General features: G+C 70.8%; 59 protein-coding genes and 1 pseudogene (1 of these 60 running past the window's edge). 38 read left to right on the top strand and 22 right to left on the bottom strand.

The window, feature by feature from the left end; genetic code table 11:
* Together ACIGEP_RS15935 and ACIGEP_RS15930 are read right to left on the bottom strand one after the other, a co-directional pair.
* Positions 1 to 215: pseudogene (locus ACIGEP_RS15935) on the bottom strand (hypothetical protein); the annotation flags it as partial.
* 76 nt (positions 216 to 291) lie between these two features.
* On the bottom strand, positions 292 to 570 hold the full coding sequence (locus tag ACIGEP_RS15930) for a hypothetical protein (RefSeq protein WP_396662623.1): 279 nt from the start codon (positions 568 to 570) through the stop codon (positions 292 to 294).
* Positions 571 to 813: 243 nt separating this feature from the next.
* On the opposite strand from ACIGEP_RS15930, the gene ACIGEP_RS15925 reads away from it, so the two are divergent.
* From ACIGEP_RS15925 to ACIGEP_RS15915, 3 genes are all read left to right on the top strand, one after another.
* Positions 814 to 1,050 carry a hypothetical protein gene (locus tag ACIGEP_RS15925; RefSeq protein ID WP_396662601.1) on the top strand — a complete coding sequence of 79 codons (237 nt, stop codon included), beginning with the start codon at positions 814 to 816 and terminating at the stop codon, positions 1,048 to 1,050.
* A gap of 86 nt (positions 1,051 to 1,136) precedes the next feature.
* A complete protein-coding gene (locus tag ACIGEP_RS15920) occupies positions 1,137 to 1,511 on the top strand; it encodes a hypothetical protein (protein ID WP_396662600.1) in 375 nt (124 codons plus the stop codon).
* Between the two features lie 49 nt (positions 1,512 to 1,560).
* Positions 1,561 to 2,751 carry a MalY/PatB family protein gene (locus ACIGEP_RS15915; RefSeq protein ID WP_396662599.1) on the top strand — a complete coding sequence of 397 codons (1,191 nt, stop codon included), beginning with the start codon at positions 1,561 to 1,563 and terminating at the stop codon, positions 2,749 to 2,751.
* Positions 2,752 to 2,761: 10 nt separating this feature from the next.
* Here ACIGEP_RS15915 and ACIGEP_RS15910 read toward each other — a convergent pair whose 3' ends face one another.
* Complete coding sequence (locus ACIGEP_RS15910) at positions 2,762 to 3,085, bottom strand: hypothetical protein (RefSeq protein WP_396662598.1); 324 nt, start codon at positions 3,083 to 3,085, stop codon at positions 2,762 to 2,764.
* A gap of 69 nt (positions 3,086 to 3,154) precedes the next feature.
* On the opposite strand from ACIGEP_RS15910, the gene ACIGEP_RS15905 reads away from it, so the two are divergent.
* Together ACIGEP_RS15905 and ACIGEP_RS15900 are read left to right on the top strand one after the other, a co-directional pair.
* The gene (locus ACIGEP_RS15905; protein ID WP_396662597.1) at positions 3,155 to 3,856 is read left to right on the top strand and encodes a TetR/AcrR family transcriptional regulator C-terminal domain-containing protein; all 702 of its coding nucleotides are present in this window, start codon (positions 3,155 to 3,157) and stop codon (positions 3,854 to 3,856) included.
* Between the two features lie 110 nt (positions 3,857 to 3,966).
* A complete protein-coding gene (locus ACIGEP_RS15900) occupies positions 3,967 to 4,560 on the top strand; it encodes a fasciclin domain-containing protein (RefSeq protein WP_396662596.1) in 594 nt (197 codons plus the stop codon).
* 27 nt (positions 4,561 to 4,587) lie between these two features.
* On the opposite strand, the gene ACIGEP_RS15895 is transcribed toward ACIGEP_RS15900, so the two are convergent.
* Both ACIGEP_RS15895 and ACIGEP_RS15890 read right to left on the bottom strand, forming a co-directional pair.
* The gene (locus ACIGEP_RS15895) at positions 4,588 to 5,574 is read right to left on the bottom strand and encodes an alpha/beta hydrolase (protein ID WP_396662595.1); all 987 of its coding nucleotides are present in this window, start codon (positions 5,572 to 5,574) and stop codon (positions 4,588 to 4,590) included.
* 69 nt (positions 5,575 to 5,643) lie between these two features.
* Positions 5,644 to 6,669, bottom strand: coding sequence for a LacI family DNA-binding transcriptional regulator (locus ACIGEP_RS15890; protein WP_396662622.1), 1,026 nt, complete (start codon positions 6,667 to 6,669; stop codon positions 5,644 to 5,646).
* 229 nt (positions 6,670 to 6,898) lie between these two features.
* Between ACIGEP_RS15890 and ACIGEP_RS15885 the strand changes: the two genes are divergently transcribed.
* The 22 genes from ACIGEP_RS15885 (at position 6,899) to ACIGEP_RS15780 (ending at position 26,483) form a co-directional block, all read left to right on the top strand.
* Positions 6,899 to 8,263, top strand: coding sequence for an ABC transporter substrate-binding protein (locus ACIGEP_RS15885; RefSeq protein ID WP_396662594.1), 1,365 nt, complete (start codon positions 6,899 to 6,901; stop codon positions 8,261 to 8,263).
* Positions 8,264 to 8,265: 2 nt separating this feature from the next.
* Positions 8,266 to 9,228, top strand: a complete 963-nt coding sequence (locus tag ACIGEP_RS15880; RefSeq protein ID WP_396662593.1) for a carbohydrate ABC transporter permease — start codon at positions 8,266 to 8,268, stop codon at positions 9,226 to 9,228.
* Positions 9,225 to 10,049, top strand: coding sequence for a carbohydrate ABC transporter permease (locus tag ACIGEP_RS15875; protein ID WP_396662592.1), 825 nt, complete (start codon positions 9,225 to 9,227; stop codon positions 10,047 to 10,049). Before ACIGEP_RS15880 ends, ACIGEP_RS15875 begins: the two co-directional genes overlap by 4 nt.
* A gap of 3 nt (positions 10,050 to 10,052) precedes the next feature.
* Positions 10,053 to 10,973, top strand: coding sequence for a glycosyl hydrolase family 32 (locus ACIGEP_RS15870; RefSeq protein ID WP_396662591.1), 921 nt, complete (start codon positions 10,053 to 10,055; stop codon positions 10,971 to 10,973).
* A 7-nt stretch (positions 10,974 to 10,980) separates the two neighbouring features.
* Positions 10,981 to 11,367, top strand: coding sequence for a DUF1304 domain-containing protein (locus tag ACIGEP_RS15865; RefSeq protein ID WP_396662590.1), 387 nt, complete (start codon positions 10,981 to 10,983; stop codon positions 11,365 to 11,367).
* Entirely contained in the window at positions 11,364 to 12,341 is a 978-nt protein-coding gene (locus ACIGEP_RS15860; RefSeq protein ID WP_396662621.1) for a Gfo/Idh/MocA family protein, read from the top strand. Before ACIGEP_RS15865 ends, ACIGEP_RS15860 begins: the two co-directional genes overlap by 4 nt.
* 21 nt (positions 12,342 to 12,362) lie before the next feature.
* Positions 12,363 to 12,962 carry a DUF1349 domain-containing protein gene (locus ACIGEP_RS15855; RefSeq protein ID WP_396662589.1) on the top strand — a complete coding sequence of 200 codons (600 nt, stop codon included), beginning with the start codon at positions 12,363 to 12,365 and terminating at the stop codon, positions 12,960 to 12,962.
* A gap of 90 nt (positions 12,963 to 13,052) precedes the next feature.
* Entirely contained in the window at positions 13,053 to 13,892 is an 840-nt protein-coding gene (locus ACIGEP_RS15850; RefSeq protein WP_396662588.1) for a helix-turn-helix transcriptional regulator, read from the top strand.
* Positions 13,893 to 14,000: 108 nt separating this feature from the next.
* The gene (locus ACIGEP_RS15845) at positions 14,001 to 14,924 is read left to right on the top strand and encodes an SDR family oxidoreductase (RefSeq protein ID WP_396662587.1); all 924 of its coding nucleotides are present in this window, start codon (positions 14,001 to 14,003) and stop codon (positions 14,922 to 14,924) included.
* Positions 14,925 to 14,963: 39 nt separating this feature from the next.
* Complete coding sequence (locus tag ACIGEP_RS15840) at positions 14,964 to 15,605, top strand: ThuA domain-containing protein (protein WP_396662586.1); 642 nt, start codon at positions 14,964 to 14,966, stop codon at positions 15,603 to 15,605.
* A 109-nt stretch (positions 15,606 to 15,714) separates the two neighbouring features.
* Complete coding sequence (locus tag ACIGEP_RS15835; protein WP_396662585.1) at positions 15,715 to 15,861, top strand: hypothetical protein; 147 nt, start codon at positions 15,715 to 15,717, stop codon at positions 15,859 to 15,861.
* Positions 15,858 to 15,947 (top strand): K(+)-transporting ATPase subunit F, encoded by a 90-nt coding sequence (gene kdpF / locus ACIGEP_RS15830; protein ID WP_396662584.1) that lies wholly within the window; start codon positions 15,858 to 15,860, stop codon positions 15,945 to 15,947. The genes ACIGEP_RS15835 and kdpF overlap by 4 nt, the downstream gene beginning before the upstream one ends.
* The gene (kdpA, locus tag ACIGEP_RS15825) at positions 15,947 to 17,620 is read left to right on the top strand and encodes a potassium-transporting ATPase subunit KdpA (RefSeq protein WP_396662583.1); all 1,674 of its coding nucleotides are present in this window, start codon (positions 15,947 to 15,949) and stop codon (positions 17,618 to 17,620) included. The genes kdpF and kdpA overlap by 1 nt, the downstream gene beginning before the upstream one ends.
* 1 nt (position 17,621) lies before the next feature.
* On the top strand, positions 17,622 to 19,763 hold the full coding sequence (gene kdpB / locus ACIGEP_RS15820; RefSeq protein ID WP_396662582.1) for a potassium-transporting ATPase subunit KdpB: 2,142 nt from the start codon (positions 17,622 to 17,624) through the stop codon (positions 19,761 to 19,763).
* Between the two features lie 18 nt (positions 19,764 to 19,781).
* Positions 19,782 to 20,414 carry a K(+)-transporting ATPase subunit C gene (gene kdpC, locus ACIGEP_RS15815; RefSeq protein WP_396662581.1) on the top strand — a complete coding sequence of 211 codons (633 nt, stop codon included), beginning with the start codon at positions 19,782 to 19,784 and terminating at the stop codon, positions 20,412 to 20,414.
* A 2-nt stretch (positions 20,415 to 20,416) separates the two neighbouring features.
* Positions 20,417 to 22,900, top strand: a complete 2,484-nt coding sequence (locus ACIGEP_RS15810; RefSeq protein ID WP_396662580.1) for a DUF4118 domain-containing protein — start codon at positions 20,417 to 20,419, stop codon at positions 22,898 to 22,900.
* Positions 22,897 to 23,580, top strand: a complete 684-nt coding sequence (locus tag ACIGEP_RS15805) for a response regulator (protein WP_396662579.1) — start codon at positions 22,897 to 22,899, stop codon at positions 23,578 to 23,580. The genes ACIGEP_RS15810 and ACIGEP_RS15805 overlap by 4 nt, the downstream gene beginning before the upstream one ends.
* A 90-nt stretch (positions 23,581 to 23,670) precedes the next feature.
* The gene (locus tag ACIGEP_RS15800; RefSeq protein WP_396662578.1) at positions 23,671 to 24,480 is read left to right on the top strand and encodes a lytic transglycosylase domain-containing protein; all 810 of its coding nucleotides are present in this window, start codon (positions 23,671 to 23,673) and stop codon (positions 24,478 to 24,480) included.
* 333 nt (positions 24,481 to 24,813) lie between these two features.
* Complete coding sequence (locus ACIGEP_RS15795; protein WP_396662577.1) at positions 24,814 to 25,110, top strand: hypothetical protein; 297 nt, start codon at positions 24,814 to 24,816, stop codon at positions 25,108 to 25,110.
* Positions 25,111 to 25,202: 92 nt separating this feature from the next.
* On the top strand, positions 25,203 to 25,520 hold the full coding sequence (locus ACIGEP_RS15790; RefSeq protein WP_396662576.1) for a hypothetical protein: 318 nt from the start codon (positions 25,203 to 25,205) through the stop codon (positions 25,518 to 25,520).
* Positions 25,521 to 25,589: 69 nt separating this feature from the next.
* On the top strand, positions 25,590 to 25,820 hold the full coding sequence (locus tag ACIGEP_RS15785; protein WP_396662575.1) for a hypothetical protein: 231 nt from the start codon (positions 25,590 to 25,592) through the stop codon (positions 25,818 to 25,820).
* 105 nt (positions 25,821 to 25,925) lie between these two features.
* Positions 25,926 to 26,483 (top strand): Dps family protein, encoded by a 558-nt coding sequence (locus ACIGEP_RS15780; protein ID WP_396662574.1) that lies wholly within the window; start codon positions 25,926 to 25,928, stop codon positions 26,481 to 26,483.
* A 27-nt stretch (positions 26,484 to 26,510) separates the two neighbouring features.
* On the opposite strand, the gene ACIGEP_RS15775 is transcribed toward ACIGEP_RS15780, so the two are convergent.
* Positions 26,511 to 26,840 (bottom strand): hypothetical protein, encoded by a 330-nt coding sequence (locus ACIGEP_RS15775; RefSeq protein ID WP_396662573.1) that lies wholly within the window; start codon positions 26,838 to 26,840, stop codon positions 26,511 to 26,513.
* A gap of 61 nt (positions 26,841 to 26,901) precedes the next feature.
* Between ACIGEP_RS15775 and ACIGEP_RS15770 the strand changes: the two genes are divergently transcribed.
* Positions 26,902 to 27,225 (top strand): ATP-dependent DNA ligase, encoded by a 324-nt coding sequence (locus ACIGEP_RS15770; protein WP_396662572.1) that lies wholly within the window; start codon positions 26,902 to 26,904, stop codon positions 27,223 to 27,225.
* A 209-nt stretch (positions 27,226 to 27,434) separates the two neighbouring features.
* Here ACIGEP_RS15770 and ACIGEP_RS15765 read toward each other — a convergent pair whose 3' ends face one another.
* A complete protein-coding gene (locus tag ACIGEP_RS15765) occupies positions 27,435 to 27,788 on the bottom strand; it encodes a hypothetical protein (protein ID WP_396662571.1) in 354 nt (117 codons plus the stop codon).
* A 33-nt stretch (positions 27,789 to 27,821) separates the two neighbouring features.
* The gene (locus ACIGEP_RS15760) at positions 27,822 to 27,977 is read right to left on the bottom strand and encodes a hypothetical protein (RefSeq protein ID WP_396662570.1); all 156 of its coding nucleotides are present in this window, start codon (positions 27,975 to 27,977) and stop codon (positions 27,822 to 27,824) included.
* Between the two features lie 110 nt (positions 27,978 to 28,087).
* Between ACIGEP_RS15760 and ACIGEP_RS15755 the strand changes: the two genes are divergently transcribed.
* Together ACIGEP_RS15755 and ACIGEP_RS15750 are read left to right on the top strand one after the other, a co-directional pair.
* Positions 28,088 to 28,312 (top strand): hypothetical protein, encoded by a 225-nt coding sequence (locus ACIGEP_RS15755; protein ID WP_396662569.1) that lies wholly within the window; start codon positions 28,088 to 28,090, stop codon positions 28,310 to 28,312.
* A gap of 36 nt (positions 28,313 to 28,348) precedes the next feature.
* Positions 28,349 to 28,855, top strand: a complete 507-nt coding sequence (locus ACIGEP_RS15750) for a MarR family winged helix-turn-helix transcriptional regulator (RefSeq protein WP_396662568.1) — start codon at positions 28,349 to 28,351, stop codon at positions 28,853 to 28,855.
* A 35-nt stretch (positions 28,856 to 28,890) separates the two neighbouring features.
* Here the strand turns inward: ACIGEP_RS15750 and ACIGEP_RS15745 are convergent, their stop codons facing one another.
* Positions 28,891 to 29,442, bottom strand: a complete 552-nt coding sequence (locus ACIGEP_RS15745; protein WP_396662567.1) for a flavin reductase family protein — start codon at positions 29,440 to 29,442, stop codon at positions 28,891 to 28,893.
* Between the two features lie 231 nt (positions 29,443 to 29,673).
* Between ACIGEP_RS15745 and ACIGEP_RS15740 the strand changes: the two genes are divergently transcribed.
* The 3 genes from ACIGEP_RS15740 (at position 29,674) to ACIGEP_RS15730 (ending at position 32,967) form a co-directional block, all read left to right on the top strand.
* The gene (locus ACIGEP_RS15740; RefSeq protein WP_396662566.1) at positions 29,674 to 30,663 is read left to right on the top strand and encodes a pyridoxal-phosphate dependent enzyme; all 990 of its coding nucleotides are present in this window, start codon (positions 29,674 to 29,676) and stop codon (positions 30,661 to 30,663) included.
* Positions 30,660 to 31,817, top strand: a complete 1,158-nt coding sequence (locus ACIGEP_RS15735) for a cystathionine gamma-synthase (RefSeq protein WP_396662565.1) — start codon at positions 30,660 to 30,662, stop codon at positions 31,815 to 31,817. The genes ACIGEP_RS15740 and ACIGEP_RS15735 overlap by 4 nt, the downstream gene beginning before the upstream one ends.
* Positions 31,818 to 31,983: 166 nt before the next feature.
* A complete protein-coding gene (locus ACIGEP_RS15730) occupies positions 31,984 to 32,967 on the top strand; it encodes a Gfo/Idh/MocA family protein (RefSeq protein WP_396662564.1) in 984 nt (327 codons plus the stop codon).
* Here the strand turns inward: ACIGEP_RS15730 and ACIGEP_RS15725 are convergent, their stop codons facing one another.
* Positions 32,968 to 33,549, bottom strand: coding sequence for a DUF1992 domain-containing protein (locus tag ACIGEP_RS15725; RefSeq protein WP_396662563.1), 582 nt, complete (start codon positions 33,547 to 33,549; stop codon positions 32,968 to 32,970).
* A gap of 93 nt (positions 33,550 to 33,642) precedes the next feature.
* On the opposite strand from ACIGEP_RS15725, the gene ACIGEP_RS15720 reads away from it, so the two are divergent.
* The 3 genes from ACIGEP_RS15720 to ACIGEP_RS15710 are packed head-to-tail and all read left to right on the top strand — an operon-like array spanning position 33,643 to position 37,828.
* Positions 33,643 to 34,260: a PadR family transcriptional regulator gene (locus ACIGEP_RS15720; protein WP_396662562.1), complete on the top strand. Its 618-nt coding sequence runs from the start codon at positions 33,643 to 33,645 to the stop codon at positions 34,258 to 34,260.
* Complete coding sequence (locus ACIGEP_RS15715) at positions 34,257 to 34,976, top strand: ABC transporter ATP-binding protein (protein WP_366222497.1); 720 nt, start codon at positions 34,257 to 34,259, stop codon at positions 34,974 to 34,976. The genes ACIGEP_RS15720 and ACIGEP_RS15715 overlap by 4 nt, the downstream gene beginning before the upstream one ends.
* Entirely contained in the window at positions 34,973 to 37,828 is a 2,856-nt protein-coding gene (locus ACIGEP_RS15710) for an FtsX-like permease family protein (protein ID WP_396662561.1), read from the top strand. The genes ACIGEP_RS15715 and ACIGEP_RS15710 overlap by 4 nt, the downstream gene beginning before the upstream one ends.
* Positions 37,829 to 37,843: 15 nt before the next feature.
* On the opposite strand, the gene ACIGEP_RS15705 is transcribed toward ACIGEP_RS15710, so the two are convergent.
* The 4 genes from ACIGEP_RS15705 to ACIGEP_RS15690 are packed head-to-tail and all read right to left on the bottom strand — an operon-like array spanning position 37,844 to position 43,387.
* A complete protein-coding gene (locus ACIGEP_RS15705) occupies positions 37,844 to 39,226 on the bottom strand; it encodes an aspartate aminotransferase family protein (protein ID WP_396662560.1) in 1,383 nt (460 codons plus the stop codon).
* 59 nt (positions 39,227 to 39,285) lie between these two features.
* Positions 39,286 to 40,647 carry a pyridoxal phosphate-dependent decarboxylase family protein gene (locus ACIGEP_RS15700; protein WP_396662559.1) on the bottom strand — a complete coding sequence of 454 codons (1,362 nt, stop codon included), beginning with the start codon at positions 40,645 to 40,647 and terminating at the stop codon, positions 39,286 to 39,288.
* Positions 40,644 to 42,356, bottom strand: a complete 1,713-nt coding sequence (locus tag ACIGEP_RS15695; protein WP_396662558.1) for an amidase — start codon at positions 42,354 to 42,356, stop codon at positions 40,644 to 40,646. The genes ACIGEP_RS15700 and ACIGEP_RS15695 overlap by 4 nt, the downstream gene beginning before the upstream one ends.
* Positions 42,353 to 43,387 (bottom strand): agmatine/peptidylarginine deiminase, encoded by a 1,035-nt coding sequence (locus ACIGEP_RS15690; RefSeq protein ID WP_396662557.1) that lies wholly within the window; start codon positions 43,385 to 43,387, stop codon positions 42,353 to 42,355. The genes ACIGEP_RS15695 and ACIGEP_RS15690 overlap by 4 nt, the downstream gene beginning before the upstream one ends.
* Positions 43,388 to 43,453: 66 nt before the next feature.
* Between ACIGEP_RS15690 and ACIGEP_RS15685 the strand changes: the two genes are divergently transcribed.
* Positions 43,454 to 44,077, top strand: coding sequence for a TetR family transcriptional regulator C-terminal domain-containing protein (locus ACIGEP_RS15685; protein ID WP_396662556.1), 624 nt, complete (start codon positions 43,454 to 43,456; stop codon positions 44,075 to 44,077).
* Positions 44,078 to 44,095: 18 nt separating this feature from the next.
* Here ACIGEP_RS15685 and ACIGEP_RS15680 read toward each other — a convergent pair whose 3' ends face one another.
* The 6 genes from ACIGEP_RS15680 to ACIGEP_RS15655 all read right to left on the bottom strand — a co-directional run bounded on the left by ACIGEP_RS15680 (position 44,096) and on the right by ACIGEP_RS15655 (position 48,937).
* Positions 44,096 to 44,728, bottom strand: a complete 633-nt coding sequence (locus tag ACIGEP_RS15680) for a hypothetical protein (protein ID WP_396662555.1) — start codon at positions 44,726 to 44,728, stop codon at positions 44,096 to 44,098.
* Between the two features lies 1 nt (position 44,729).
* Positions 44,730 to 45,431 carry a hypothetical protein gene (locus tag ACIGEP_RS15675; protein WP_396662620.1) on the bottom strand — a complete coding sequence of 234 codons (702 nt, stop codon included), beginning with the start codon at positions 45,429 to 45,431 and terminating at the stop codon, positions 44,730 to 44,732.
* A gap of 237 nt (positions 45,432 to 45,668) precedes the next feature.
* Positions 45,669 to 46,136 carry a hypothetical protein gene (locus ACIGEP_RS15670; protein ID WP_396662554.1) on the bottom strand — a complete coding sequence of 156 codons (468 nt, stop codon included), beginning with the start codon at positions 46,134 to 46,136 and terminating at the stop codon, positions 45,669 to 45,671.
* A complete protein-coding gene (locus tag ACIGEP_RS15665) occupies positions 46,133 to 46,750 on the bottom strand; it encodes a hypothetical protein (protein ID WP_396662553.1) in 618 nt (205 codons plus the stop codon). Before ACIGEP_RS15665 ends, ACIGEP_RS15670 begins: the two co-directional genes overlap by 4 nt.
* Complete coding sequence (locus ACIGEP_RS15660; protein ID WP_396662552.1) at positions 46,747 to 47,457, bottom strand: hypothetical protein; 711 nt, start codon at positions 47,455 to 47,457, stop codon at positions 46,747 to 46,749. The genes ACIGEP_RS15665 and ACIGEP_RS15660 overlap by 4 nt, the downstream gene beginning before the upstream one ends.
* A gap of 133 nt (positions 47,458 to 47,590) precedes the next feature.
* Positions 47,591 to 48,937, bottom strand: a complete 1,347-nt coding sequence (locus ACIGEP_RS15655; protein ID WP_396662551.1) for an NAD(P)/FAD-dependent oxidoreductase — start codon at positions 48,935 to 48,937, stop codon at positions 47,591 to 47,593.
* Positions 48,938 to 49,053: 116 nt separating this feature from the next.
* Here ACIGEP_RS15655 and ACIGEP_RS15650 point away from each other — a divergent pair, with 116 nt between their 5' ends.
* Positions 49,054 to 50,661, top strand: a complete 1,608-nt coding sequence (locus tag ACIGEP_RS15650; protein ID WP_396662550.1) for a PucR family transcriptional regulator — start codon at positions 49,054 to 49,056, stop codon at positions 50,659 to 50,661.
* A gap of 7 nt (positions 50,662 to 50,668) precedes the next feature.
* On the opposite strand, the gene ACIGEP_RS15645 is transcribed toward ACIGEP_RS15650, so the two are convergent.
* Together ACIGEP_RS15645 and ACIGEP_RS15640 are read right to left on the bottom strand one after the other, a co-directional pair.
* Positions 50,669 to 51,004, bottom strand: coding sequence for a cupin domain-containing protein (locus tag ACIGEP_RS15645; protein ID WP_396662549.1), 336 nt, complete (start codon positions 51,002 to 51,004; stop codon positions 50,669 to 50,671).
* A protein-coding gene (locus ACIGEP_RS15640; RefSeq protein ID WP_396662548.1) for an NAD(P)/FAD-dependent oxidoreductase crosses the window boundary here: on the bottom strand, positions 51,001 to 51,776 show its 3' portion. It continues 661 nt past the right edge of the window; the window shows 776 of its 1,437 coding nt (coding positions 662-1,437); the start codon falls outside the window, past its right edge; its stop codon occupies positions 51,001 to 51,003. Before ACIGEP_RS15640 ends, ACIGEP_RS15645 begins: the two co-directional genes overlap by 4 nt.

The raw sequence follows: 51,776 nt of genomic DNA, 5'->3' as shown, positions 1-51,776 counted from the left end.
TCGCCATCCCAGGTGGTGGGCGAGGAGAGGACATCGTTACCAACACCAATCACCATCTCCGCCTCACCGATGTAGTGCGTCTCTTCATCAACGATCGGTATCCGAACGGCATCTGAGGCTCCAGCAGCCGCAACTGCAGCAGTCAATTCGACCAGGGCCTCGGCGACGTCATCGGTAGTCACGATCGTCTCGCCGGCATACGTCACGCATCTCATTTGACCGGTGTACATGAGCTGCGGGCGATAGAGCTTTGGGTTGCCAAATCGGCCGGAGTCTGAGCCGGCAACGCCGCTAGGCGGTCTCATCCGCCTGGGCTGATGACGGTTCGGGGAGCAACCGCATTCCGGTGGGGGAGTTCGCAGACGTCATCAGCAGCTCAAGCCACTCCGTATTCAGACGCGGTCGCGCGTGCCGGTACTTCAGCACGAGACTGCTGGCACGGTTCACCCAGATCGACACTCGCCCGCTGCCCTCGACCGGCTCCACACCGATCGTCAACATGAACGCTTCACCCCGCCGCAGCTTCGCGCCTACCACCGCCTCCACGTGTGACAGCAGCCGGTCATCCATCTCGAACACATGGACACGGTGATAGATCAATCGCCCCACAGCGCACCTCCGGTACGTCAAAGACTCCACCGGCACCCGCGGACCGGGCACAGCAGAGACAGTCGAAACGCAACGGGGCAGTCGAGAAAGCGACCCGGACAGCCTATCTACACCCTCGGACAGCGCGGGCACGACGCGAGGCCATCCGTGCAACTCTCGCGGCGAAGGCCGTCGTGCACACTCTGAAACGGCTATCCTCGGCCCATGGGCCTCGCGCGCACGCTGCTGGATATCGCCATACGTGATGAGCAAGTGGCGCACCGGATCACCGCGGACGTGGATGTTCCTGCGGTGCGGGGCGAGATCCGTCGGCTTGCTCGGCAGGAGGGCGTGCGAATTCGTACTGCGTTGATGAACGACGTTCTTGTCGTTGTTCGGGCGAACGCGAAGGTGTGGACCGACACTCAGGAGATGATGCGGCACAAGCTCACGCCACGCTGACCCGCTCTCTTGGATGAGCGCAGACCACGCCATCAGTCCTGTTCGATCGGAGCAAGCATTTCGGTCTGGATTGCGCAAGAGGTTTGTTGAGTGGCGGAAACCGCGTACAACGGACGAATGGGCGTATCGCCGTCCGCGTCCACAAGGAACTGCGCCCGTTCATCCGGACGGCCATCCCTTCCTGGCCGCTCGGACTCGAGCAGCGCGACGAGCCGTGGCAGGTACTCGCCCTGCGCGATGAGACGCAGACCGTCCTGACCCTGTGGCGTCAGGACGACGCGCCGGCTGATGTGCGGGTGCCCGTCCGCACGCTCCGGGGGCGCGAGGTTCAGATCGAGGTCCTCTTCCCTGCGGATGGCGCGGCGTGGGGGATCACGTGGTCGGCCGGGGACGGGGTTCTCGAGGTGGATACCGACGACCCCTCCCTCGCAGCACGCGTCGTGCGCCTCACTCCGCAGTAGTGTTACGCGGCGACTTGCACGGCCGACGGGCAGGCAGCATCGTCGGGGGATGAGTTCCGTCCCTCCGATCGGTTCCCACCCGTTCGACCGGCTCGACCGGGCACGGTTCGACCGCCCCGAGAGCCGCAAGTGGAGTCTGCATCCCGGCGCCGTCGGCGCCTGGGTGGCCGAGATGGACTTCGGTATCGCGCCGCCGGTGTCGGAGGCGCTCCAGCGGGCGGTCACCGACGGCATCCTCGGGTACCTGTCCCCGCCGCTGGCCGCGGAGCTCGGCGAGGCGACGGCGGACTGGATGCGCGAGGAGTACGGCTGGGCCGTCGACCCCGAGCGGGTCCACCCGGTCTCGGACGTCATGGCCGCGCTCGGCGTCGCCGTCACCGAGTACGCACCCGCGGGGTCCGCGGTCATCGTGCCCACGCCGGCGTACATGCCGTTCCTCACGTACCTCCCGACGATCGGGCATCCCGTCGTGGAGGTGCCGGGGCTCGTCGTGGAGGGTCGCTGGCAGCACGACCTCGACGGCATCGACGCGGCGTTCGCCGCCGGGGCGCGAACCCTGATCCTCTGCAATCCGCACAATCCCACCGGAACCGTCCTGACCCGCGAAGAGCTGTCCGCTCTCGCCGAGATCGTCGAGCGACACGGCGGGCGGGTGTTCGCCGACGAGATCCACGCGCCGCTGCGGTACGACGGCGTCCCCCACGTGCCGTACGCCTCGCTGTCCGACGCGACCGCCGCGCACACGCTCACCGGCACGAGCGCATCGAAGGCGTGGAACCTCGCCGGCGTGAAGACCGCGCAGCTGATCACCTCGAACGACGCCGATCAGGCCGCCTACCGCCGCTTCGGGTTCGCCGTGCAGCACGGTGCCGCCACGGTCGGCGTCGTCGCGGCCATCGCCGCGTACCGACAGGGGCGGCCGTGGCTCGACGAGGTCATCGCCTATCTGGATGCCGAGCGGCACGGACTCGCGCGCCTGCTCGACGAGCATCTCCCCGGTGCGCGGTACACCGCGCCCGAGGCGACGTACATCGGCTGGATCGACGCGTCTGCGCTCGACCTGCCGGCTTCTCCCGCGACGTTCTTCCGCGAGGAGGCGGGCGTCGTCCTCACCGACGGCGCCCTGCTCGGCCGCGGCTATGAGGACTTCGTGCGGATCGTCTTCGCCACCCCGCGGCCCGTGCTCGCGGGCGCGATCCGCGCGATGGGGGAGGCCACCCGCCGGCTCACGCGATCCTGATCACCCCGGGTCACAGACCCGCGACGCGCTCGTCCTCTTCGGGCTCCGGCTCGGGCACGAGGCGCAGACCGCCCGGCGAGTTCGCCGTCGCCATCAGACTCTCGATCCAGGCCGGGTTCAGCGGGCCCGTCGAACGGCTGTGGTAGCGCACGTCCCAGCTGGTCGACACGCCGACCCACCGCGAGACGCGTCCACTTCCGAGGCTCGGGTCGACCGTCCACGTGAGGATGAACGGCTCGCGTCGCCGCAGCTTCGTCACCATCACGACTTCCAGGTGCGCCAGAAGACGGTCATCAAGCGTGACCGTCTCGGCGCCGAATGCCAAACGTCCCATCACCGCAAGCTTACGCTGTAAGCATGCGGTTTCGGCGGGAAAGAGGGAGGATCGGTGTGGAGGCTCCTCATGAGCAGACAGACCGACCGCGCGGCATCGCCGAGACTGAGCCGCGCCGGGATCATCGACGCGGCACTCGAGCTCGTCGATCGTTCGGGTCCCGCGGGGCTGTCGATGCGCGCCCTCGGCAATGAGCTGGGGGTCGAAGCGATGTCCCTCTACCGCCACGTCCACGGCAAGGAAGACCTCCTCGAAGGGGTCGTCGACGCACTGACCTCCGAGCTGACCGCGGTGATGGAGCGGGAGGCGGAGGAGCACTGGCAGACGTTCCTGCAGAACGTCGCGCACGCTGTTCGCGATATCGCGGTCTCGCACCCTCTCGCGTTCCCGCTGATCGCCACCCGGCATCCCGCCGCGCCGTGGCTGCGCCCCCCGCTGCGGAGCATCGAAGCGGTGGACATCCTCTTGCGCGTCCTGCTCGCACACGGCTTCTCCGACGAGCAGGCCGTCCGCGCCTACCGCGGGTTCAGCAGCTTCCTGCTGGGGCAGCTGCTGCTCGAGGCGGCCGTGCGCGGCGCCGATGTCGGCGGCGCGGGGGCGGCATCCGGCTCCGGCGAACCGTCGTTCTCGGGCCCGGGCGACCAGACCCTCGACGACACGCCTGAGGTGCGCAGACTGCGCCCGTTGCTCAGCGAGGACCACAGCAAGGAGGAGTTCGAGGCCGCCCTCGAGATCCTCCTCGACCGCCTCGAGACCGAACTCTCGCGCTGACGCTCTGAGAATCCTCGGTCCGGGTGCATCCGCGGCCGCCCTTCGACGGGAATACACAGTGGTGCCCGACGTCCGCCGGGCGCGACTCTTCTCATCGAAGGAGCACTGTGATGAACAAGAAGATCGGGATCGCCCTGGCCGCGATGGTGGCCGGTGCGCTGGCACTCACCTCGTCCCCGGCATCCGCCCATCAGGCGACGAAGCCCGCCGGCACCATCGTCGACGTCGCCGTCGCGGCCTCCGGCGGCGGCACCCTCGACGCCAACGGCTCGGACTACGACATCCTGATCCAGGCGCTCGTGGCGACGGGGCTCGACGAGGCCCTCGCCGACACGAGCACGAAGTACACGGTGTTCGCGCCGAACGACCGCGCCTTCCTGCGCCTCGTCACGGACCTCACGGGTGAGGCGCCGGCATCCGAGGCGGCTGCCCTCGAGGCGATCACCTCGACCTTCACCGGCGAGCAGATCAGCGACATCCTGCTGTACCACGTGGTCGCGGGCAAGAAGCTGTCGCCGGTCAAGGTGCTCTTCTCGCGTTCGATCGAGATGGCGAACGGCGGCACGATCGAGCCGCGCGGCATCGTGCTGCGCGACGAGACTCCGGAGCTGAAGAACCCCAAGCTCGTGCTGCGCGCGCTCAACATCCCGGCGTCGAACGGTGTCATCCACACGATCGACCGGGTGCTGGTCCCCGCGTCCTGATCGGTCCCGGCGCTCCGGCGGCGCCCGTCAGCGCGAGAGGAGACGCTGCAACCAGCGCGATCTCGCGTGACGGGCGTCGCGGGAGAGGGGGGCCGAGGGCACCAGCGCGTCGAACGCATGCGCGCCGCCCGGCCACACGTGGAGCTCCGCGTCGCCGCCCGAGGCCCAGATCCGCCGTGCGTAGTCGACGTCCTCGTCGCGGAACGTCTCGGCCGACCCGACCTCGATGAACGTGGGCGGCAGGCCGCTCAGGTCGTCGGCGAGAGCGGGGGAGGCGTAGATCGGCACCGCCTCGGCGGAGAGGGCGCCGAGGTACGCCGCCCACCCCGTGGCGTTCGCCGTGCGATCCCACGTGCCGGCCCCCGCCATCTGATGAGCGGATGCCGAGTCGTTGCGGTGGTCGAGCATGGGGTAGACGAGCATCTGACCGAGGAGCGCGGGGCCGCCTCGGTCGCGCGCGGCGAGTGCCGCACCGGCGGCCAGCCCGCCGCCCGCACTGACCCCCTCGAGGACGATCCGGTCGGGATCGAGGCCGAGGTCTTCCGCGTGCTCCGACATCCACACGAGGCCGGCGTAGACGTCGTCGAGGGGCGCGGGATAGGTGTGCTCGGGTGCGAGGCGGTAGTCGACCGACACGATCGCCGCACCGAGGTCGAGCGCGAGCTGCCCGAGGGTGGGGAGCACGTCGAACGGCGTTCCGACCACCATCCCGCCGCCGTGGACGTGATAGATCACGGGAAGGGGACCGCCGCGGTCTCGAGGGCGCAGCACCACCAGCCGCACGGGTGCGCCGTCGGCGCTTCGCGCCACGTGCTCCTCGGCCCGCAGGCGCCCCTCCAGGGTGTACTCGGCCGGGGTGGGGATCACGGCCCGCGCGCGGAGGGTGGGGATCTCTTCGGGGGCGAGCGAAACCACGACGTCGTCGGCTGTGTCGAGAGCCGCACGGACATCCGGGTCGAACGGCGGACGTGCGACGCCGTCGTCGACACTGGTTCCCTGGGGGCTCCGTTGCACCGCCGGCATCCCTTCTCCGATGCTAAATCGCGTTAGCTCGGAGGATAGCGGATCGGACGCGGATGCGCGTCAGGGATCGTTCGGCGCCGCGACCGATCCGCGATTACGCAGCGGCAGCGGGATCCGATGCACGCCCGAGTCGGCGTCGGGATCGAGGAGGAGCTCGACAGCGCGCAGTCCGAGGTCGAAGTGCGGGATGGCGAACGTCGTCAGGCCGGGATGCACCCAGCCGGCCAGCTGGTGGTCGTCGAAGGAGACCACCGAGAAGTCCTGCGGCACGCGCAGTCCCGCCTCGGCGATCGCCTGATACGCGCCGAAGGCGATGCGGTCGTTGAACGCGATGATCGCGCCCGACCGCACACCCGAGGCGATCAGGTCCGAGGTCGCCTTCCAGCCGTCGACCGGAAGCCAGATGCTGAGCATGCGACCTGATGCCGGCGACAGGCCGGCCGTCGTCAGCTCGCCGAGGATGCCTTCGAGGCGCTCGTGACCGGCGACGGTGTCGCGCGGGACGTCCGCGGTCGTCGGTCCCGCTCCGATCAGATGGATGCGGCGGTGCCCCAGGTCGAGCAGGAGTCTCGCGGCACGCCGACCGGCATCGAGTTCGTCGGGGAGGATGGCCCGGACGCCGTTCGAGCCGCGGTCCGGAAGCGCGTTCAGCAGGACCACGTTGCCGCCGGCGAGCGCCGTGGGGACGCGGCGCTCCCGCGTGAACATCGACGCCATGATGACCCCGTCGACCCGGCGATCGAGCATGGCGTCGATCAGCCGCTCGCGCTCCGATTCGTCGCCCTCGTACTCCCCGATGAACAGCAGATGCCCGTGGCGGCGGGCGCCTTCGAGGGAGCCCTTGATCATGTCGCCGGCCAGCTGAGAGGTCGCGACGGTGTCGGAGATGAAGCCGATCGTCCGGCTCGTGCCGCTGCGCAGACCCGCCGAGAGCATGTTCGGGCGGTAGCCGAGCTCGGCTGCGACGAGACGGATGCGTTCCTGGGAGGCCTCGGCGATGCGCATCTCGTCACCGCGGCCGGACAGGACGAGGGATGCGGTGGTGCGCGACATGCCGGCCGCGCGGGCGACGTCGGCGAGAGTCACGCGGTCCTTGCTCACGGCATCCTCCTGTCCCGCGATCCTAGTGGGGACCGACCTCGGGACCGGGTTCGAGGCGTGATCGGATCGGTGGGTCACAGCTGCATCACGCGCGGCGGCACCCCATTGACAGCGATCGGCAGCATGGCGCAAGATGACCTTGCTAACGCGATTTAGCACGCAGGCGCACTCTCCGCGATCACCCGAACGATGTGGTTCCCGAAAGGAGACATCGATGTCTCGATCCTCACAGCACCCCCTCCGCCCGCTCCTCCTCGCCGGGCTTTTCACGACCGTCGCGCTCGGCGTGACGGCGTGCGCCCCTCCCGGCGGCACGGCGGCTCCGCAGGCGTCGTCGACGTCGGACTTCGGCGCCGAAGGCCCGACCTGCGGCGAGGAGGACGTCGTCCTCAGCGGCTACTTCGAAACCGGGTTCCCGCTGCCGACCGCGCTCACCGAGGAGTTCACGAAGCAGTACCCGAACGTGACCTTCGACATCCGCGAGGACCAGTTCGCCGTCATCACCCAGAACGCGCCGCGCGTCCTGCAGGACTCGCCGCCGGACCTCATGCGTCTGCCGCAGATGTCCGAGCTCGCGACCGACGGACTGCTCCTGGACCTCGACCCGTACGCCGAGGCGTTCGGATGGACGGACTGGCCGGCCTCGCAGCTGCAGCAGCTACGCGTGGACGACGAGGGACGCCGCGGCAACGGACCGCTCTACGCCCTCGGCCTCAACTATTCGATGACCGGTGTCTTCTACAACAAGACCCTCGCCGATCAGATCGGGATGACCGAGGCCCCGGCGACGCTCGACGAGTTCGACGCCGCGATGCAGGCGGCAAAGGATGCCGGCATCACCCCGATCGCCCAGTTCAACGGTGGTGCCACCGGTGGACTCGCGTTCCCGCTCCAGGCGCTGATGGCCTCGTACGGCGACCCGGCCGCCATCAACGACTGGATCTTCCAGCAGCCGGACGCGACCATCGACACCCCCGAGAACCTCGCGGCGGCGGAGCACCTGAAGAAGTGGATCGACGCGGGCTACTTCGCCGACGACGTCAACTCGCTCGACTACGCACAGATGATGAGCCGCTTCATCGGCGGTGAGTCGCTGTTCATCTTCAACGGCGACTGGGAGTCGGGCAACCTCGACACCCAGATGCCGGGCGAGGCGGGCTTCTTCCTCATGCCTCCGCTGGAGGAGGGCGGCCAGATCGGCGCGATGTCCGCTCCGCTCACCTTCGGTGTCGCGGCGACGGCCGAGCACCCGGACTGCGCCGCGTTCTTCCTGAACTGGACGGCGACCGATGAGACGGCGCGCACGATCGGCGTCGAGGTCGGCGGCTCGCACCCGATGGGTCCGGCTGACGCCTTCATGCCCGAGGTCGACGCCGACTCCACGACGGCGGCGACCCTCGCCGCCGGCGCCCAGCTGAGCGAGGCCAACGGTGCGATGGACTTCATCGCCAACGCCACCGGCGCGATCTACGCCCAGAGCTGGACGCCCAACCTCCAGCGCATGGTCGCCGGCGAGCAGACTCCCGAGGGTCTGCTGAGCTCGGTCCAAGCCGACTACGAGAGCCAGGTCGAGGGCTGAGCATGACCTCCGCCCCTCCCGCTGCTGCGCCGGTGGTCGCCACCGGCGCAGCAGCGCTCGACGACGCCGGACTCCGCAAGCGCCGCCGCCGGCGGCACGTCCGCGCGAGCGTGGCCGCGTACCTCCTGGTGCTTCCGGCTGCGGCGTTCTACATCTTCTTCGTGCTGCGTCCGATCACGCTGTCGGCGCAGTACTCGTTCTACGACTGGAACGGCATCGGCCCGGCCACGTGGGTCGGCTTCGCCAACTACGTCGAGGTCTTCAGCAACCCGAAGCTGATCGGCGCGATCCTCAACGCCTTCGAGCTGATCATCTACTTCAGTCTCATCCCCGTCGCGATCGCGCTCGTGGCCGCGAACATGATCCGCGCCATCGCGGCGAGTCGGCTCGCAGGTGTCGCGCGGACCGTCCTGTTCCTGCCGCAGGTGATCCCGCTCGTGGCGGCGGGCATCATGTGGAGCTGGCAGTTGTCGACCAACGGCCTCGTGAACCAGTTGCTGGGCCTGATCGGCCTCGGCGGCGTGACGAAGGCGTGGCTCGGGGACTTCTCGACCGCGCTGCCGGCCGTCGGCGTCATCGGCGCCTGGGTGCAGGTCGGGCTGTGCCTCGTGCTCATCCTGGCCGGGATGACCAAGGTCGACCCCGCGCTCTACGAGGCGGCGCGGCTGGACGGGGCCGGTCCCGTGCGCGAGTTCTTCTCCGTCACGCTGCCCGGCGTGCGGCAGGAGGTCGCGGTCTGCGTCACCGTGACGGTGATCGCGGCGCTGGCGAGCTTCGACATCGTCTACATCGCCACGCAGGGCGGACCCGGCGACAGCACGCTCGTCCCCGGCCTTCAGATCTTCTACCTGGCCTTCTACGAGCGCGAGATCGGCACCGCTTCGGCGTTCGCCCTCGTGCTCATGGCTCTCGTCCTGCTCATCGTCCTCCCGCTCCAGCGCATCCTCCGAGGGAAAGAATCGTGATCGTCCGCCCCCAGGAGAAATGGATCGGCCGCATCCTGCTGATCGTCCTGATGCTCGTGACGATCATGCCCTTCCTCAGCCTGTTCGTCACCGCGCTGCACGAGCCGGGGACCTACCCCCGCGGGCTCGAGTGGCCCGAGAACCCGCGGTGGGACAACTTCGTCACCGCATTCGAGTCGGCCAACATGTGGGCCCTGCTGCAGTCCAGCTTCCTCATCGAGATCGCCGTCGTCCCGGCGGCAGTGCTGCTGGCGACCCTCGCGGGCTTCGCGCTCGGGCACCTGCAGCCGCGCGGCGGTCGGATCGTGTTCGTCGCCTTCATCCTCGGGCTCACGCTGCCCTTCGAGGGCATCATCACGCCGCTCTACTTCCAGGTGCGGGAGTTGGGCCTGCTGAACACCCGCTGGGCGATCATCCTGCCGCTCATCGGTCTGTTCATGCCGTTCGCCGTGATGTGGATGCGGGCGCACTTCATCACGATGCCGGCCGATCTCTCCGAGGCGGCGCGCATGGACGGTGCGACCACGTGGCAGCTCTTCTGGCGCATCCACATCCCGCTGTCCGTTCCCGCGCTGTCGTCGCTCGCGATCCTGCTGTTCCTGTGGACCTGGAACCAGTTCCTGCTCGCGATCGTGCTCGTCAACGACCCCGAGCAGCGGACGATGGCCGGTGCCCTGGGTGCCTTCCAGGGGCGGTACGGGACGGACATCCCGCTGCTGTGCGCAGGATCCCTCCTGATCCTCACGCCCACGCTGATCATCTTCCTGATCTTCCAGCGGCACTTCGTCTCGGCGCTCCTGCAGGGCTCGCTCAAGGGCTGATACGTGTTCCGGCTGGAGTCCGAATGGGTGTGGGACTTCTGGATCGCCGACGACGGCGAGACGTTCCATCTGTTCCACCTGCGCGCGCCGCAGAGCCTCGGCGACCCCGATCTGCGCCATCGTCACGCGCGGATCGGCCACGCGACCTCGCGCGACCTCCGGGAGTGGACCGATCACGGGGTCGTCCTCGGGCCGGGCGGACCGGGTGGTGCCGACGAGACGGCGACGTGGACGGGTTGCGTCGTGCGCGGCGACGACGGGCTCTGGCGCATGTTCTACACCGGCACGGTCTTCCTCGACCCCGGCTCGAACCGCAACGTCGAGTCGGTCCTCATGGCGACCTCCCCCGATCTGACCGAGTGGGACAAGCGCGACGGGTTCGTCCTGACGGCCGCGGGGGAGCTCTACGAGAAGCTCGGCGACAGCGTGTGGACCGACGAGGCGTGGCGTGATCCGTGGGTCTTCCGCGACCCGCAGGGCAACGGGTGGCACATGCTCGTCACGGCGCGGGCGAGGGGCGCGGAGCAGTCTTCGGGCGGCGTCGTCGGGCACGCGTGGTCGCCCGATCTCGACACCTGGACCGCGCAGCCCCACCTCGGCGCCGTGTCCACGCGGTTCCCGCACCTCGAGGTCCTGCAGACCGTCGAGGCGGCGGGCGAGCACCTCACCCTGTTCTGCGCGACGCGCTCCGACGGGGTCGACGGCGTCTGGGGGATGCCGACGGGGCCGGTCCCGGACGACGCCCGACCCGACGACGCCCGGCTGCTCGCCCCGGCCCCGGCGTACGCGGGCAGGGTGGTGCGGGACCGCGACGGCGTCCCCGTGCTCCTCGCCTTCACACGGGATGCCGCGGGTGCTCCGCTCGGCGTCGCCGACCCGGTCGACCTCGAGGCTCTCTGGCACGGCGCGGCGCATCTGGGATGATGACGGCATGATCATCGCCGGGTTGGTGTTCGCGGCGCTCGGCGCCGCCATCCACGTCTACATCTTCTATCTGGAGTCGATCGCCTGGACGGGCGCCGCGGCGCGCCGCACCTTCGGCACGACGGACGACACCGTGCACGTCACCAAGTCGTTCGCGTACAACCAGGGCTTCTACAACCTGTTCCTGGCGATCGCCGTGTTCCTCGGGATCGTCTTCGTCGCCACAGGCTCGACGGCGATCGGGGCGACCCTCGTCTTCGTGGGTACCGGGTCGATGGTCGCGGCGGGCCTCGTGCTGCTGCTGTCCGACCGGTCCAAGGCCCGCGCGGCCATGATCCAGCTGACGGCGCCCCTCATCGGCATCGTCCTCCTCGCGATCGGACTGGCGCTCTGAGACTCGCCGTCGTCGGCGCGGGAAAGATCGCCGCCGAGTTCCTGCCACATGCCCACCAGATCCCGGGGCTCGTGATCGAGGCGATCGTGGGCACCCGGCGCAGCCGGGCGGCGGTCGAAGAGACGGCCGCGGCCCACGGCATCCCCCACGTCTACACCGACCTCGACGCGTGTCTCGCCGAAGCGGACGTCGACACGGTGTGGGTGGCCGTGCCGAACGTGCTGCACGCGGACGTCGCCCGTCGCGCACTGCGGGCGGGTAAGCACGTCGTCTGCGAGAAGCCGTTCGTGCTGCGCGCGGAGGATCTCGCCGAGCTCCGGGCCCTCGCCGAGGAGCGCGAACTGATCCTCGTGGAAGCGATCAGCACGCAGTACCTCGCGAACGTCGAGTGGATGCGGCAGAACCTGAGCCGCCTCGGTGATCTGCGGCTCGTGCAGTGCGAGTACTCGCAGTACTCCTCGCGCTACGACGCGTTCCGGGAGGGTGCCGTCCTGCCGGCCTTCGACCCGGCGGCGGGCGGCGGTGCTCTGATGGACATCGGGATCTACGCGCTGCACCTGGTCGTCGGTCTCGTCGGCACCCCCGACACGGTCCTCTACACGCCGCGCATCGAGCGAGGCAGCGACACCTCGGGGGTCACGGTCCTCGGCTACCCCGACCTGACCGCCGTGTGCATCGGAGCAAAGGATTCCCCCGGACCCTCGCGCACCAAGATCCAGGGCACCGAGGGCGTCATGCTCGTCGACGGACCGCCCAACGAGATCTCCGCCGTCGAGCTCCGGCTCCGGGACGGGACCACCGAGCGGGTGGCGATGGACGACGACCCGCACCGCATGATCGCGGAGTTCCGTGCGTTCGTGCGGATGATCGCCGAGCACGACCTCGCCGAACGCGACCGTCGTCTCGACCACAGCGCCGCGGTGCTCGACGTCGCTCTGCGCGCGCTCGACTCCGCCGGCATCCGCCTCGGCTGAGCCGCCCGTTAGCCTGGTCGGATGAGCACCGTCGACCGCGCCCACCAGCCGATCCCGTGGTCCGAGGGCGCGTGGACGACGCCGCCCCCGACCGTGACGGAGCACGAGGGGATGCTGCGGGTCACCGCCGCCGAAGGCAGCGACGCGTGGCGGCTCACCTCCTACGGCTTCGTGCACGACACCGAGCACGCGCTGCTCGCGCCGATGCCCGACGGCACGGCGATGGAGGTCGAGTTCGACGCGGCGTTCGAGGCGCAGTTCGATCAGGCCGGGGTGTTCGTCCGCGTGGACGCGACGCGCTGGGTCAAAGCCGGTGTCGAGTTCTCCGACGGCGACCTGCAGCTGGGTGCCGTCGTCACGGACGGGATGTCGGACTGGTCGCTGGCGCCCGTCTCGGAGTGGCTCGGGCGTCGGATCACGGTGCGTGTCAGCCGCTCCGGCAACGCGCTCACGGTGCGGGCGGGGGCAGCGGGCGACCCCCTGCGCCTGGTCCGCGTGATCCCCTTCGCCGCCGACCTCGACACCGCGGCTGGGCCTTTCGCCTGCGCGCCGACGCGCGCCGGGTTGACGGTGCCGTTCGCCTCGTGGCGTCGGGGTCCCGCGGACGCCGAGCTGCACTGACCTCGCGCGAGGGGTGGATCGACGGGGCGTGGCACGCGGCATCCATCCGCGATAGGAACGACGGGACCGCCGCCGAGGGGGAGGATGCCGATGATCGACCGTGACGCGCTCGCGAGGTTCCTGCGCCACCGCCGGGAATCGCTCCAGCCCGAGGACGTCGGGCTGGCGCGCGGTCCGCGGCGGCGGACGGGGGGACTGCGCCGCGAAGAGGTCGCCGCGCTCGCTCACATGTCGACGGATTACTACGCCCGGCTCGAACGCGGCACCGGTCCGCATCCGTCCGAGCAGATGATCGCCGCGATCGCGCAGGGGCTGCATCTCAGCCTCGGCGAACGCGATCACCTGTTCCGGCTCGCCGGTCACACGGCGCCCGCGCGCGGAGCCTCCAGCGCGCACGTGGGGCCGGGGCTGCTCCGTATCCTCGACCGGCTCGAGGACACCCCGGCCGAGATCGTGACCGAGCTCGGCGAGACCCTGCGTCAGACGCCGCTTGCCGTCGCGCTGCTGGGGCCGGCGACCGCGCGGACCGGGCACGCCCGCAGCATCGGGTTCCGCTGGTTCACCGAACCCGATGCCCGAGCCGCCTACCCGGCCGAAGAGCAGGAGCGACTCTCGCGCGTCTACGCGAGCGGGCTCCGCGAGATCGTCGCGCTGCGCGGTCCCGACTCCGCCGCGGCCGAGATGGCGGGGGACCTGCGTCGCCGCAGCGCCGAGTTCGCCGCCCTGTGGGAACGGCAGGAGGTGGGACTCGCGCCGCCCGCGCTCAAGCGCTTCCGGCATCCCGAGGTCGGCATGCTCGAGCTCTCGTGCCAGACCCTGCTCGACCCCGAGCAGTCCCACCGCCTGCTCGTGTACACCGCCGTGCCGGGGAGCGAGAGCGCCGAACGCCTGCGACTGCTGGGTGTCATCGGGACGCAGCGCCTGTCCTGACGGCGAGGGGTGGATCCGCGATCCACGGCTGGGGCGGCCCTGGCAGGCGGCGCGCAGCGGTCGCAGGATCGGATCACACCGACAGATCACACCGAGCCAGGAGCACGCATGCCGACCACCCTCCCCACCCCCGACCTGACCGGCCGCCTCGCCGTCGTCACCGGCGCCAGCGACGGCATCGGTGTCGAGATCGCCACGGACCTCGCCCGCGCCGGCGCCGAGCTGATCCTCCCCGTGCGCAACGCCGCCAAGGGCGAGTCGGCCGCGCGCGGGGTCCGGGAACGGGTCGCCGGTGCGCGCGTGTCGACGCGTCCCCTCGACCTGTCGTCGCTCGATTCGGTCGCGGAGTTCACCGCGACGCTGCGGGCCGAAGGCCGTCCCGTGCACCTCCTCGTGAACAACGCCGGCGTCATGACCCCGCCGTCGCGCAGGGAGACCGCGGACGGGTTCGAACTCCAGTGGGGCACCAACCACCTCGGCCACGCCGCACTGACGCTGGGCCTGCTCCCCGTGCTCCGCGAGGGGCGCGCACGGGTCGTGCACCAGACGAGCATCGCGGCGCGGTCGGGCGGCATCGACCGCGGTGCCGTGACCACCCCCGAGGCATACGACGCGATGGCGGCGTACCGGTCGTCGAAGATCGCGGTCGCGTTCTTCGGCAGGGAACTCCACCGCCGCAGCCGGGACGCCGGGTGGGGTCTCACGAGCACGCTCGCTCACCCCGGGGTCTCGCCCACCAACCTGCTCGCCGCCCAACCCGGGCTGGGGCGCGAGCGCGAGACGGGCGCGCGGCGCGTCATCCGGTTCCTCTCCCGTGTCGGCGTCACCGGTACCGTCGCCGGCGCGGCCCTCCCCGCGGTGCTCGCGGCGACCGATCCGACCGCAGCAGGCGGGGAGTTCTACGGCCCGAAGCGACTCATCGGCGGCCCGCCTGCCCGCATCCCGCTCTGGTCGTCGCTGAGCGACGCCGACGCGGCCCGCCGCCTCTGGGACGAGACGCTGCAGGCGATCGGCACCCGCTTCGCGCTCTAAGACGTCGCCTGCGGGTCCGCAGGGCGATAGCCTCCGGGCATGACCGTGCGCACCGTGATCCTGTCGGGTACCGAGCGGTACGCCGACCCGTGGCATCCCTTCGCGGAGACCTCTGCCCGCCTCGTGGAGATCCTGCAGGGCATCGGGCACGACGTGACCGTCCGTGAGGACGTGGATGCCGCGATGGCCTCGCTCGCTGAGATCGACCTGGTCGTCGTCAACACGGGTGATCCGTGGCGCGGTGGGGAGCGAGGGGCGGAAGCCGCAAGCGTCGCCGCCTTCGATGCGGCGCTGGACCGCGGCGTCGGCGTCCTCGCCCTGCACTGCGCGGTCGCGTCTCTGCGCGACTACCCGCGCTGGGCGGGAGCGGTCGGCGCGGTCTGGTTGCCGACCCTGTCGTTCCACCCGCCGTTCGGGCGGGTCGTGGTCGACGTCGAGGGCGCGGTGCCGTTCTCGGTCGAGGACGAACGCTACTGCGCGCTGCAGGCCACCGGCGATCGGGAGGTCGTCGCCTGGCACGAGGGGGACGGCGGGCACCGTGAGCCGACCGCCTGGCGACGCACCGTCGGCCGCTCCCGTGTCGCGGTCGACGTGCTCGGCCACGACGCGCGGTCGTACGATGCGCCGGGGCACACCGCCCTCGTGGCGGAACTGGCGACCTGGGCTGCCGCGACGAGCTGAACCCGGGGGCCGACGAGCGGTCGTGAGGATCCCGTGAGGACGGACCGCGCGACCGTATGGATTCCGTGAGGACCGCGGGGACGGCAGGCCGCGCGGTGTTCCATCGGGGATGCGCCACACCGGCGCGCGGGCCGGCTCACGGCCTGCGGTCCCTCGAAACGGAGCGTCTCTCGTGCTCGACATCGTCTACGTACTGGGCGTCATCGTCCTGTTCGTGATCATCGGTCTGTTCGCCAAGGCGGTCGACCGGGTATGAACGTGTTCGACATCGTCGCCGCGGTGCTCGGCGTCGCCGCAATGGTCTACCTCTTCGTCGCGCTCGTGAAGCCGGAGAAGTTCTGATGGCGTGGCTTTCCGCCGTCCTCACCCTCGCGACGCTCGCGCTCATCCTCGCCGTCGCCTACCGCCCCGTGGGCGACTACATGGCCTGGGTGTACACCTCGCCGAAGGATGCCCGGGCCGAGCGCGGTCTGTACCGGCTGATCGGCGTCGACCCGGCATCCGCTCAGACGTGGCAGGCCTACGCACGCAGCGTGCTCGCGTTCTCCGTCGTCGGCGTGCTCGTCGTCTACCTGCTCCAGCGCGTGCAGCAGTGGCTGCCGTGGTCGCTCGGCCTCCCGGCACCCAGCGAGTCGCTCTCGTTCAACACGGCGGTCTCGTTCGTGACGAACACGAACTGGCAGTCGTACTCGCCCGAGCTGACCCTCGGCTACACCGTGCAGTTGGCGGCGCTCGCCGTGCAGAACTTCGTCTCGGCGGCCGTCGGCCTGGCCGTCGCGATCGCCCTCGTGCGCGGCCTCGCCTACCGCCGCAGCGGGACGATCGGCAACTTCTGGGTCGACCTGACCCGCGGCACGGTGCGTCTGCTCCTGCCGCTGTCGCTCGTCGCGGCGGTGGTGCTGCTGGCGGGTGGCGTCGTGCAGAACCTCGCCGGGTTCACCGACGTGACGACCGTCGCCGGCACCGCGCAGAGCATCCCCGGTGGCCCGGTTGCCTCGCAGGAGGCCGTCAAGCTCCTCGGCACCAACGGTGGCGGCTTCTTCAACGCCAACTCCGCGCACCCGTTCGAGAACCCGACCGGCTGGACGAACCTGTTCGAGATCGTCCTCATGCTCCTCATCCCGTTCTCGCTGCCGCGCACCTTCGGCACGATGCTCGGCGACAAGCGCCAGGGCTACGCGATCCTCGGGGCGATGGGCGTCCTGTTCCTCGCCTCGACGCTCGCCCTCACGGCCCTGGAGCTCGCCGGGCGCGGCACCGCGCCCGAGCTCGCCGGCGCCGCCCTCGAAGGCAAGGAGGTGCGCTTCGGGATCGTCGGGTCGACGATCTTCGGGTCGACGAGCACCCTCACCTCGACGGGCGCCGTCAATTCCATGCACGACTCGTACACGGCCCTCGGCGGCATGATGCCGATGCTCAACATGATGCTCGGAGAGCTCGCTCCCGGTGGCGTCGGGTCGGGGCTCTACGGCATGCTCGTGATGGCGGTCCTCGCGGTCTTCGTCGCCGGCCTCCTCGTCGGACGCACGCCCGAGTACCTGGGCAAGAAGATCGGCCCCCGTGAGATCAAGCTCGCGAGCATCTACATCCTCGTGACCCCGATCCTCGTGCTCGTGGGCACGGCGCTGAGCTTCGTGATCCCCGCGGTGCGCGAGGACGTCACGACGACCTCGATCTGGAACCCCGGCATCCACGGGTTCAGCGAAGTGCTCTACGCCTTCACCTCGGCCGCGAACAACAACGGCTCGGCCTTCGCGGGGCTCACGGCGAACACGCCGTGGCTGAACACCGCCCTCGGCATCGCGATGCTGCTCGGCCGGTTCCTGCCGATCGTGCTGGTCCTCGCCCTCGCCGGCTCGTTCGCCGCGCAGGACAAGGTCCCCGCCACGGCGGGCACGCTGCCGACGCACCGACCGTTGTTCGTGGGCCTCCTCATCGGCGTGATCGTCATCGTGACCGCCCTCACCTACTTCCCCGTACTCGCGCTGGGCCCCCTCGCAGAAGGACTGATCTGACATGTCCACCACCACCCTCGAACCGGTCGCCCCCGCCCCCGCGCCGCGCCGCGGCATCGACGACGCCGCCATCGCGGCCGCCCTGCCGGGCGCGCTGCGCAAGCTCGACCCCCGCGCCCAGTGGCGCAACCCTGTGATGTTCATCGTGTGGGTCGGCGCCGCCCTGACGACCGTGCTGGCCGTCGCGGAGCCGTTCCTCGACGGTCCCGCCGACTCGGGCGGCACCGCCGTCCCCGCCCCCTTCACGGCGATCATCGCGGTCTGGCTGTGGTTGACGGTCGTGTTCGCGAACGTCGCGGAGTCCGTCGCCGAAGGCCGCGGCAAGGCGCAGGCCGAGACGCTCCGCAAGACCCGCACGAGCACCGTCGCCCACCGCGTGACCGGGTACGACGAGGCGACGGATGCCGCGGCCGAACGCGTCACCATCGACGACGTCTCGTCGGCCGACCTCACCCTCGGGGACGTCGTCGTCGTGGCGGCGGGCGACCTGATCCCCGGCGACGGCGACGTCGTGCACGGCATCGCCTCGGTCGACGAGTCCGCCATCACCGGCGAGTCGGCCCCCGTCATCCGCGAATCCGGCGGTGACCGCAGCGCCGTCACCGGCGGCACCCGGGTGCTTTCTGACCGCATCGTCGTGCGCATCACGTCGAAGCCGGGCGAGACCTTCGTCGACCGGATGATCGCGCTCGTCGAGGGTGCGGCCCGGCAGAAGACCCCCAACGAGATCGCGCTGAACATCCTGCTGGCGAGCCTGTCGATCATCTTCGTCGTCGTCGCCCTCATCCTGAACCCGGTCGCCTCGTACGCGGCGGCGCCGGTCAGCATCCCGGTGCTCGTCGCGTTGCTGGTCTGCCTCATCCCGACGACGATCGGTGCGCTCCTGTCGGCCATCGGCATCGCCGGCATGGACCGGCTCGTGCAGCGGAACGTCCTCGCGATGTCCGGACGCGCCGTCGAGGCCGCCGGCGACGTGACGACGCTCCTCCTCGACAAGACCGGGACCATCACCTACGGCAACCGGCAGGCGGCCGAGTTCGTCCCGCTCGCCGGCCAGGCGCAGCAGGAGCTCACGCGCGCCGCGGCGCTGTCCTCGCTCGCCGACCCGACACCCGAGGGCAGCTCGATCGTCGCGCTCGCCGTCCGTCGCGGGGTCGATGTGACCGGGGACTCGCGCGGTGTGATCGTCCCGTTCACGGCGCAGACCCGCATGAGCGGCCTCGACCTGCCCGACGGCTCGGCGATCCGCAAGGGCGCCGGGTCCGCGATCATCGGCTGGCTCGAGCAAGATGGTGCCGCGCTGCCCGAGGGTGTTCGCACCGACCTGACCGCCCGCACCGAGGAGATCTCGCAGTCCGGCGGCACCCCGCTGGTCGTCGCGACGAAGGATGCCGCCGGCGCCGGGCGCGTGCTCGGGGTCGTCCACCTCAAGGACGTCGTCAAGGACGGGCTCCGCGAGCGGTTCGCCGAGCTGCGGTCCATGGGCATCCGCACCGTGATGATCACGGGCGACAACCCGCTCACCGCGGCGGCGATCGCGAAGGAGGCGGGCGTCGACGACTTCCTCGCCGAGGCGACCCCCGAGGACAAGCTCGCCTACATCCGCACCGAGCAGGAGGGCGGCAACCTCGTCGCGATGACCGGCGACGGCACGAACGACGCGCCCGCCCTCGCGCAGGCGGACGTCGGCGTCGCGATGAACTCGGGCACGTCGGCGGCCAAGGAGGCCGGCAACATGGTCGACCTGGACTCCGACCCGACGAAGCTCATCGACATCGTCCGCATCGGCAAGCAGCTGCTCATCACTCGCGGGGCATTGACCACGTTCTCGATCGCGAACGACATCGCGAAGTACTTCGCGATCATCCCCGCGATGTTCATGGGGGTGTTCCCCCAGCTCGGCGCCCTGAACATCATGGGGCTGCACTCGCCGGCATCCGCTGTGCTCTCGGCGATCATCTTCAACGCGCTCGTCATCATCGCCCTCATCCCGCTCGCCCTCCGCGGCGTGCGGTACCGACCGGGCGGCGCGTCGTCGATCCTCGGTCGCAACCTCGCCGTCTACGGGCTAGGCGGCGTCATCGCCCCCTTCCTCGGGATCTGGCTGATCGACCTGCTCGTCCGCCTCCTCCCCGGCTTCTGATCCGAAGGACCTCCCGTCATGAACAGCACGTCCCGCGCCACCGGGCGCACCCTCGCCGTCGCCGTCCGCGCGATGGTCGTCTTCACCGTCCTGCTGGGTGTCGGCTACACCGGCGTCGTCACCCTCGTCGGCCAGCTCGCCCTGCCCGCGCGGGCGAACGGCTCCCTCGTCCGGACGGACGCCGGCGAGGTGGTGGGCTCGTCCTTGATCGGCCAGTCCTTCACGGATGCCGACGGTGCTGCGCTCCCGCAGTACTTCCAGTCCCGCCCCTCGGCCGCGGGCGACGGGTACGACGGCGGCGCGTCGTCGGGCTCGAACCTCGGCCCCGAGAACGCCGACCTGGTCGCCGCGATCGCCGAGTGCAAGGCGGCGATCGCCGAACGCGAGGGCGTGCCCGAGTCGGCCGTGCCCGCCGATGCGGTCACCGCCTCGGCATCCGGACTCGACCCGCACATCAGCCCCGCGTACGCTTCGATCCAGGTCGACCGCGTCGCCGAGGCCCGCGGACTGGACGCGTCCGAGGTCCGGCGGTTGGTCGCCGAGTACACGCAGGGACCCGATCTCGGCTACCTCGGCGGGTCGACCGTGAACGTGGTGGAACTCAACCTCGCCCTCGACGGACTCGAGGGGCGAGACGGGCTCGGAGGCTGACAGTGGGGGGACGCGGACGGCTGCGTGTGCTGCTGGGCGCCGCCCCCGGTGTGGGCAAGACCTACACGATGCTCGAAGAAGGGCGCCGCCTCGCGGCGGAGGGCAAGGACGTCGTCATCGCCGTCGTCGAGACCCATGGGCGCGCGGCGACCCGACGGATGACGGAGGGGCTCGAACAGGTGCCCCGCCGCGAGGTGGCTCACCGCGGGGTGACGCTGACCGAGATGGACCTCGACGGTGTGATCGCCCGGCATCCGGACGTCGCCCTCGTCGACGAACTCGCGCACACCAACGCGCCCGGCTCAGCGAACGAGAAGCGCTGGCAGGACGTGCAGCAGCTGTTGGATGCCGGCGTCTCGGTCATCTCGACCGTCAACATCCAGCACATCGAGTCGCTCAACGACGTCGTCCAGCAGATCACCGGCGCTCCGCAACGCGAGACCGTCCCCGATCAGGTGCTCCGGGCGGCCGATCAGGTCGAGGTGGTCGACCTCGCACCGCAGGCGCTGCGGGACCGGCTCGCGGGCGGTCTCGTCTACCCGGCGGAGCGGGTGGATGCCGCCCTGTCGAACTACTTCCGCCTGGGCAACCTCACGGCCCTGCGCGAGCTGGCGCTGCTGTGGCTGGCCGACGAGGTCGATCAAGCGCTCGCCTCGTATCGCGCCGAGCACGGCATCGACAGCCGGTGGGAGGCGCGCGAGCGGGTGGTCGTCACCCTCACGGGCGGGCCGGAGGGGGAAACCCTACTGCGTCGCGGTGCCCGCATCGCGGCGCGGTCGGCGGGCGGGCAGCTCCTCGCGGTGCACGTCACGAGCAACGACGGTCTCCGCAGCGGCGACCCCGGCGCCCTCGCCGAGCAGCGTGCCCTCGTCGAGAAACTCGGCGGGACCTTCCATCAGGTCGTCGGCGAGGACGTCCCGACCGCTCTCGTCGAGTTCGCGCGGTCGGTCAACGCGACGCAGCTCGTCCTCGGGGTCAGCCGCCGCAGCCGACTCGCGGCGCTCGTCACCGGGCCGGGCATCGGCGCCACCGTCATCCGCGAATCGGGCGACATCGACGTCCACATCGTCACGCATTCCGCCGCGGGCGGGCGGTCTGCCCTCCCGCGACTGGGGGGCGCGCTGTCGCTGCGCCGCCGCGTCGCGGGTTTCGTCCTCGCCTTCGTGGCGGGGCCGCTGCTCACGTGGCTGCTGGTGTCGTTCCACTCCGCGGAATCGATCACGAGCGACGTGTTGAGCTACCAGCTCCTCGTCGTGGTGGTCGCCCTCATCGGCGGCATGTGGCCCGCGCTGTGGGCGGCCGTCCTGAGCGGGCTCACCCTCAACTTCTTCTTCGTCGACCCGCTCTACACGCTGCAGATCAAGTCGCCGCGCGAGGTCCTCGCTCTCCTGCTCTACGTCGTCATCGCGGTGCTCGTCAGTGTCGTCGTCGACCGCGCGGCCCGCACGACCCGCGTCGCGCGCCGTGCGGCCGCCGAGGCGGAGCTTCTGCAGACGGTGGCGGGCAGCGTGCTCCGCGGCGGCGGGGCCGTCGAAGCGCTCGTCGAGCGGACGCGGGAGGCCTTCCGCCTGGCCGGTGTGCGGCTCGTGTCGGGCGAGACGACACTCGCAGCCAGCGGCGAGCCCCTGCGCGACGGGCGGCACACGGCCCTCGCGGTGGGGGATCGTGCGGTGCTCGAACTGCACGGACACGACCTGCAGGCCTCGGAACGCCGGCTGCTCGCCGCGATCGTCGCGCAGTTGGATGCCGCGCTGCAGCGCGCCGATCTGGCCGAGGTCGCGAGCGGTCTCGCTCCGCTCGAGGCGTCGGACCGGGTGCGGAGCGCCCTGCTGTCGGCCCTCAGCCACGATCTGCGTCGTCCGCTCGCGGCGGCGACCGCCGCCGTCGGCGGACTCCGCAGCGGCACCTACACCGACGGCGACCGCGAGGAGCTGCTGCAGACGGCCACCGAGTCGCTCGGCATGCTCGCCGCCCTCGTCACCGACCTCCTCGACGTGAGCCGGCTGCAGGCCGGGGCGCTCGCCGTCGCCCTGCAGCCCGTCGACCCGGCCGACGCGGTCCTCCCGGCTCTCGAGGAGGTGGGTGCCGGACCGGCATCCGTCGACATCGACCTCGATGCGGATGCCGTGGTCAGCGCCGATCCCGTGCTCCTCCAGCGCGTGATCGTCAATCTCCTCGCCAACGCGTTGCGGTTCTCGCCCGAGGGGCGGCGGGTCCGTATCGCGACGAGCCGCTTCGGCCCGGCCGCCGAGATCCGGATCATCGACCACGGACCCGGCATCCCCGCAGAGCGTCGCGACGACGTCTTCGTCCCCTTCCAGCGGCTCGGCGACACCGACAACAGCACGGGCCTCGGTCTCGGCCTCGCCCTCTCGAAGGGCTTCGTCGAGGGGATGGGCGGTACGCTCACCCCCGAGGACACGCCGGGCGGCGGGCTGACGATGGTCGTCTCGCTGCCGCTGGCCCGCGAGGAGGAGGACGCGTGAGGATCCTCATCGCCGACGACGACCCGCAGATCGTGCGCGCCCTGCGGATCACCCTCGCGGCGCGCGGATACGAGGTGTTCACCGCGACCGACGGCGCCCAGGCGATCGCCGCTGCGGTGGACCACCACCCCGACATCTTCCTGCTCGACCTCGGGATGCCGCAGCTCGACGGCATCGAGGTCATCCACGCGATCCGGGGCTGGTCCGAGGCGCCGATCCTCGTCGTGTCGGGGCGCACCGGCGCCGCCGACAAGGTCGACGCGTTGGATGCGGGTGCCGACGACTACGTGACCAAGCCGTTCTCGATCGACGAGCTGCTCGCCCGCATCCGCGCCCTCACCCGTCGGGCCCCGCAACAGGAGCCCGACCCGGTGACCGAGTTCGGTTCGATCTCGGTCGACCTGGCTGCGCGGAGCGTGACCAGGACGTCTGCGGGGCACACCGAGCGGGTGCGGCTCACCCCGACGGAGTGGCAGCTGCTCGAGATCCTGCTGCGCAACCCCGGCAAGCTCGTCACCCGGCAGACGATCCTGACGTCCATCTGGGGGAGCGAGCACGTGAGCGACACCGGGTACCTGCGCCTCTACGTGTCGCAGCTCCGTCGCAAACTCGAGGACGACCCGGCCCAGCCGCGCCACATCCTCACCGAGGCGGGCATGGGTTACCGCTTCGAGCTCTGATCCGGACCTCGACGGGGCGGTCTGGCCCGCACGGTGGATCCTCACACGGACCGGTTAGCGTGGTCCGGGCATCGAACCGGGGAGGCGCACATGACGGCAGGCCGCAGGCGCGCGTCGCCGCGCGTCCGGCGCGGTCGTCTCGCGGCGCTCGCCGTCGGGATCGGTGTCGCACCCGCCGCCGTCGTGGTGCTGCTCGCCGCGTGTCTGCCGTCTGTTCCGTCCCCTACCGAGCCCGACGGGGTGCCGCTTCCGCCGGTGTCGTCCCGCTGGGCCGACACTCCGCCGCCGGCGCTCGCCGTGGCGGGTGCGGACCCCTCACGAGCGCCCGCCGTGGATCTCGTCGATCCGGACTGGGCGTCCCGTGTCGCAGCGGCCACCGGCATCCCCCGTCGCGCGGTCGTCGCGTATGCGGCGGCCGACCTCACCGTCGCCCACGAGCAACCGGCGTGCGAGATCGGCTGGAACACGCTCGCGGGGATCGGCTGGGTGGAATCCCGTCACGGGGCGTACGGCGGCTCCCATCTCGATGAGAGCGGCCTGGTGACGCCCCGCATCCTCGGCCCGCGGCTCGACGGTGACGGGGTCGCGGCGATCCCCGACACCGACGGCGGCGCGCTCGACGGAGACGAGGAGTGGGACCGTGCTGTCGGGCCCCTGCAGTTCATCCCCGAGACCTGGCGCCGCTGGGGCGCCGACGGCGACGCCGACGGGACGCGTGACCCCCACCACATCGACGATGCGGCACTGGCGGCCGCGCGATACCTCTGCCGGTCCGGCCCGATGGCGTCGGAGACCGCGTGGCGCGACGCCGTCTTCACCTACAACCCGCTGACCCGGTACATCGACGACGTCGCGACGCGTGCCAACGAGTACGCACAGTTGAGTGCGATCGAGGGCTGAGGTCCCGGAGAAAGGTGGGGGCCCCGGCGATAAGCCCGATCGCCGGGGCCCGTTGTAAGCGCGGGAGAAAAAATCGGTGACCCGAACACCTCTCGTCTCGACCGTCCGCCTACGTACCTTGCGCGATCAACGCTAGGCGAGCAGAGCCGAGGCCCCGGGGGCATTGACGCCGCGGTCGACCATCTGCTATCCGAACCGGGTAACCCGCGTCCCGGATGGTGTCAAGCCCCTCGGTGCGGCCTGCCCACGGGGAGAAGGTGGCTCTCGCGAGGGGGTCCGCTCGCGAGCAGGTCGAGGACGATCTGCGAACACGCTACATCCGGAGGTGCGACCGTGAGTGACGATCCTGTCGGGAGATTGATCCTCCAGCCGCTGTCCGCATCCGCGTGGCGGCTGTGCGACTCGTCGGTCGCCGCATCGGATGCGGCGAGTCTGCTGGCCTACGTCGAGGCGGCGGACGACGGCGGCTACGACGTCACATGGGTCTACTTCACCCGCGGGACGGCCTGGTATCCGACGGTGGATGAGCTTCTGCGGGGAGCGCTCCGACACCTCTCCGCGGCCACGCCGCGCCGGGTCAAGCCGAAGCCCATCGCGCACCGACCGCCGCTGGCTGCCCTGCAGGACTAATACCCCGCCTCGTCCACTGTCAAGATCGTGACTCGTCGGCGGATTCGTCGCATGCTGAATGCTTGACGTCCGTCCACGACCGAGGAGCCCCGATGAACCGCATCGACATCTCGTACGGCGGGCAGTGGTACAGCATCGGGAATCGCACCGTCGATGAGGTGCACCGGGAGATCCAGGAGGGGATGGCCGCCGGTCAGCATTGGCTCGCCGTCAACGACGGCGAGGGGAGTCCGCGGCCCGCATACCTGCTCCTCACCCCGGGCGTGCCGATCGCGGTGATCCCCGTGCCGGAACCCCAGGACCCGCCCGTCGACGGTCAGGCGCCCGCTTTCGACGATCCCGACCCCGACGGGCTGCCGCCGTCCTGGCGCGGGCCCCGCATCCACCCGGACCGGCAGCGCTCCATCTGAGGCGTATCCCCGGTGCCGGTGACGGTCAAGGGGATGACACGCGTCGGTCCCCGCAGCCAGACTCGGGGGATGAGCGACGCGAACGATGCCCGAAACGGTTTCCAGTCCGGCCCTTCGATGTCACAGAACTCCGCCGACGACGGCCAAAAACTCGAGGGGATCATCGCCCAGTGCCAGGCGGATCTCGCCGGCCAGGACGGCGCCGATGCCCGTCTTCTGCTGGAACGCCGGGTGAAGGACGCCGGCATGACGCTCTCCGACGAGGAGATGAGCGCCGCCCTCTCACGCCTCGGCGCCTGACGCGTTCCGGCTATCACCGGGGTCGTCGGCTGCGCAACCCGATGTCCCTGTCCGCCGTGCCGGCATAGCGTGGCACTGACCCCGTTCGAGAAAGAAGGATGTGTCATGACGACAACAGAGACGAAGTCCGCGACCTCGGCGACCCGCAACAAGCGTCGCCCCGCCAAGTCGGGTGCTCAGCTGACGGAGGAGCAGAACGCGGAGCGTGGATTCACCGCGTCGCAGAAGCTCAGCGACAACCTGCAGGCCGTCCTGGTCGACCTCCTCGAGCTCTCCATCCAGGGCAAGCAGGCGCACTGGAACGTGGTCGGCAAGAACTTCCGCGACACCCACCTCCAGCTCGATGAGATCATCGACGCTGCGCGCGAGTTCAGCGACACCGTGGCCGAGCGGATGCGGGCGTTGCACGCCGTGCCCGATGGACGCAGCGACACGGTCGCCGAGACCACGACGCTGCCGGAGTTCCCCCACGGCGAGGTGCTCACCGCGGACGTGATCGACCTCGTCACGGAGCGCCTCGAGGCGACGATCGGGACGTGCCGTGACGTGCACGACGAGGTCGACGACGAGGACCCCACGAGCGCCGACATCCTGCACGGCATCCTCGAGAGCCTCGAGCAGTTCGCCTGGATGATCAGCGCAGAGAACCGCACGCCTCGCTGATCCGCCGGAGAACCTGCGAGGGCCGCGTCACTCCGTGATGCGGCCCTCGTGCTCGTCGTCGAACATGGCGGGCAGCAGCTGGATGCCGCCGGAGGAGTTGGCGGAGGCTGCGAGCTCCTCGATCCACTCGCGGTTGAGCGTCGGTGCCTCGGGCTCGTCGAAGACGAACCGGAGAGGGATCGCAGGGTGGAGCCAGATGGTCGTCCGGCCGGGGGAGTCGCCGTCGGGATGCCGCCACGACAGCGTGAACGCCTCGGAGCGGCGCAGCTTGGTGGCGATCACGATCTTCAGGTGTGCGAGTGCGCGATCCGCGATCCGGATCGGTGTCGCCGAGCTGCCGTAGTAGATCACGCCCATGGGGCCACCATAATGGGACGAGACCGTCGCGACTCCGCGATGACACGACGAGGAGGCCGCAGTGGGCAAGTTCATCTATGAGGATTCCATCAAGGTGGACTTCGAGGATCGCACCCTTGCCCACCTCCAGCAGGTGATCGGCAACAAGCTTCGCCGTGGCGAGTCCTTCCACTTCACATGGCGCGATGACAAGAGCATCGGCGAGGGCCGCACCTCCGTCTGGCTCCACCCTCACGCGTCGCTGGTGTTCAAGTACTACGGCAGCCGCCAGTCGCGCATCAACCGCGCATGGTCCGAAGCGCTCATGTACGCGGCCAACTCGCCTGCGGGCCTCCACCTCGTGCCGGAGCCGGCCGATCCCGGCGAGGTCGAGAGCGCCGTCTGACCTCGACGTGACGGTCGCCGACCGTGGTAAGCCGTTCCAGCGGGAAAAAAGATGCCGCCCCGCGCCGTGGGGGGTCGGCGGGCGGGGCGGCACTGTGGGGGTCTCGGCTCGAAATCACACCAGGAGGGGCGGGGTCCCGAAGCGTTCGGTGAAATCGGCGGCGAGGGCGTCCTCGTAGGCGTCCGCGTCGTCGGTCAGGTCGGGGTGGCTCACGCGGCTGCCACCGGGCGACGCGTATCGGGACGCGCGGCGGAGATCTCGGGGATGTCCAGATCGGCGTCGAGGACGAGCCCACCGTTCGAGGTGGCCTGGTCCGCCATCTCGCGCAGCGTCGCGGGGTTGAGGGGGATCGCGGCCGCCTGGTCGTAGACGAAGCGGAGCGGGATCGACGGCTGGAACCAGAGGGTCGTGCGACCCTCGCCGTCCGCGCCCGTCCCCTTCCAAGACACGACGAAACTCTCGCTGCGCCGCAGCTTGGTCGTCGCGACGGCGGCGAGATGGGCGAGGATGCGGTCCGGCATGACGATGGGGGAATCGAGGTTCCCGTAGTAGAGGCTTCCCATGACGTTCTCCTGGTGTGTGTCGTGGTGAGTGGGTCAGTGGTGGGCGGGCCGGGCCGTGGACCGGTGGGGCCGCTGTCGTGAAAGCGAATCGAGGATGATCGCCCGCCACCCCGTGCGCTGCTCAGGGATGAGAGTGACCCCGAGCGCGGTGAAGGGCGCCGGGATGGGGTGAGCGGGTGTGGGAGTCATCGTTCCGTTCCTGAATTACTAGCTAAACAATACATCTAGTAGATTTCACATCTCTTGTCTATCATTGAATCCGAGAAGGACAGAAACTGTCACAGATTCGGACATGTAAGGTGGTGAAGTCGATGGAGGTGCTCGACTCGTACGACTCTGTGGACGTTCGCGACACGATCGCGACGTGGCACGAGGTCGAGGCGGGCTTCTGGGTCGGCAGCACCCACGGCGCGTTCCTCGGGACCGTCGAACAGAACGCCACCGAATGGATCGCCCGAGATCACGTGGGCGGCCTGGTGGGGAAGTATTCGGACGCCGCAGAGGCTCGGGCGGCGATCGGATGAAGATGTCGGACAGTCGTCCCGAGCCGAGGAGTTGACATGCCTCAGTCCATCGTGCGACACGAGCACACCCACCTTTACGCTGCGCAGCCGCAGTCGACCGCCGGGCGAGAACTGAGCAACGCCATCCTCGAACTCCGTCACGCCGAGCAGGTGCAGGCCGACCGGTCGCAGCGGATCTCAGGTCTCGGCGGCATCGACCTCGCCGCGCTGCGGTACCTGGTGCAGGCGCAGCGCGAAGAGCGCGAGGTCAGCCCCAAGGACATCATCGTGATGCTCGGAACCTCGAGCGCGACGGTCACGAATGTGATCGAACGCCTCGTCGGCAAGGGATACGTCCTCCGCGAGCAGCACCCCTCCGACCGTCGCGCGCACTATCTGGTGCCCACGGAGTCGGCGGCGGATCTGGTCGACGAGGTGTACGGCGCCCACCACGGAGCCGTCGTGTCGGTGATCGACAGTCTCGACGAGAAGGCGGCCAGCGTGACGGCGGACACCATCCGTCGTATCGCCGCCACGCTCGACGATCTCGCCCGTCGCGGCTGAACCGTCCCCCGGGTCACCGGACGCGAGGGGTCGCTTCAGATCGCGGTGTCCGGCCCCAGACGGTGCCACGTGCGGTTGTGGTACACGAGCGGCGACGTCGACTCGCGGTCGATGTTCGCCTGCAGGGCGTGCGCGGCGATGACCGTCGAGCCGCCGGCATCCATCCGGTCGATCACGGCGCACCGCACCCACGCGCGGACACCGTGGTAGACCGCCTCGCCGGTCACGAGGCGTGACCAGGGGAGTTCGGCGAAGCGGTCGATCCCGCTGGTCGCACCGATCTCCGCCAGGCGAAGGTCGTCCGCGTCCAACAGGTGGACGACGAGGGTCTCGGCCGCCGCGAGCACCGGGGCCGCCGACGACTGTGCCGACACCGAGAAGATCAAAAGCGGAGGGTCGGCGCTGACCGACGACACCGAGGTGGCGGTCAAGGCGACCGGGCCGTTACCGGCATCGGCGGTGATCACGGCGACACCGCCAGGGTGCCCGCGGAAGACGGCCTTGAACTCCTCTGGCGACAGTGACTCGCCGAGCCCCGAAGCGGCGGGTCCTTGATCACCCGGAGCGGCGTGTGCGGGGGATGTCATACATCGAACCTACGGTCGCGCGGCGGGTGCGAGGGTCATGTGTCCGAACCTTTCGCCCTGTTGCGCCAGATGACGACGATGCCGGCCGGGCACGGATGCCGGGCGTCCGGTACGCTGATCGGGTGCTGACCCTTCGCTGTTGTCGTCGCTGACCGCCGGTTACCCGGCGACTCCCGCGACCCCATCAGCTTCCGCGCCTCTGAGAGCGCGGCATCCCGTCAGGAAGAATCCGTGCGTTACGCCACCTCCATCGCCGACCTCGTCGGCAACACCCCCCTCGTCCGACTGAACAGCGTCACCGAGGGCATCGCCGCCACCGTCCTCGCCAAGGTGGAGTACTTCAACCCCGGCAGTTCGGCCAAGGACCGCATCGCGCGGAACATCATCGACGCCGCCGAGCGTGACGGGCTCCTGGGGCCCGGCGGCACGATCGTCGAGCCCACGAGCGGCAACACCGGGGTGGGGCTCGCCCTCGTCGCCCTCCAGCGCGGCTATCGCATGATCTTCGTCGTGCCCGACAAGTTCGCCGGCGAGAAGGTCGCGGTCCTGAAGGCCTACGGCGCCGAGATCGTGATGACGTCGACGAGCGTCCCGCCCGAGCATCCCGACTCGTATTACAGCGTCTCCGACCGGCTCGCCGCCGAGATCCCCGGCGCCTTCAAGCCCAACCAGTTCGCGAACCTCAACGGCCCCCGCGGTCACTACGAGACCACCGGCCCCGAGATCTGGCGCGACACGGACGGCCGCGTGACGCACTTCGTCGCCGGGGTCGGCACGGGCGGGACGATCAGCGGCACCGGGCGCTTCCTCAAGGAGGCGAGCTCCGGCGCGGTCGCGGTGGTCGGCGCCGACCCCGAAGGCTCCATCTACTCCGGCGGCGACATCCACGGATACCTCGTCGAGGGTGTCGGCGAGGACTTCATGCCCGCCACGTTCGACCCGACCGTCGTCGACCGCTACGAGAGGGTCGGGGACGCCGAATCGTTCGCGATGACCCGCCGTCTCGCGCGTGAGGAGGGGCTGCTCGTCGGCGGATCCTCGGGCATGGCGGTCGTGGCGGCGCTCCGCGTCGCGCGCGACCTGCCCGCGGATGCCGTCATGGTCGTCCTCCTGCCCGACCACGGTCGCGGCTACCTCAGCAAGATCTACGACGACGGCTGGATGACCGAACACGGCTTCTCCGTCGCCCCCGCCACCGACATCACCGGGAGCCTCGCATGAGCGCACAGTCCTCCGCACGCGGATTCGCCAGCCTCGCCGTCCACGCCGGTCAGGAGCCCGACGAGGTGACGGGTGCCGTCATCCCGCCCGTCCACTTCTCGACCACCTACGCGCAGGACGGCATCGGCGGCCTGCGCGGCGGCTACGAGTACGGCCGCAGCGGCAACCCGACCCGTACCGCGCTGCAGACGCAGCTCGCCGCGATCGAGGGCGGCGCGCACGCTCTTTCCTTCGCCTCCGGGCTCGCCGCTGAGGATGCGCTTCTGCGCGCCGTCCTCCGACCCGGCGACGAGGTGCTGCTCGGCAACGACGTCTACGGCGGCACGTTCCGCCTCATCTCCCGTGTCCTCGGCGACTGGGGAGTGACGCTGCGCGTCGTCGACATGAGCGACCTCGACGCCGTCGGAGCGGCCGTCGCCGAGCGGGCGCCCCGCATCCTGTGGGTCGAGACCCCCTCCAACCCTCTGCTGCGCATCACCGACATCGCGGGCCTCGCCCAGATCGGCCACGGTGCCGGCGCGCTCGTCGTCGTCGACAACACGTTCGCGACGCCGGCGCTGCAGCGCCCGCTCTCGTTCGGAGCCGACGTCGTCGTGCACTCCACGACCAAGTACCTGGGGGGTCACTCCGACGTCGTCGGCGGCGCGCTCGTGCTGAACGACGACGCGCTCGCCGAGAAGATCGGCTTCCTGCAGTTCGCAGTCGGGGCGGTGTCGGGGCCGCTCGACGCGTGGCTGACGACGCGCGGGATCAAGACGCTCGCGGTGCGCATGCGCCAGCACAGCGAGAACGGCATGGCCGTGGCATCCTTCCTCGACGGACATGACCGCGTTGCGCGGGTCTACTACCCGGGCCTCGCCTCGCACCCCGGGCACGAGCTCGCATCGCGGCAGATGGCGGGCTTCGGCGGCATCGTCTCGCTCGCGCTCGAGTCGGGTGAGGCGGCGCGCCGCTTCGCCGAGTCGCTGCAGCTGTTCACGCTGGCCGAGTCGCTCGGCGGCGTCGAGTCACTCGTGAACTACCCCGACGCGATGACCCATGCCTCCGTCCGCGGCACCGAGGCGGCGGTGCCCGTCGAGGTCGTCCGACTGTCCGTGGGCATCGAGGACATCGACGACCTGCTCGCCGACGTCGAGCAGGCCCTGCGGGCCTGACCCGTCGGCCGGCCGTCGACGGCACGGCGGTCGATCCGTCCGCGGGGTGCGCAACGGCGGAGATCCTCGGCGGCTCGCTGCATCGGTGGGTCGTGGTGCGGCGCGTCGGCACGAATCTCCGTTGTTCGGCCGGGGCGAGGTTCCCGCGCGGCGATAGCGTGGCGGCATGACACACGCGAAATGGGCCATCCTCGGGGCCGGGGCGATCAGCGGGGACTTCGCGCGCGCGCTGCCGGCGTCGGAACTCGGGCGACTCCACGCTGTCGGTGCGCGCGAGGTGTCGCGTGCGGAGGAGTTCGCCGCGGCCTTCGGGGCGCCGGTCGTCGGCACCTACGACGAGATCCTGGACCGCGACGACATCGACGCGGTCTACATCGGCACGGTCCACACCACGCACGTGGATCTCGTACATCAGGCGCTCGCCGCGGGAAAGGCGGTGCTGTGCGAGAAGCCGTTGGGTGTCGATCCCGACGAGACGGATGCCGCGATCGCCGCGGCCCGACGCGCCGGACTCCCGCTCGTCGAGGCGTTCAAGTACCGGTTCGGGCCGTTCGCCGACCGTCTTCGGGAGCTCCTCGAGGGCGGCGGGCTCGGCGAGATCGTCGAGGTCGAGTCGTCGCTCGGCTTCGCTGCCGGCTCCCACACGGGCAGGCTGTTCGACCCCGCGACGGCGGGAGGAGCGATCCTCGACGTGGGGTGCTACCCCCTGTCGCTGGTCGTCGGCGTCGCCGCCTGGACGGGTCGCGACCTCGAGGGACTGGCCGTGCGGGCGGTCGCCGGCACGATCGGCGAGACGGGCGTCGACGTGAGCGCCGCGGCATCCATCGACCTCGGCGGCGCCTCGGCGAACATCCGCACCGCGATCGTGCACGACCTGCCGCGGCTGACGCGCATCGTCGGGCGAGAGGCGAGCCTGGAGATCCCCAACGTGTGGGGAAGCCGGACCGACAGCACTGAGACGGCGACGCTCATCCGCACCGACGGTACGCGCGAGGAGATCGAGGTGCCGACGGTGCAGCCGATGGCGGCCGAGGCGGATGCCACGATCCGCGCGCTCCGTGAGGGGCGCACCGAGGCGCCGGAGATCCCATGGGAGCAGACCCGCACGATCGCTCGGCTGCTCGCGCAGTGGCGCGGCGGCATCGACTGATCAGCGTGCGCGCCGCCACCACCGGCGCGCGGGCCGTCCGGGTTCCACCGACGAAGCGGATGCCGCGGCCCGCTCTGCGCGCCGGGCGCGCCACGCGGCGACCTCCTCGTCGGGGTCGCGCGTCGGCGTGACCACGGGCGGTCCGCCCTGCAGCTGCCGGCGCGCTTCGTTGACGCGGCGGGAGAAGTCCTCCGTGTACTCGCGGACGTCCTCCTCCCGGTGGAAGGCGTCGACCCGCTCCTCGAACTCGGCGTGCTCGATGCGCAGCCGCAGGGCGGGCGGCCCGAGTCCCGACAGCTGTTCGGTCTGGATCTTGCGTTTGATCCACCAGTCCGGGTCGTGCGAACCGTTCAGGCCCTCGAGCGGCTTGCCGGCGCCGGGCAGGTCGTCGAAGTCGCCGCGGCGGATCGCCTGCTGGATGGCCGTCTCGACGTACATGGCGCGTTCGGTCCCGGTGGGGGTGCCGGCATGGCGCTCGGGCTCGGCGGGCGGCGCGTCGCCATGCTCGCGCGCGGCCCGATCAACGCGGTAGCGCGCCGCCCTCAGGCGGGGGTCGTCGTCCATGCCGCGGTCATCGGCCATTCATCCAGGGTACGGCGCGTCGATCTTGTAGGGGTGTTGCCGGGTATGCATATACTCAGAAAACACATACCCGGTATGCAGCAAGGAGTTCCGATGTCGGTACGTTCGAGCCTGTTGGCGATCCTGGAACAGGGTCCCTGCTACGGCTACCAGCTGCGCGCGGAGTTCGACCGCCGCACCGGATCGACCTGGCCCCTCAACGTGGGCCAGATCTACAACACCCTCGACCGCCTCGAGCGCGACGGCCTCGTCGAGAAGGGCGAGGTCGACGAGCAGGGTCACGTCTACTGGCAGATCACGGATGCCGGATCCGCCGAGGTCCGGGTATGGCTGGACGCTCCCGTCGAGCGGTCCCAGGGCACCCGCGACGAGCTGGCGATCAAGCTCGCCGTCGCCGCGACGCTGCCGGGCGTCGACCTGGCGGCGGTGATCCAGCGCCAGCGTTCCGCGTCGCTGCGGCAGCTGCAGGAGCTCAACCGCGCCAAGTACGCGGGTGCGAACCCCGACGGTCCCGAGGAGCTCGCGTGGTCCCTCGTCGTCGACTCGATGATCTTCTCCGCCGAGGCCGAGGTGCGATGGCTCGACCACACCGAGCAGCGGCTCGCCCGGCATCCTCATCGCACGATGGGGCTGGAGCTGTCCACCGAGACGCCCAAGCGGGGAAGGCCTGCCCGATCCGAGACGGGCACCACTGAGGCGGTCGTTCGATGAGCGCCGCCGTCCTGCAGCTGGTGGGGGTCACACAGCAGTACGGCGAGGGCGAGACGAGCGTCTCGGCACTGTCGGGCGTCGATCTGACGGTCGACAAGGGTGAGCTCGTCGCGATCATGGGAGCGTCCGGTTCGGGCAAATCCACGCTCCTGTCGATCGCGGGCGGGTTGCAGAAGCCCACCAGCGGCGAAGTCGTCGTCGAGGGGACGTACCTCTCGACGGCGACACGTCGCGATCTGGCGCAGCTACGGCGGCGCTCCCTGGGGTTCGTCTTCCAGGACTTCAATCTCATCCCGACCCTCACGGCGGTCGAGAACGTGACGCTGCCGCTGGAGCTCGACGGCTTCCGAGCCCGGGTGGCACGCCGTGCGGGTCGGGATGCGCTCGCGTCGGTCGGGCTCGAGGACAAGCTCGACTCCTACCCCGACGACCTGTCGGGAGGTCAGCAGCAGCGCGTCGCGATCGCCCGCGCGGTCGTCGGTGGTCGCCGGTTGATCCTTGCCGACGAGCCGACGGGTGCGCTGGACTCCGTCACGGGGGAGGCGGTCATGAAGATGATCCGCCACCGCGTCGATCAAGGGGCCGCCGGCATCCTCGTCACCCATGAGCCGCGGCACGCGGCGTGGGCGGACCGCATCGTCTTCCTCCGCGACGGCCGCATCGTCGACGAGTCGCAGCGCCGCGGCGCCGACGCCCTCCTGTCGGACGCGCGATGACCGCCGTGCAGGACCGGCCCCGAGCGGATGCCGGTGCCCGCCGCCGCACGGAGCGCCCGAAGCCCTCGCGCACGGCGCGCCTGCGGGTCTCGGTGCGCATCGCCCGGCGTCAGGTGCGCCGGACGTGGGTGTCGTCGCTGCTGATCATGTCGCTCATCGCGTTGCCCATCGCCGGGATGGCGGGGGTGGCGGTCATGGTCTCCAGCACGTTCGCCACCCCCGCGGAGCGCGTGATGGTGGAGCTGGGGCGGATGTCGGCTTGGGTCGAGCCCCTGTGGCCGGCGGAGTCCGGATTCTGGCAGAAGCCGGATGACCCCTACGAGTACGGCAACGCGTCGCAGTGGGGCGGCTCCGACGGGTCGAGTACGGCGGAGCTTCCCTCGGATCCGACGGCTGCGCTCGCGCCGGGGACCGAGGTCGTGCCGGTCTCGTTCGGGGAGGAGCGGATCGAGACGGTCGCCGGAAACGCTCGCGTGCGAGCCCTCGCGGGGGACGTGACGGACGACAGGTTCGAGGGCGCGTACGCGCTCACCGACGGTCGAGCTCCGTCCGATGATGGGGAGGTCGTCGTGACACCCGCCGTGCTCGAGCGAGCGGGGCTGACGATCGGGGGCACGCTGACCCTCACCGACGGTGAACGCGTCACCGTCTCAGGAACATTCGACGATGCCACCGCCGCCGACGCCGATCTCGTGCTCGCGTTCTGCGATGCAGGAAGATACAGCCCGATCCGCTCGTTCCTGCCCGACGCCGACATCGATTCGGTGCGCTTGAGCGCTCTGAACGCGGCGGGGTTCGGCGTGTACGCGCGAGATCTCGTCCTCGACCCGCCCCCGTTCGAGCGGCCGTTCGATGACTTCTCCATATCCACCACCGCGGAACAGGATCGGCAGCGCGAGCTCGCCCTCGCGGCAGGTGTAGGGGGCGGCGGCCTGGCAGCCGGGTACATGGTCGTCATGCTCGCCGGTGCGGCCTTCGCCGTCAGCGCCCGCCGCCAGCAGCGCGCCCTCGCGATCGCCGCGAGCGTCGGTGCCGAGCCCCGCGACCTGCGTCGGATCGTCCTCCTTCAGGGGGCGGTGCTCGGTCTCGTCGCCGGGGGCGTGGGCCTCGCCGTCGGCGTGGGCGGCGCTGGGGTCCTCATGCGCCTCCTCGACAACGGATCCGCGACGATGTTCTGGGGATTCCATGTGCCGTGGTTGCTTCTCGCGGGCGTGCTGATCTTCGCCGTCCTCGTCGGCTCCGCATCGGCGTGGGTGCCGGCGCGCACGGTCGGCAGGTCGGACACCATCACCGCGCTGCGCGGGGCGCGGCGGCCCATGACGGTCACGGCGGTGCGGCCTCTGTGGGGGTCTGTCCTGATCGTCATCGGTGTGGCGGTCACCATCGTCTCGGGCGTCGCGGCGGGCGCCATCTCGATCAGCGACACGATTCCCTGGGACTCGCCGCTGCGATGGATCCCCACCGTGGGGATCATCGGAGGCCCCATCCTCGCGCAGGTCGGCATCCTCGTCTCCGGCCGGTGGCTGCTCTGGCTCGCATCCCGTCTGCTCTCGAAGGTCGGGCTGGCCGCCCGGCTGGCATCGAGGGATGCGGTCGCGAACGGGGCGCGCACCGTCCCCGCCTTCGCCGCGATCGGTGCCACGGTGTTCGTCGGTGTGTTCGCCGTGGCCATGGGCATGATGTCGGCCGAGCAGTCCGCGCGGAACTACACCTACAGTGCTCCGGTGGGCACGGTCGTCGCGGACATCTCCGCGATGGGCGATCCCCTTCTGGCCGCGGACGATGCTCAGGATGCGGCGGAGTCGGTCGACCAGCTCTTCACCTCTTCCGGAGCGACGGCGATCGGTGTCGTGAGTGCGGAACAACCGCTCTACTTCGCCGAGTCCGTGGACGACATCCCGGCTGATCTGGAGCACGTGATGCTCGTCGCGCCGGCTCGGTCACTGGTGTCTCCCGACGAGGAAGGCTCCCGCGGGTTCGTCTATACCGGGAACGCGACCGACAACCTCTCCGTCGTGGCAGCGGACGATCTCGACGTGGCGATGGGGGTCACCTTGACCACGGATCAACGCGCCGCGTACGCCGCGGGAGCGGTCATCGTCGCCGACGACCGCTACATCACGGACGGCCAGGTCGACGTGGCCGCCTGGAGTGCCCGTGATGCCTACGAGGGCACCACCCCGAGCAACATCTGGGCGGACGAGGAGACCGCCGACCGGCAGTGGGAGCGCACGGCGACGGCACTCTCGGTGGCTGCGCCCCACCAGAACATCGTCGCGGCCATCGCCCCCGCGACCGCTCGTGAGTGGGGCGTCACGGCGGTGTCCCGGCAGGTGCTCGCTGTGTTCCCCGAGGGCTCCGACGTGAACTCGCAAGATCGTCTCTACGCTCTCGCCGAAGGGTTCGACACCGACGAGTACCAGGTCTCGATGTGGCGGGAGACCGGTCCCACCAGCGCCGCCGTCTGGCTCGTCCCCCTCCTTTCCGCCGTCGCGGTGCTCGTCCTCGGTGCGAGCGCCGTCGCCCTCGGCCTCGCGCGCTTCGAGCGGCGGCCCGACGACGCGACCCTCGCCGCCGTCGGCGGTACACCCGGCCTCCGGCGGCGCATCGGCCTGTGGCAGGGGCTCGTGATCGCCGGCTTCGGCACGTTCGCGGGGGCCGCCGCCGGCATCCTTCCGCCGATCGGGTTCTGGTTGCAATCGCAGACCTCCTACGAACCGATGGACTTGGCCGACATCCCGTGGTGGCTGCTCGGGGCGCTGGCGCTCGCCCTGCCGCTCGGCATCGCGCTCGTCAACTGGCTCGTGCCGCCGCGCGAGCCCGAGCTCACGCGACGCAACGTCATCGCGTGAGCCCGGCTCGATGATTCACAGGCGAGCGGATGCCTCGGTGAGCACGCTCCGCAGGATCCCCTCGATCTCGTCGAACTCCGCAGGGCCGATGGTCAGCGGCGGGGCGAGCTGGATCACGGGGTCGCCGCGGTCGTCGGCCCGGCAGTAGAGTCCCGCGTCGAAGAGGGCTTTCGACAGAAAGCCGCGGAGCAGCCGCTCGGACTCGGCGTCGTCGAAGGTCTCCTTCGTCGCCTTGTCCTTGACCAGTTCGATGCCGAAGAAGTAGCCGTCGCCGCGCACGTCGCCCACGATCGGCAGGTCGAGCAGACGCTCGAGCGACGCGCGGAAGGCGGGGGAGTTCTCGCGCACGTTCTGCAGCAGGCCCTCCTCCTCGAAGATATCGAGGTTCTCCATCGCGACCGCGGTCGACACCGGGTGCCCGCCGAACGTGTACCCGTGCGGGAACGAGGTCGTCCCGTGTGCGAAGGGCTCGTGGATGCGGTCGCTGATGATCGTGCCGCCCAGCGGCGAGTACCCGCTCGTGACCGCCTTCGCGAAGGTGATCATGTCGGGCTGGTAGCCGTACCGATCGGCGCCGAACCATTCCCCGAGGCGCCCGAACGCGCAGATCACCTCGTCCGACACGAGCAGCACGTCGTGACGGTCGCAGATCTCGCGAACACGCTGGAAGTACCCGGGCGGGGGCGGGAAGCATCCACCCGAGTTCTGCACCGGCTCCAGGAACACCGCCGCGACCGTGTCGGCGCCCTCGAAGAGGATCGCCTCCTCGATGCGGTCGGCCGCCCAGATGCCGTACTCCTCGGGCGTCGTGCCCGTGAAGCCTTGCTCGGCGGCGCGATACCAGTTGGTGTTGGGCACCCGGAATCCGCCGGGGGTCACCGGCTCGAACATCGACTTCATGCCCGGCAGTCCCGTGATCGCGAGAGCCCCCTGCGGGGTGCCGTGGTAGGCGATGAAGCGCGAGATCACCTTGTGCTTGGTCGGCTTGCCCTGCAGACGCCAGTACTGCTTGGCCAGTTTGAAGGCGGTCTCGACCGCTTCGCCGCCGCCCGTGGAGAAGAACACGCGGTTGAGGTCGCCGGGCGCGAGGTGCGCGAGCCGGTCGGCGAGCTCGATCGCCGACGGGTGGGCGTACGACCAGATCGGGAAGAAGGCGAGCTCCTCGGCCTGTCGAGCCGCCGCCTGCGCGAGGCGGGCGCGGCCGTGGCCGGCGGCGACGACGAACAGCCCCGAGAGCCCGTCGATGTACTTCTTGCCGCCCGCGTCCCAGATGTGGTGGCCTTCGCCCTTGACGATGATCGGGACGCCCGATCCCTCGGTCATCACGGACTGTCGCGCGAAGTGCAGCCACAGGTGGTCGCGGGCCATCGCCTGCAGGTCGGTCTCGGATGGTGCCATGGGTTCCTCCGGTACGTCGTGGGTGGGGTGGGGCGGATGCCGCCTGTCAGCGCATCGTGTCAGCGCATGGTGTCCAGGATCCCGACGAGGTCCTCGAACGTCGTGCGGGGGTTGAGGATCGCGAAGCGGGCGTTCGTGCGGCCGGCGTGGCCCGACGGCGTGACGAAGGCGTGCTGGTCGTCGAGGAGGCGGTTCGACCAGGCCGTGTAGTCGTCCTTGCTCCAGCCGCGCCGCTCGAAGACCACGACGCTCAACTGCGGGCGGCGCACGAGCTCGAGCTCGTCGCGGGACTCGATCTCGGCGGCGATGCGTTCGGCGAGCGAGATCGAGCAGGTGATCGCCTCGCGGTACACCTCGGCGCCGTAGGTGGCGAGCGAGAACCACAGCGGCAAGCCGCGGGCGCGGCGGGTGAGGTGCGCCGCGAAGTCGGACGGGCTCCAGTCGCTCGTCTCGGTGAGGGTGTCAAGGTACTCGGCGTGCTGGGTGTGCGCCCGGCGGCCGAGCTCGGGGTCGCGGTACAGCAGTGCGCAGGCGTCGAACGGGGCGAACAGCCACTTGTGCGGGTCGACGATGAGCGAGTCGGCGTGCTCGAGTCCGGCGAAGTAGTGACGCGCCTCGGGCGACAGCGCGGCGGCGAGCCCGTAGGCGCCGTCGACGTGCAACCACACACCGAACTCGCGGGTGACCTCGGCCACCGAGGCGATGTCGTCGACGATCCCGAAGTTCGTCGAGCCGGCCGTCGCCACCACCGCGAAGACGCTGTCGCCGTGCTCCTCGAGGGCGGCGCGCACCGCGTCGCCGTGCAGCACGCCACCGGCATCCGGCGCGACGGGCACGACCTCGACGTCCATGACGCGCGCCGCCGATGCGATCGACGAGTGCGCTTCCGCCGAGCAGACGACGCGCCAGTGGTCGGGACGGATGCCGCGTTCCCGCGCGGTCTCCCGCGCGGCGACGAGCGCCGAGAGGTTCCCGAGGGTGCCGCCCTGCACGAACACGCCGCCCGCCGTCGCCGGGAGGCCGAACTCCCCGGCGAGCCAGCGCAGCACCTCGTTCTCGGCGTGGACGGCGCCCGCGCCCTCGAGCCACGACCCGCCGTACAGCGCGCTCGCCGACACGACGAGGTCGAACGCGGCGGCCGCCTTCGACGGGGCGCTCGGGATGAAGGACAGGTAGCGCGGGTCGTCGGTCGTGATGCACGCCGGCGCGAGCACGTGCTCGAACACCCCCAGCGCCTTGCGCGCACCGATGCCCTGCTCGGTGATCGTCACACCCGCGAGGCGGGCGAGTTCGGCGGGTGGCAGCGGCTTGTCGAGCGGATTGTCGTCGGTGAGAAGGCGCTGGCGCGAGTAGTCGAGGACGAGGTCGACGATCTGACGGGTCTCGTCGGTCACGTCGTGCATGCGGGCGGGCTGGGTCATCGGTTCTCCGAGATGGTGCGGGGGAGCGCGGGAGTGCGCGGCGGTCGGGTCCGGCGGGACCCCAGACGTTCGAAGGCTACGCCGAGGCGCAGCAGGGAGGTGTCGTCGTAGGCGCGCCCGGCGATCGTGAGGCCCACCGGCATCCGGGTGTCGGCCATCGTGCCCATCGGGACGGTGACCGTGGGGATGCCGAGGTGCCGGATCGCGAGGTTGCCGTTCGCGATCCAGACGCCGTTGCGCCAGCCGAGGTCGGCGGAGGCGGGGTTCACGTCCATGTCGGCGGGGCCGACGTCGGCGACCGCGGGGAAGACGACGGCGTCGAGGCCGGCGGCATCCATCCACTCTTCGAGGTCGGTGCGGCGGATGCGCTCGAGGGCGCGGAGGCCGTCGGCGAGCTCGGGCATGTCGTCCAGGCCGGCGCCGGGGTGGGCGCGCACCCAGTCCGGGTACTCGGCGATGTCGTCGTCGAAGCCGGTGTAGCGGTCGGGCAGGGCCCCCGGCGGATGCGGGAAGATCGTGGCGCCGTCGACGTCGGCCAGCGTCGAGAGGGCGGGGTCGCCGTTCGCGGCCAGGAAGTCGTCCCACGACCATGCCGACAGGTCGACGATCTCGCGCTGCAGGAATCCCTCCGGCACGCGGTCCGCGATCGTCGGTGCCCCGGCCCGGTCGCCCTCGTAGCGGCTAACGACGGGGAAGTCGACCTCGACGACGGTCGCCCCGGCGGCCTCGAGGTCGGCCCGCGCCGCACGCCACAGCTCGAGCACCGACTCCCGGGTCTCGATGCGCCGACCGGTGGGGCCCCCGATGCCGGCGCCGGTTCCGGCATCCGGGTCTGCGTTGATGTACATCCGCGGGATGCCGAGACGCACCCCTGCGAGCGACGCACCCTCCGCGAGAGCAGGGTACGACGCCGGCCGCACTGCGGAGGCGGCGGGCAGGTCGACCCACGGCTGCACGCGCCAGAAGTCTCCCCGGGTCTCGTGGTCGTCGGCGACGATGACCTCGAGCACCTCGAGCAGGTCGGCCATCGTGCGGGTGTGCGGGACGACCACGTCCATCGTCGGCACGAGCGGCCAGTTGCCGCGCACCGAGACGACCCCGCGAGAGGGGGTGTAGGCGCACAGGGCGTTGTTCGAGGCGGGGCCTCGGCCCGACGACCAGGTCTCCTCCCCGAGCCCGAAGGCGGCGAAGCTCGCGGCCGTCGCCGTGCCCGAGCCGTTGGACGAGCCCGACGCGAACGGCGCGGTGAGCCACTCGGCGTTGTACGGGCTCTCGGCGCGCCCGTAGACGCCGCGCTGCATGCCGCCGTTCGCCATCGGCGGCATGTTCGTGAGTCCGAGGCAGATCGCGCCCGCGGCGCGCAGCCTCTCGATGGTGAACGCGTCGCGCTGCGCGACCAGGTCGGCGAAGGCGGGCGAGCCGGCGGCGGCGGTCAGGCCGCGCACGAGGTAGCTGTCCTTGGCCGTGTACGGAATCCCGTCGAGCGGCCCGAGGCTCTCGCCGCGCGCGCGACGGGCGTCGGAGGCCGCCGCCTCGGCGCGCGCCTCGGGGTTGCGCACGACCACGGCGCCCAGCGCCGTCGCGGTCTCGGGCCCGTCGTAGGCGTCGATGCGCGCGAGGTAGGCGTCGACGAGCTCGACCGCGGTGGTCTCGCCCGACTCCAGCGCTGTCCGGAGGTCGGCGATCGAGGCCTCGACGACGTCGATCACGCGGTCACCGCCGGCTGCTGCTGCGTGATGCAGTGGATGCCGCCGCCTCGGGCGAACAGGCCACGGGCGTCGACCGTGACGATCTCGCGGCCCGGGTAGGCCTCGGCGAGGATCGCTCGCGCCTGCGCGTCGGCGCGCTCCTCGCCGAACCCGCACGCGATGACGCCGCCGTTCACGACGAGGTGGTTGACGTAGCTCCAGTCGACCGGACCGTGCGCGTCGGTGAGGGTCTCGGGTGCGGGGAGCGAGACGATCTCGAAGCGGCGACCGGCGGCATCCGTCTGCTCCTCGAGCTCGGAGCGCAGCTGCGCGGTGACGGCGTGGTCGGGGTGGGCGGGGTCGCGCTGGTCGTGCAGCAGGATGCGGCCGGGCGAGGGGATCGTCGCGACGATGTCGATGTGCCCATTGGTGCCGAAGTCGTCGTAGTCACGGGTCAGGCCGCGGCTCAGCCAGACGGGCGTCGTGGCGCCGAGGGTGCGCGCCATCTCGGCCTCGACGCGCGCGCGGTCGGCGAAGGGGTTCCGGCGCGGATCGAGCTGCACCGTCGCAGTGAGCAGGACGGTCCCCTCGCCGTCGACGTGGATGCCGCCGCCCTCATTCACGAGCATCGACGAGACGAGCTCCGCTCCCACCTCGCCGGCGATCAGGCGGGCGTGCGCGGCGGAGTCCTGCCACTGCGCCCAGTCCGGGGCGCCCCAGCCGTTGAAGATCCAGTCCACCGCGCCGAGGACGCCGGGGCGCTCGTCGTCGACGACGAAGGTGGGGCCGTGGTCCCGCATCCAGTACTCGTCGACCGGGGCCTCGAGGAGCGTCACGTCCGCGGGCAGCATGCGGCGCGCCCGCGCCGTCTCGGTCGGGTCGACGACCATCGTGACCGGCTCGAACCGGGCGACGGCGGCGGCGACGGCGCTCCACGTCGCGTAGCCTTCCTCGCGCTCGGCGTCGGTGTCGCCGAGGGTGAGACCCGCACGGGGGAACGCCATCCACGTGCGCTCGTGCGGGGTGGTCTCGCTCGGCATCCGCCAGGCCATGGCGTCTCCCTCGGGTGTCGGGTAGCTTATTGATCGTTTGATCAACAAGGGGAGGCTATCGAGTCCATGTCACAGGCGTCAATCGCGCACCGGACGCGCAAGACCCCGGCCGAGCGCCGCGACGAGATCGCCGCCGCGGCGCGGGAGATCGCCCTCGAGGAGGGCCTCGACGCCGTGACCCTGCGGGCGGTGGCCGCCCGCGTCGGAGTGGCCGCCGGGCTTGTCGCGCACCACGCCGACGGGATGGACGTCCTCGTGGCCGAGGCCTTCGGCGCCGTCGTCGCCGACGAGCTTCGTACTGTACGGGCCGCGATGAGGGTGACGGATGCCGCGACGGCGCGTCTCGGCATCCTGCTCGACACCGTCTTCGGCGAGGAGCCGAGCGCCGTCACGCTCGTCTGGGTGCAGGGGTGGGCGCTCGGCACCCGCAACGAGCAGCTCGCCATCCGGGTGCGCGCCGAGATGGACGCGTGGCAGCGGGCGCTCGCCGCCGAGATCGAGCGCGGCCGCAAGCGCGGCGAGTTCGCCACCGTCGACGCCGACGCGATCGCCTGGCACCTGCTCGCGATCATCGACGGCCTCGGTGCGCAGGGCCTCGTCCGCTGGCGCGACGATCCCACGCGCACCGACCTGACGCGACGCGCACTCGCCGCGCTGCTCGGCGTACCCGCCGACGCGCTGCACCCCTGACCGCGGGCCGGGCCCCGGTCAGTCGGGGCGAGAGATGTCGAGGGTGACGAAGTTCGTCCCGGGGACGGGGCGGACCTCGAACGTCGCGCCGTCCAGCGTGCCGGGCGGGAGATCGAAGCGCTCCTCGAGCGCGCCCCGGCTCAGTCGGCGCAGCTCGGCCGCTTCGCCGGCGGGGGCGAGGAACTCCATGTCACCGCTGCTCGTCTGACCGTAGGCATCGGGGTTGTCCTGCCCGATGGCGTCCTCGTACAGCTCCTCTACGACCTGCCCGGGAACCTTCTTCGGGGTGCCGAGCACCTCCTTCAGCACGTCGCGCGGGGTCTCCCGCACCGCCTGGCCGACCGAGGTCCCGAGGTCGCGCGCGACGTCGTAATCCGGTGCGGCGTGGCGGCCGGTGCGGCCGAGCTGCTCACGCCCGCGCGTGACGTCCGTCAGCATGTCGTACTTCTTCGCGTGGCTGGTGACCGGCGCGTCGCGCCGGTGCCGGCCGGCGTCGGCGCTGTTGCGCCGATCCGTCCCCCGGATGCGAGCGGCGTCGGCGCGATGCTTGCCGCCGCGCTTGCGGAACGCGCTGCCGAACCCCTTCTTGAACTCGCGGCCGGCACCGTCGACGGCATCGACGATCTCGCGCATGAGCTTCTTCATCGTCATGTCAGTCTCCCGAGATCTGCAGGTTGGCGAGGTCGGCGAGCAGCCGATCCGTGCGGTCCTCGATGTCGACGGCCTGCGCGTCCATCTCGTCGGCCGCGGCCTCGAGGGCCTCGAGGTCGGCCTCGAACTCATCCACGTCGCCGATGGCGCCCTCCACGACGGGGGCGTCCATGAGGGCCATGACGATCACCGGGACCTGCTCGACGAGCGGCTCGACCGCGAGCGGAAGCACTTCGTTGATGACCTGCTCGAGCGTCGCCTCCATCGCCATCGCGAGCAGCTTCTTGCGTGCGAGCAGCAGCACCGCCGCGCCGCCCGCTCCGAAGGGACCTGCGGCGAGCAACGGGACGAGCTGCATCAGGGTCAGGGTCACCTCGGCGATCACCTTGATCTTCATCGCCAGGACGATGCCGACCGCGATGTCGATCCCGGTCGCTGCGGGGCCGAGCACGTCGAGGAGCTTCTGCATGTTGTCGGAACGGTTGCGGTTCCACCCCTCGACCTGCGCCGTGCCGGCGTTCCCCTGCAGCGCCGTGGCCAGGTCGCCGTTCACACGGTTGTCGACGGCCTGGATGATCGACTCCATGTCATCGCGATAGCCGCGCACGAGATCGGCCGCCTTGTGGACCTCGTCCTCGTCGATGTCGGGCCACTCCAGCCCCATCTTGTCCATGATCCAGATCAGCTCATTGGGCAACATCATCCCCACGGGAACCACCTCCGCCACCGACGCTAGTGAGCGCGACCCCCCGAGCGCGATGGGGAGAACGCCCCATTCCGCCCGCGCTCGCGAGACGTCGCAGATGGTCGTCTCGCCGCCCGTCGCGCGACCATCTGCGACGTCTCGACCCGACGGGAACGGCTGTCTTCGGGAGGGGATGGATGCCGGTGGCGTCGGCGTGGTCACCGAACTCCCCAGCCGGTCGACTGCGGGTCGGGGTCAGACGCCGCTGAGCTCACGCAAGGTGTACTGGGCGGGCACGCGATCGTCGCGGTAGTAGGCGATGAACAGGTCTGCTGCTTCGTCGAGGGTGAAGACCTCGTTCGTGAAGACCCGCGTGCTGTGCCGGCCGCTGTCCCATCGGATCGTTTCCGTCGGCTCCGACGGGAGTCTCGTGGCGGGTTTGCCGACGGTGTACTGGTGCGCCGCGCCGAACGTGTCGACGGAGCGGACTTCGACCGTCACGCCCGCCGCATCGCCCGCGCACTGAATGTAGTTCTCCGCCGGAGGCAAGCTCGCCCGAAGGTTCGCACCTTCGGGCGCACGCCAGAGGCTGAGTGCCCAAAAGGAGGTGCCGTCCATCTGCGTCAGGGTGAACCGGATCTGCTCCTCGAAAGGCCGCAGATTATCGATCAGGGGGAACCTGCTCGAACCGTTCTCCTGGAAGATGTGCGTCGGCGTGCTCAAGGTACCTCCTGCAGGATCACATCGACGATCCTAATCCGGTCACCGTTGAGCACCGCGTAGGCCGGGTTGTCGCCGCTGATCGCGTCGTCGAACCCCTGCTGCGCGGGGTTTCTCGTCGCCGAGCCGCTCTTGATCTCCACGCCCGTCCATGTGCCGTCGGTATTGCGGAACAGCCCGTCGAAGCGGCGAACCTGGGGGACGTCGGTGCCGGGTCGGTTGTGCCCCGGGATGCCGGCATTGACCTGATCGCGAACCACCGGCGCGCCGTAGCGACGCTCGATGATGTCGAGGCCCTGGCCCTCCTTGTCGACCCACGGGCGGTTGCCGCTTCCGACGAAGTGGCCGTAGTCGTCGCGCCCGTCACCGCGATCGACGCCGCGCCGGCGCTCACCGCCGGACCCCGACCCGTCGCCGTCGAACCGGTTCGTGTGGGGAACGGTCGGGGCATCCAGGTCGACGGTGTTCCCGTCGAGCACGTCCACGTCGCTGTTCGTCCGGGTGACGTGGGTGTCGATCTTGCGGGTGACGCCGGTGTCGAGGCGGACGTGCAGATCATCCGCGCCGCGGCGCAGCGCGTCGAGGGCGTCTTTCACGGCGCGGCCGGCGGCGCTCATGATGCATCACCTCCGAGATCGAGCGAGCCCAGGTCCGAGATGAAGGTCGCCGTCAGTTGCTGGAGATCGGCGCTGTGGGTGCCCAGCGCCGACTGCGCGTTGCTCAGCGCCTCCAGATCGGCGTAGAACTCGTCCGAGTCGCCGACCTGACCTTCGACGACCGGCGCATCGAGGACGGCGTCGATGATGGCCGGGAGCTCGCCCGCCAGGGGTTCGATCACCATGGGCGCGAGCTGTGCGATCAACTCCTCGACGACGGTGTCGACGGCCGCGTTGAGCAGCTTCTTCTTGATGATCAGCATGGGACCCGCGCCTGCGGCGGTGATCGGGTTGCTGAGCATGCCGATGAGGGCGAGGGCGGTGGTGGTGACGTCCGCGATGACCTTGATCTTCAGGCCGAGGACGACGCCCGCCCCCACGTCCATCGCGGTCGCGGCGGGGGGCATGATGTCGACGAGCTTCTGCAGGTTCTGGGAGCGCGTGGTGTTCCATGCCGCGACGGTCGCCGGACCTGCCTGACCGCGCAATGCGGCGCTGAGGTCGTTGTTGACCACGCGGTCGACCGATTGGATCACGCCCTCGAGTTCGCCGCCGAAGGTCCGAACGATCGTGGCGGCGCGACGGACCTCGTCCTCGTCGATGTCGGGCCACTCGAAGCCGAGCTTCTGCATGATCCAAACGAGCTCGTTCGGCAACATCATGCCCATGACGACCCCCCTCCGCATCCCGACGGTAGGCGCGGAGGGCACGGCGGGGAATGGGGAGAACTCCCCATCACCCGAACCGACTCGAACCGCGGTCATCCAGACGGGAGGGGCGCCGTTCGCGTCGGGTCGGCGGTCACCGGCCGGCGATGAGGTCGGCGAGGCGGGCGACGGGCGAGGTGCCGCCGCCGCGGTCCTCGTGCGCGTCGGCGAAACGGTAGGCGCCGTAGATGCCGTGCACCGCGAGCCAGCGCAGGGGCTCGGGCTCCCACCGCCGGGTGCGGTGGCCGACCCAGGGCAGCGACACCAGGTCGGAGTCCTCGCCGAGCACGAGATCGGCGAGCGTGCGACCGGCGAGGTTCGTCGTCGCGACGCCGGTCCCCACGTAGCCGCCCGCCCACCCGAGCCCGCTCGACCGATCGAAGCCGACCGTCGCGGCCCAGTCCCGGGGCACGCCGAGCACGCCCGACCAGGCGTCCTCGACCGGCACGTCGGATGCCGCCGGGAAGAAGCGCCGCAGCAGGTCGGTCAACGACGCCACGGTCTTCGCCGGCGTCGCGCCGTCGGTGTCGAGCCGCGAGCCGTAGCGGTAGGGCACGCCGCGACCACCGAACGCGATACGGCCGTCGGCGGTGCGCTGCGCGTACATGTACACATGCGCGGCGTCGCCGAGGGTCGCGGCATCCGACCACCCGATCTGCTCCCAGGCATCCGCCGGCAGCGGGGCCGTGACGATCATCGACGAGTTCATCGGCAGCCACGTGCGGTGCTCTCCGCGCAGGTCGGTCGTGAACCCCTCCGTCGCGCGGATCACCGCGCTCGCGCGCACGACGCCGCGGTCGGTCACGGCCCGCCCGGGCAGGATCTCGGCGACGGCGGTGTCCTCGTGGATCGTGACACCGCGCCGCTCGACGGCCGCGGCCAGTCCGGTGAGCAGCTTCACCGGGTGGATGCGAGCGCAGTGCGGATGCCACACCGCGCCGAGCGTGCCGGCGACCCGCACGTGCTCCGCGGTGCGCGCGGCATCCCACCGCTCCACGTCGGCGCCGGGCCATGCCGACTCGGCCGCGAACATCGCGTCGAGGCGGGCGAGCTGCGCGGGGCTGCGGGCGATCGTCAGCTCGCCGCCCGCGCGGATGTCGGCGTCGATGCCCTCGGCGGCGGCGACCCGGATCACCTCGTCGACGGTGTCGTTCATGGCGCGCTGCTGGCGGATGCCGCCCTCGCGCCCGTAGCGCTCGCGCCCGCCCGTGACGGAGTTCGTCAACCAGCCGCCGTTGCGCCCCGAGGCCCCGAAGCCGGCGTACCGGCGCTCGAGCACCGCGATGCGCAGGTCGGGGCGCCGCTCGGCGAGGTAGTAGGCCGCCCACAGTCCGGTGTACCCGGCGCCGACGATCGCGACGTCGACGTCGAGGTCACCGGCAAGAGGTGTGCGCGCCGGGACGGCTCCGTGGTCACGCCACCAGTGCGAGACGGCGCTCACAGATTCTCCTTCTGTGCCGGGCCGCAGCGGGACGCGGCGGCGGTCATCCGGACGGATCGTCCGGAACGGTTAGGCTGAGCGCACCTGTGCTCCCTGGACCCGAACGGCGAGTATCGATGCTTCCCCCCGACGACGATCGGATGCCGGAGCGGACCGAACGTCCGGACGGCGCCGTCAGCCTGCCCCGGGTGCGGGAGGTGCTCGCGCTGAGCGCGGTGCAGTCCGGCCGGCCGGAGGTGCTGGTGGGGGGACCGGCCCTCGACGCGCTCGTGCGGTGGGTGCACGTCTCGGACAGTCCGGGTGTCGCCCGCCTGCTGAACGGCGGGGAACTGCTGCTCTCGACGGGCTCGGCCTGGCCCGACGACCCCGACGGGCTGGCCGCGTTCGTCGGGGAGCTCGCCCGTGCGGGACTGTCGTGCCTCGTCCTCGAACTCGGCACCCACCACGCGCAGGTGCCGAGCGCGGTCGTGGCGACGGCCGGAGAAGCCGGTCTGGCCCTGATCGCCCTGCACCGCGAAGTGAAGTTCGTCGCGATCACCGAGGCGGTGCACCGCCGTATCATCGACGACCAGTCCGCGGCCCTGCGGGTACGCGAGGAGGTGCGGTCGCGGTTCACGGCGCTGGCCCTGCGGGGCGCGCCCGCGGACGACATCGTCGCCCAGGTCGCCCATGTGCTGTCGGCGCCCGTCGTCCTCGAGACACTGGCGCACGACGTCGTCGTCGCCGAGGTTCCCGCCGCGATCGAGGAGGAGACGCTCACCCGGTGGGAGGTCCGCTCCCGGCTGGCGCACCGCGGAGCGGGGGAGCCGGACTGGCTCATCGTGCCGGTCGAGGCGCGCGGGACCCGGTGGGGGCACCTCATCGCCCTGCCCGGCCCGCCCCATGCCGCCGGCCGGCTCAACGTCGTCGAGCAGGGGGCACTGGCGCTCTCGTTCGGTCGTCTCACGGAGGGCGGCGCGGCGGAGTGGGGACGCATCGGCCGCAGTCAGCTGCTCGACCGATTGGTCCGCGGCCGCTTCGGCGCCCGCGGACCGGTGACGGCGCGGGTCGAGGCGGCGGGGCTGCCCGTCGACGGATCCCAACTGCGCGGGGTGGTCGTCACCGGTGTCACGCCCGACCCGCAGGTCGCCGATGAGGCGGCGCGCCGTCTCGGCGGCCGCGCGCTCGCCGGGTCGCCCGCCGGCACCGGGGTCGCGATGCTCCTGTCGTTGCCGACCCGTGACGCGTTCGACGACGACGCCGCCCGTGCGTTCGCCGTCGGCCTCGGCGGGGATGCCGATCGGATCGTCCTGTCCGTCGGCTCCGCCGCGACCGGACTGGATGCCGGGCTCGCGTCGTTGCAGGAGGCGATCGACCTCGCCCGCGGGGCGTCGGCGCCGCACTCCGGCGGTCCGCACGTGCGGCGCGCGGAGGACCGTCCGCTCGCGCGGCTCATCACCGCCCTGCGCGACGACCACCGCGTCATCGAGCACGGCGAGCGGATGCTCGCACCCCTCATCGACTACGACCTCGCCCGGTCGGGTGACCTGCTGGACGTGCTGGAGGCGATGCTCGCCCATCCCGGTAATCGCACGGCCGCGGCATCCGCGTCGCACCTGTCGCGGTCGGTGTTCTACCAGCGGATCGCGCTCATCCAAGACCTGCTGGGCGCCGACCTCGACGACGGCGAGGTGCAGACCGCGCTGCACCTGGCCCTGCTCGTGCGTCGCGCGACGGTGGGCTGAGGCCACGTCACGCGCCACTCGTCACGTACACCTTGCGCAGGGTCTCGGTGACCGTCCACACCGTCGCGGTGCCGGCACTGAGGCGGCCGACGGTGCCGGGGACGAGGGTGAGCTCGCCGCCCGCCCATCGCACGGTCGCGCGACCCGAGAGCACGACGAACACCTCGTCGGCCTCGACGTCGCTCGATGTTCCGGGGGTGTGCTCCCACACGCCGACCGCGTCGGTCAGCTCGACGTATCCCGCCTCGGGTGCGCCGTCGACGACGTGGTCCACGGGGAGCGGCGAGAGCGGGATGACGAGGGATGCGGCATCCTGCACCGTCTGCGGCTCGAGGGTGCTCACGAGTCGAACCCGAGACCGAGGGCGTCCAGGGTTCGCAGCAGCGCGTTGCGCCGACCGCGGTGATGGTCGGCACGGTCGAGAGACCATCGGGTCGCCTCGATGCCGATCGCGGCCACCGGTTCGGGCGGGAACGGGAGGGGGCGTCGGCGCACCATCTCGAGGGCGGTCCGTTCGGTCTCCCGTCCGTTCAGCAGGTCGAGCATCACGTCGGCGGCGAATCGCGTCGACCCCACGCCCAGGCCGGTGAACCCGGCGGCGTACGCGACGCGCCCGCGTCGGGCGGTGCCGAAGAACGCCGTGAACTGCGTCGAGGTGTCGATCGCTCCGGCCCAGCGGTGCGAGAAGCGCAGCCCCTCGAGCTGCGGGAACGTCGTGAAGAAGTGGCTCGCGAGCCGGCGCCACGACTGCGGGCGGTCCTCGTAGCGCGGGTCGACCCGCCGGCCGTAGTGGTAGACGGCGTCGTAACCGCCGAAGAGGATCCGCCCGTCGCGTGTCGGCCGGTAGTAGTGGAACTGGTTGGCCATGTCGCCGATGCCCTGGCGGTTGCGCCATCCGATCGCGTCCCACTGCGCCTCGGTGAGCGGCTCGGTCATGAGGACGTAGTCGTAGACCGGCACGGTCATGAGGCGGTTGCGGCGCAGCAGCGAGGGGAAGACGTTCGTGGCGAGCGCGGCGTGCGCGGCATCCACCCGCCCGTCGTCGGTGACGACCGACACACCGCCGGCGGACGGGGTCTCGAGGGACCGGACGTGGGTGCGCTCGGCGATGACGA

It is taken from the genome of Microbacterium sp. NPDC077663, from assembly GCF_044542795.1.
Taxonomy (GTDB): domain Bacteria; phylum Actinomycetota; class Actinomycetes; order Actinomycetales; family Microbacteriaceae; genus Microbacterium.
The sequence above is the reverse complement of the archived record's forward strand: the minus strand, read 5'-3'. Positions and strand labels throughout refer to the sequence as shown.

Coding starts and splice junctions, on each gene's coding strand:
- kdpC (WP_396662581.1), top strand. CDS start 19,782: ATGAACAGCACGTCCCGCGCCACCGGGCGCACCCTCGCCGTCGCCGTC.
- ACIGEP_RS15660 (WP_396662552.1), bottom strand. CDS start 47,457: ATGGGCATGATGTTGCCGAACGAGCTCGTTTGGATCATGCAGAAGCTC.
- ACIGEP_RS15865 (WP_396662590.1), top strand. CDS start 10,981: ATGATCATCGCCGGGTTGGTGTTCGCGGCGCTCGGCGCCGCCATCCAC.
- ACIGEP_RS15835 (WP_396662585.1), top strand. CDS start 15,715: ATGCGCCACACCGGCGCGCGGGCCGGCTCACGGCCTGCGGTCCCTCGA.
- ACIGEP_RS15705 (WP_396662560.1), bottom strand. CDS start 39,226: ATGGCACCATCCGAGACCGACCTGCAGGCGATGGCCCGCGACCACCTG.
- ACIGEP_RS15885 (WP_396662594.1), top strand. CDS start 6,899: ATGTCTCGATCCTCACAGCACCCCCTCCGCCCGCTCCTCCTCGCCGGG.
- ACIGEP_RS15775 (WP_396662573.1), bottom strand. CDS start 26,840: ATGGGCGTGATCTACTACGGCAGCTCGGCGACACCGATCCGGATCGCG.
- ACIGEP_RS15665 (WP_396662553.1), bottom strand. CDS start 46,750: ATGAGCGCCGCCGGCCGCGCCGTGAAAGACGCCCTCGACGCGCTGCGC.
- kdpF (WP_396662584.1), top strand. CDS start 15,858: ATGAACGTGTTCGACATCGTCGCCGCGGTGCTCGGCGTCGCCGCAATG.
- ACIGEP_RS15710 (WP_396662561.1), top strand. CDS start 34,973: ATGACCGCCGTGCAGGACCGGCCCCGAGCGGATGCCGGTGCCCGCCGC.
- ACIGEP_RS15850 (WP_396662588.1), top strand. CDS start 13,053: ATGATCGACCGTGACGCGCTCGCGAGGTTCCTGCGCCACCGCCGGGAA.
- ACIGEP_RS15735 (WP_396662565.1), top strand. CDS start 30,660: ATGAGCGCACAGTCCTCCGCACGCGGATTCGCCAGCCTCGCCGTCCAC.
- ACIGEP_RS15700 (WP_396662559.1), bottom strand. CDS start 40,647: ATGACCCAGCCCGCCCGCATGCACGACGTGACCGACGAGACCCGTCAG.
- ACIGEP_RS15765 (WP_396662571.1), bottom strand. CDS start 27,788: ATGGGAAGCCTCTACTACGGGAACCTCGATTCCCCCATCGTCATGCCG.
- ACIGEP_RS15930 (WP_396662623.1), bottom strand. CDS start 570: ATGGATGACCGGCTGCTGTCACACGTGGAGGCGGTGGTAGGCGCGAAG.
- ACIGEP_RS15720 (WP_396662562.1), top strand. CDS start 33,643: ATGTCGGTACGTTCGAGCCTGTTGGCGATCCTGGAACAGGGTCCCTGC.
- ACIGEP_RS15690 (WP_396662557.1), bottom strand. CDS start 43,387: ATGGCCTGGCGGATGCCGAGCGAGACCACCCCGCACGAGCGCACGTGG.
- ACIGEP_RS15915 (WP_396662599.1), top strand. CDS start 1,561: ATGAGTTCCGTCCCTCCGATCGGTTCCCACCCGTTCGACCGGCTCGAC.
- ACIGEP_RS15785 (WP_396662575.1), top strand. CDS start 25,590: ATGAGCGACGCGAACGATGCCCGAAACGGTTTCCAGTCCGGCCCTTCG.
- ACIGEP_RS15730 (WP_396662564.1), top strand. CDS start 31,984: ATGACACACGCGAAATGGGCCATCCTCGGGGCCGGGGCGATCAGCGGG.
- ACIGEP_RS15925 (WP_396662601.1), top strand. CDS start 814: ATGGGCCTCGCGCGCACGCTGCTGGATATCGCCATACGTGATGAGCAA.
- ACIGEP_RS15715 (WP_366222497.1), top strand. CDS start 34,257: ATGAGCGCCGCCGTCCTGCAGCTGGTGGGGGTCACACAGCAGTACGGC.
- ACIGEP_RS15745 (WP_396662567.1), bottom strand. CDS start 29,442: ATGACATCCCCCGCACACGCCGCTCCGGGTGATCAAGGACCCGCCGCT.
- ACIGEP_RS15760 (WP_396662570.1), bottom strand. CDS start 27,977: ATGACTCCCACACCCGCTCACCCCATCCCGGCGCCCTTCACCGCGCTC.
- kdpB (WP_396662582.1), top strand. CDS start 17,622: ATGTCCACCACCACCCTCGAACCGGTCGCCCCCGCCCCCGCGCCGCGC.
- ACIGEP_RS15900 (WP_396662596.1), top strand. CDS start 3,967: ATGAACAAGAAGATCGGGATCGCCCTGGCCGCGATGGTGGCCGGTGCG.
- ACIGEP_RS15880 (WP_396662593.1), top strand. CDS start 8,266: ATGACCTCCGCCCCTCCCGCTGCTGCGCCGGTGGTCGCCACCGGCGCA.
- ACIGEP_RS15675 (WP_396662620.1), bottom strand. CDS start 45,431: ATGATGTTGCCCAATGAGCTGATCTGGATCATGGACAAGATGGGGCTG.
- ACIGEP_RS15750 (WP_396662568.1), top strand. CDS start 28,349: ATGCCTCAGTCCATCGTGCGACACGAGCACACCCACCTTTACGCTGCG.
- ACIGEP_RS15685 (WP_396662556.1), top strand. CDS start 43,454: ATGTCACAGGCGTCAATCGCGCACCGGACGCGCAAGACCCCGGCCGAG.
- ACIGEP_RS15790 (WP_396662576.1), top strand. CDS start 25,203: ATGAACCGCATCGACATCTCGTACGGCGGGCAGTGGTACAGCATCGGG.
- ACIGEP_RS15905 (WP_396662597.1), top strand. CDS start 3,155: ATGAGCAGACAGACCGACCGCGCGGCATCGCCGAGACTGAGCCGCGCC.
- ACIGEP_RS15855 (WP_396662589.1), top strand. CDS start 12,363: ATGAGCACCGTCGACCGCGCCCACCAGCCGATCCCGTGGTCCGAGGGC.
- ACIGEP_RS15780 (WP_396662574.1), top strand. CDS start 25,926: ATGACGACAACAGAGACGAAGTCCGCGACCTCGGCGACCCGCAACAAG.
- ACIGEP_RS15725 (WP_396662563.1), bottom strand. CDS start 33,549: ATGGCCGATGACCGCGGCATGGACGACGACCCCCGCCTGAGGGCGGCG.
- ACIGEP_RS15800 (WP_396662578.1), top strand. CDS start 23,671: ATGACGGCAGGCCGCAGGCGCGCGTCGCCGCGCGTCCGGCGCGGTCGT.
- ACIGEP_RS15910 (WP_396662598.1), bottom strand. CDS start 3,085: ATGGGACGTTTGGCATTCGGCGCCGAGACGGTCACGCTTGATGACCGT.
- ACIGEP_RS15840 (WP_396662586.1), top strand. CDS start 14,964: ATGACCGTGCGCACCGTGATCCTGTCGGGTACCGAGCGGTACGCCGAC.
- kdpA (WP_396662583.1), top strand. CDS start 15,947: ATGGCGTGGCTTTCCGCCGTCCTCACCCTCGCGACGCTCGCGCTCATC.
- ACIGEP_RS15680 (WP_396662555.1), bottom strand. CDS start 44,728: ATGACGATGAAGAAGCTCATGCGCGAGATCGTCGATGCCGTCGACGGT.
- ACIGEP_RS15650 (WP_396662550.1), top strand. CDS start 49,054: ATGCTTCCCCCCGACGACGATCGGATGCCGGAGCGGACCGAACGTCCG.
- ACIGEP_RS15845 (WP_396662587.1), top strand. CDS start 14,001: ATGCCGACCACCCTCCCCACCCCCGACCTGACCGGCCGCCTCGCCGTC.